49 protein-coding genes and 1 pseudogene (1 of these 50 cut by a window edge) are annotated in these 57,671 nt (G+C 39.3%); 21 read left to right on the top strand and 29 right to left on the bottom strand.

All coding sequences use genetic code 11. From position 1 onward, the window contains the following. The first annotated feature begins 22 nt into the window (after nt 1-22). Genes J4N25_RS22265 through J4N25_RS22255 form a run of 3 tightly spaced genes read left to right on the top strand, consistent with a single transcriptional unit; the run spans nt 23 to nt 3,013 of the window. Nucleotides 23-238, top strand: a complete 216-nt coding sequence (locus J4N25_RS22265) for a FeoA family protein (protein ID WP_207424019.1) — start codon at nt 23-25, stop codon at nt 236-238. A gap of 13 nt (nt 239-251) precedes the next feature. Beyond that, on the top strand, nt 252-2,366 hold the full coding sequence (feoB, locus tag J4N25_RS22260; RefSeq protein WP_207424018.1) for a ferrous iron transport protein B: 2,115 nt from the start codon (nt 252-254) through the stop codon (nt 2,364-2,366). Nucleotides 2,367-2,374: 8 nt separating this feature from the next. Further along, nucleotides 2,375-3,013, top strand: a complete 639-nt coding sequence (locus J4N25_RS22255; RefSeq protein ID WP_207424017.1) for a SprT-like domain-containing protein — start codon at nt 2,375-2,377, stop codon at nt 3,011-3,013. Between the two features lie 66 nt (nt 3,014-3,079). Here the strand turns inward: J4N25_RS22255 and J4N25_RS22250 are convergent, their stop codons facing one another. From J4N25_RS22250 to rfbD, 22 genes are all read right to left on the bottom strand, one after another. Next, complete coding sequence (locus tag J4N25_RS22250; protein ID WP_207424016.1) at nt 3,080-4,246, bottom strand: glycosyltransferase family 4 protein; 1,167 nt, start codon at nt 4,244-4,246, stop codon at nt 3,080-3,082. Nucleotides 4,247-4,265: 19 nt separating this feature from the next. Beyond that, nucleotides 4,266-5,531 carry a glycosyltransferase family protein gene (locus J4N25_RS22245; protein ID WP_207424015.1) on the bottom strand — a complete coding sequence of 422 codons (1,266 nt, stop codon included), beginning with the start codon at nt 5,529-5,531 and terminating at the stop codon, nt 4,266-4,268. Nucleotides 5,532-5,543: 12 nt separating this feature from the next. Next, nucleotides 5,544-6,524, bottom strand: coding sequence for a Gfo/Idh/MocA family protein (locus J4N25_RS22240; RefSeq protein WP_207424014.1), 981 nt, complete (start codon nt 6,522-6,524; stop codon nt 5,544-5,546). 8 nt (nt 6,525-6,532) lie between these two features. Beyond that, entirely contained in the window at nt 6,533-7,660 is a 1,128-nt protein-coding gene (locus J4N25_RS22235; protein WP_207424013.1) for a DegT/DnrJ/EryC1/StrS family aminotransferase, read from the bottom strand. Between the two features lie 130 nt (nt 7,661-7,790). Further along, on the bottom strand, nt 7,791-9,383 hold the full coding sequence (locus J4N25_RS22230; protein ID WP_207424012.1) for a gliding motility protein RemB: 1,593 nt from the start codon (nt 9,381-9,383) through the stop codon (nt 7,791-7,793). Then, on the bottom strand, nt 9,380-11,329 hold the full coding sequence (locus J4N25_RS22225; RefSeq protein ID WP_207424011.1) for a polysaccharide biosynthesis protein: 1,950 nt from the start codon (nt 11,327-11,329) through the stop codon (nt 9,380-9,382). The genes J4N25_RS22230 and J4N25_RS22225 overlap by 4 nt, the downstream gene beginning before the upstream one ends. Before the next feature lie 56 nt (nt 11,330-11,385). After that, nucleotides 11,386-12,378: an MraY family glycosyltransferase gene (locus tag J4N25_RS22220; RefSeq protein WP_207424010.1), complete on the bottom strand. Its 993-nt coding sequence runs from the start codon at nt 12,376-12,378 to the stop codon at nt 11,386-11,388. Nucleotides 12,379-12,461: 83 nt separating this feature from the next. Beyond that, the gene (locus tag J4N25_RS22215) at nt 12,462-13,349 is read right to left on the bottom strand and encodes an NAD-dependent epimerase/dehydratase family protein (protein WP_207424009.1); all 888 of its coding nucleotides are present in this window, start codon (nt 13,347-13,349) and stop codon (nt 12,462-12,464) included. Between the two features lie 2 nt (nt 13,350-13,351). Then, nucleotides 13,352-14,098, bottom strand: coding sequence for a glycosyltransferase family 2 protein (locus tag J4N25_RS22210; protein ID WP_207424008.1), 747 nt, complete (start codon nt 14,096-14,098; stop codon nt 13,352-13,354). Then, nucleotides 14,067-15,146: a glycosyltransferase family 4 protein gene (locus J4N25_RS22205; RefSeq protein WP_207424007.1), complete on the bottom strand. Its 1,080-nt coding sequence runs from the start codon at nt 15,144-15,146 to the stop codon at nt 14,067-14,069. Before J4N25_RS22205 ends, J4N25_RS22210 begins: the two co-directional genes overlap by 32 nt. Continuing rightward, nucleotides 15,127-16,482: an O-antigen polymerase gene (locus J4N25_RS22200; protein ID WP_207424006.1), complete on the bottom strand. Its 1,356-nt coding sequence runs from the start codon at nt 16,480-16,482 to the stop codon at nt 15,127-15,129. The genes J4N25_RS22205 and J4N25_RS22200 overlap by 20 nt, the downstream gene beginning before the upstream one ends. Next, nucleotides 16,479-17,333: a glycosyltransferase family 2 protein gene (locus tag J4N25_RS22195; RefSeq protein ID WP_207424005.1), complete on the bottom strand. Its 855-nt coding sequence runs from the start codon at nt 17,331-17,333 to the stop codon at nt 16,479-16,481. Before J4N25_RS22195 ends, J4N25_RS22200 begins: the two co-directional genes overlap by 4 nt. Then, the gene (locus J4N25_RS22190; protein ID WP_207424004.1) at nt 17,312-18,361 is read right to left on the bottom strand and encodes a glycosyltransferase family 2 protein; all 1,050 of its coding nucleotides are present in this window, start codon (nt 18,359-18,361) and stop codon (nt 17,312-17,314) included. Before J4N25_RS22190 ends, J4N25_RS22195 begins: the two co-directional genes overlap by 22 nt. A gap of 5 nt (nt 18,362-18,366) precedes the next feature. After that, nucleotides 18,367-19,266 (bottom strand): glycosyltransferase, encoded by a 900-nt coding sequence (locus J4N25_RS22185; protein ID WP_207424003.1) that lies wholly within the window; start codon nt 19,264-19,266, stop codon nt 18,367-18,369. Beyond that, a complete protein-coding gene (gene glf, locus J4N25_RS22180) occupies nt 19,263-20,366 on the bottom strand; it encodes a UDP-galactopyranose mutase (RefSeq protein WP_207424002.1) in 1,104 nt (367 codons plus the stop codon). The genes J4N25_RS22185 and glf overlap by 4 nt, the downstream gene beginning before the upstream one ends. Nucleotides 20,367-20,395: 29 nt before the next feature. Beyond that, the gene (locus J4N25_RS22175) at nt 20,396-21,247 is read right to left on the bottom strand and encodes a glycosyltransferase (RefSeq protein ID WP_207424001.1); all 852 of its coding nucleotides are present in this window, start codon (nt 21,245-21,247) and stop codon (nt 20,396-20,398) included. Beyond that, entirely contained in the window at nt 21,244-22,491 is a 1,248-nt protein-coding gene (locus J4N25_RS26990; protein ID WP_369410876.1) for an oligosaccharide flippase family protein, read from the bottom strand. The genes J4N25_RS22175 and J4N25_RS26990 overlap by 4 nt, the downstream gene beginning before the upstream one ends. Before the next feature lie 131 nt (nt 22,492-22,622). Continuing rightward, on the bottom strand, nt 22,623-23,660 hold the full coding sequence (locus J4N25_RS22165; RefSeq protein ID WP_207423999.1) for a GumC domain-containing protein: 1,038 nt from the start codon (nt 23,658-23,660) through the stop codon (nt 22,623-22,625). A 14-nt stretch (nt 23,661-23,674) separates the two neighbouring features. Further along, nucleotides 23,675-26,221, bottom strand: coding sequence for an SLBB domain-containing protein (locus J4N25_RS22160; RefSeq protein ID WP_207423998.1), 2,547 nt, complete (start codon nt 26,219-26,221; stop codon nt 23,675-23,677). Between the two features lie 299 nt (nt 26,222-26,520). After that, a complete protein-coding gene (gmd, locus tag J4N25_RS22155) occupies nt 26,521-27,657 on the bottom strand; it encodes a GDP-mannose 4,6-dehydratase (RefSeq protein ID WP_207423997.1) in 1,137 nt (378 codons plus the stop codon). 187 nt (nt 27,658-27,844) lie between these two features. Next, the gene (rfbA, locus tag J4N25_RS22150; protein WP_207423996.1) at nt 27,845-28,717 is read right to left on the bottom strand and encodes a glucose-1-phosphate thymidylyltransferase RfbA; all 873 of its coding nucleotides are present in this window, start codon (nt 28,715-28,717) and stop codon (nt 27,845-27,847) included. A 108-nt stretch (nt 28,718-28,825) separates the two neighbouring features. Beyond that, the gene (gene rfbD / locus J4N25_RS22145; RefSeq protein ID WP_207423995.1) at nt 28,826-29,692 is read right to left on the bottom strand and encodes a dTDP-4-dehydrorhamnose reductase; all 867 of its coding nucleotides are present in this window, start codon (nt 29,690-29,692) and stop codon (nt 28,826-28,828) included. Nucleotides 29,693-30,489: 797 nt separating this feature from the next. Between rfbD and J4N25_RS22140 the strand changes: the two genes are divergently transcribed. After that, nucleotides 30,490-31,728, top strand: coding sequence for a DUF6600 domain-containing protein (locus J4N25_RS22140; RefSeq protein ID WP_207423994.1), 1,239 nt, complete (start codon nt 30,490-30,492; stop codon nt 31,726-31,728). Nucleotides 31,729-31,759: 31 nt separating this feature from the next. On the opposite strand, the gene J4N25_RS22135 is transcribed toward J4N25_RS22140, so the two are convergent. Then, nucleotides 31,760-33,145, bottom strand: a complete 1,386-nt coding sequence (locus J4N25_RS22135) for a LutB/LldF family L-lactate oxidation iron-sulfur protein (RefSeq protein WP_207423993.1) — start codon at nt 33,143-33,145, stop codon at nt 31,760-31,762. Nucleotides 33,146-33,290: 145 nt separating this feature from the next. Between J4N25_RS22135 and J4N25_RS22130 the strand changes: the two genes are divergently transcribed. Beyond that, nucleotides 33,291-33,992, top strand: coding sequence for a hypothetical protein (locus tag J4N25_RS22130; protein WP_207423992.1), 702 nt, complete (start codon nt 33,291-33,293; stop codon nt 33,990-33,992). 217 nt (nt 33,993-34,209) lie between these two features. On the opposite strand, the gene J4N25_RS22125 is transcribed toward J4N25_RS22130, so the two are convergent. Beyond that, nucleotides 34,210-35,994: a M61 family metallopeptidase gene (locus J4N25_RS22125; protein ID WP_242695980.1), complete on the bottom strand. Its 1,785-nt coding sequence runs from the start codon at nt 35,992-35,994 to the stop codon at nt 34,210-34,212. A 106-nt stretch (nt 35,995-36,100) separates the two neighbouring features. Between J4N25_RS22125 and J4N25_RS22120 the strand changes: the two genes are divergently transcribed. The 8 genes from J4N25_RS22120 (at nt 36,101) to J4N25_RS22085 (ending at nt 44,613) form a co-directional block, all read left to right on the top strand. Then, entirely contained in the window at nt 36,101-36,628 is a 528-nt protein-coding gene (locus J4N25_RS22120) for a MarR family winged helix-turn-helix transcriptional regulator (RefSeq protein ID WP_207423990.1), read from the top strand. Nucleotides 36,629-36,631: 3 nt separating this feature from the next. Further along, on the top strand, nt 36,632-37,714 hold the full coding sequence (locus J4N25_RS22115; protein WP_207423989.1) for an efflux RND transporter periplasmic adaptor subunit: 1,083 nt from the start codon (nt 36,632-36,634) through the stop codon (nt 37,712-37,714). 9 nt (nt 37,715-37,723) lie between these two features. Further along, nucleotides 37,724-40,834, top strand: coding sequence for an efflux RND transporter permease subunit (locus tag J4N25_RS22110; RefSeq protein WP_207423988.1), 3,111 nt, complete (start codon nt 37,724-37,726; stop codon nt 40,832-40,834). Nucleotides 40,835-40,841: 7 nt separating this feature from the next. Further along, nucleotides 40,842-42,155: a TolC family protein gene (locus tag J4N25_RS22105; RefSeq protein WP_207423987.1), complete on the top strand. Its 1,314-nt coding sequence runs from the start codon at nt 40,842-40,844 to the stop codon at nt 42,153-42,155. A gap of 87 nt (nt 42,156-42,242) precedes the next feature. Further along, nucleotides 42,243-42,635 (top strand): response regulator, encoded by a 393-nt coding sequence (locus J4N25_RS22100; RefSeq protein WP_207423986.1) that lies wholly within the window; start codon nt 42,243-42,245, stop codon nt 42,633-42,635. After that, nucleotides 42,635-43,477: an N-acetylglucosamine kinase gene (locus J4N25_RS22095; protein WP_207423985.1), complete on the top strand. Its 843-nt coding sequence runs from the start codon at nt 42,635-42,637 to the stop codon at nt 43,475-43,477. Before J4N25_RS22100 ends, J4N25_RS22095 begins: the two co-directional genes overlap by 1 nt. Nucleotides 43,478-43,703: 226 nt before the next feature. Beyond that, the gene (gene greA, locus J4N25_RS22090; protein ID WP_207423984.1) at nt 43,704-44,177 is read left to right on the top strand and encodes a transcription elongation factor GreA; all 474 of its coding nucleotides are present in this window, start codon (nt 43,704-43,706) and stop codon (nt 44,175-44,177) included. Between the two features lie 37 nt (nt 44,178-44,214). Then, nucleotides 44,215-44,613: an HIT family protein gene (locus tag J4N25_RS22085; RefSeq protein ID WP_207423983.1), complete on the top strand. Its 399-nt coding sequence runs from the start codon at nt 44,215-44,217 to the stop codon at nt 44,611-44,613. Between the two features lie 63 nt (nt 44,614-44,676). Here J4N25_RS22085 and ruvC read toward each other — a convergent pair whose 3' ends face one another. After that, a complete protein-coding gene (gene ruvC, locus J4N25_RS22080) occupies nt 44,677-45,282 on the bottom strand; it encodes a crossover junction endodeoxyribonuclease RuvC (protein WP_207423982.1) in 606 nt (201 codons plus the stop codon). A 130-nt stretch (nt 45,283-45,412) separates the two neighbouring features. Here ruvC and J4N25_RS22075 point away from each other — a divergent pair, with 130 nt between their 5' ends. The 6 genes from J4N25_RS22075 to J4N25_RS22050 all read left to right on the top strand — a co-directional run bounded on the left by J4N25_RS22075 (nt 45,413) and on the right by J4N25_RS22050 (nt 51,705). Beyond that, the gene (locus J4N25_RS22075; protein WP_207423981.1) at nt 45,413-46,387 is read left to right on the top strand and encodes a lysylphosphatidylglycerol synthase domain-containing protein; all 975 of its coding nucleotides are present in this window, start codon (nt 45,413-45,415) and stop codon (nt 46,385-46,387) included. Continuing rightward, nucleotides 46,368-47,501, top strand: a complete 1,134-nt coding sequence (locus J4N25_RS22070) for a glycosyltransferase family 2 protein (protein WP_242695979.1) — start codon at nt 46,368-46,370, stop codon at nt 47,499-47,501. Before J4N25_RS22075 ends, J4N25_RS22070 begins: the two co-directional genes overlap by 20 nt. Before the next feature lie 88 nt (nt 47,502-47,589). After that, nucleotides 47,590-48,837, top strand: coding sequence for a PP2C family protein-serine/threonine phosphatase (locus tag J4N25_RS22065; RefSeq protein WP_207423980.1), 1,248 nt, complete (start codon nt 47,590-47,592; stop codon nt 48,835-48,837). A gap of 105 nt (nt 48,838-48,942) precedes the next feature. Beyond that, complete coding sequence (gene rnhB / locus J4N25_RS22060; RefSeq protein WP_207423979.1) at nt 48,943-49,548, top strand: ribonuclease HII; 606 nt, start codon at nt 48,943-48,945, stop codon at nt 49,546-49,548. 332 nt (nt 49,549-49,880) lie between these two features. Then, nucleotides 49,881-50,963, top strand: coding sequence for a glycine cleavage system aminomethyltransferase GcvT (gene gcvT, locus J4N25_RS22055; protein ID WP_207423978.1), 1,083 nt, complete (start codon nt 49,881-49,883; stop codon nt 50,961-50,963). Between the two features lie 4 nt (nt 50,964-50,967). After that, nucleotides 50,968-51,705 (top strand): 2-phosphosulfolactate phosphatase, encoded by a 738-nt coding sequence (locus J4N25_RS22050; protein WP_207423977.1) that lies wholly within the window; start codon nt 50,968-50,970, stop codon nt 51,703-51,705. A 38-nt stretch (nt 51,706-51,743) separates the two neighbouring features. Here the strand turns inward: J4N25_RS22050 and J4N25_RS22045 are convergent, their stop codons facing one another. The 4 genes and pseudogenes from J4N25_RS22045 to rsgA form a co-directional block, all read right to left on the bottom strand. Then, nucleotides 51,744-52,070, bottom strand: coding sequence for a nucleotide pyrophosphohydrolase (locus J4N25_RS22045; RefSeq protein ID WP_207423976.1), 327 nt, complete (start codon nt 52,068-52,070; stop codon nt 51,744-51,746). Nucleotides 52,071-52,189: 119 nt separating this feature from the next. After that, nucleotides 52,190-52,563, bottom strand: a pseudogene (locus J4N25_RS22040) (GxxExxY protein). A 212-nt stretch (nt 52,564-52,775) separates the two neighbouring features. Further along, nucleotides 52,776-53,228, bottom strand: a complete 453-nt coding sequence (gene dtd, locus J4N25_RS22035; RefSeq protein ID WP_207423975.1) for a D-aminoacyl-tRNA deacylase — start codon at nt 53,226-53,228, stop codon at nt 52,776-52,778. Nucleotides 53,229-53,264: 36 nt separating this feature from the next. Further along, the gene (rsgA, locus tag J4N25_RS22030) at nt 53,265-54,185 is read right to left on the bottom strand and encodes a ribosome small subunit-dependent GTPase A (protein ID WP_207423974.1); all 921 of its coding nucleotides are present in this window, start codon (nt 54,183-54,185) and stop codon (nt 53,265-53,267) included. A gap of 561 nt (nt 54,186-54,746) precedes the next feature. On the opposite strand from rsgA, the gene thrA reads away from it, so the two are divergent. Continuing rightward, complete coding sequence (gene thrA, locus J4N25_RS22025) at nt 54,747-57,194, top strand: bifunctional aspartate kinase/homoserine dehydrogenase I (RefSeq protein WP_207423973.1); 2,448 nt, start codon at nt 54,747-54,749, stop codon at nt 57,192-57,194. A 65-nt stretch (nt 57,195-57,259) separates the two neighbouring features. Beyond that, nucleotides 57,260-57,671: the beginning of a homoserine kinase gene (locus tag J4N25_RS22020; RefSeq protein ID WP_207423972.1), read on the top strand. The gene runs 524 nt beyond the window's last position; only the first 412 of its 936 coding nucleotides appear in the window; it begins with the start codon at nt 57,260-57,262; the stop codon falls past the right edge of the window.

The raw sequence follows: 57,671 nt of genomic DNA, 5'->3' as shown, positions 1-57,671 counted from the left end.
GTTACGGTTTAGAAATTTATCAATGAAGCTTTCTCAATTAGAAGCCGGACAATCTGGTATTATTAAAGAATTTACAGATCTTGAAATGTCAGTTAAGTTGATGGAAATGGGATGCCTTCCAGGAGAACCGATCTTAGTTGAAAGGTTTGCACCTCTTGGTGATCCGATGGCGATCCGCGTATCCGGTTATCAATTGAGTCTTCGTAAAAATGAAGCTTCAACTATAATATTGCACTAGAGAAAAACGGTAAGTGAGTGGTGATCTGAAAGTTGCACTGGTTGGAAACCCAAATACAGGAAAATCTACACTATTTAATCTTTTAACAGGCTTAAACCAGAAAGTCGGAAACTTTCCTGGTGTTACTGTTGATAAGAAAGCAGGCTTTTGTAAGCTTCCCGATGGCAGAAATGCAGAGATCATAGATCTTCCGGGCACCTATAGCTTATACCCCAAAAGCAAAGACGAAACAATCGTATTCGAAGTATTAGCGGATACCAATAGTCCTTCGCATCCCGACTTAATTGTAATCGTTGCAGATGCATCTAATCTCAAGCGGAACCTTCTGCTTTATACCCAGGTAGCGGATCTTAAGATTCCCGTTGTAGTCGCATTGAACATGATGGATCTGGCAAGAAAAGCCGGAACCGAGATCGATTTGGATGAACTATCTGCGAGGCTAGGGGTCCAGATAGTAAGTATTTGCGCCAGGAAAGGAGAAAACGTCGATGCTTTAAAGGAAGCAATTGCTTATGCCCCTTCATCTCCTTTACAGGTTGATACGATAGAAGTTGAAGCATTAGCGCCAGGATTGATTACCAAAATTCAGGAAGAGATCCTGGTAGATAAGCCTTACACTGCATTGCAGTATGCCCATCAGCATGAGAACTTGAGTTTTCTTAGTCCCACTCAAAGCGATCGGATAGAAGAGATAGAGAAAGAGTTTTCATTTCACTCATCTAAGGCGCAGGCAGCAGAAACTATTGCCCGCTATAATTTTATCAACGATATTCTTTTTGATACGGTTAAATTCAAGGCTGAAGCGGAGAACGAAACCTTAAGTAACCGGATCGACAAAGTTCTTACACATAAAATTGGCGGTTTCCTTATTTTCTTCGGAGTACTGTTCCTTATTTTTCAAGCAATTTTTGCCTGGTCAGAGTATCCGATGACACTCATAGAGAACCTGTTTCTTTGGCTCACTGATACTGCTCACGAGGTCCTTCCTGAGGGAGCCCTTACGAATTTACTAGTAGATGGAGTTCTGGCAGGATTGAGCGGAGTGTTGGTATTTATCCCTCAGATAGCTATTCTCTTTGCTTTTATCTCCATTCTTGAAGATACGGGTTATATGGCCCGTGTTACCTTCATGATGGATAAGATCATGAGAAAAGTGGGTTTAAATGGTAAATCGGTTGTGCCATTAATTGGAGGTTTGGCATGTGCTGTTCCTTCTGTAATGAGCGCACGTACTATTGAAAACTGGAAAGACCGGATCATTACCATTATGGTAACTCCTTTGGTAAGCTGTTCCGCTCGTCTGCCAATATATACTCTCTTAATATCACTGGTTGTTCCCGATGGTAAGGTACTTGGTATTTTTAGCCTGCAGGGATTAGCTTTGATGAGCATGTACGTGCTGAGTATGGTTTCAGCAGTATTTGTGGCTTGGGTAATGAAATTCCTGATAAGATCTCGTGAGAAAGGATATTTCATCATGGAGTTGCCGGTCTACAGAATGCCGAGATGGAGCAATGTTGGCTTAACCATATATGAAAAAGTAAAGGCCTTTGTTTTCGAGGCAGGAAAGGTGATCATAGCTATTTCAATTGTGCTTTGGGTGCTGGCCTCCTACGGGCCACCTTCACGGCAGGAAGCTATCGAACGTAAGTTCAGCTCTCCTGAGACAGTTAACAAATATTCTAGTGAGGAGCTGGAGACCTTAAAGTCTTCAGAAAAGTTGGAAAACTCATATGCAGGTGTTGTAGGCAGAGCGATAGAGCCTGCTATAAAACCATTAGGATTCGATTGGAAGATAGGCATCGCATTGATCACATCCTTTGCCGCACGGGAAGTCTTTGTAGGTACCATGGCTACAATCTATAGTGTCAATAATAATGATGCAGTAGAGAATTCCGTAAGGGATAAAATGAGGCGAGCCAAGGATCCTGAAACTGGTCAGCCCGTATTCACATTTGCTGTAGGTTTATCATTGATGGTATTTTATGCATATGCTATGCAGTGTATGAGTACTTTGGCTATCGTTTACCGTGAAACAAAAAGTTGGAAATGGCCGGCAATACAATTAGGCTATATGACTGCTTTAGCTTATTTTGCAAGCTTATTAGTGTATAATTTGCTGAAGTAAGTATTGTTGTGGATAAAGTAAAGGTGCTTTCAAAATACCTCCCTCCGGAAGCAGCTCCTCTGGTTGCTAAATGGATCGACTATTTCAAATGTGAATTCAAGATTTCGAGGAATAGAAATACCAAGTTCGGGGATTACCGCTCCCCTTACGGCGGACAGAACCACCGTATTTCGGTTAACTACGATTTAAACCCTTACGCCTTCTTGGTAACCACGGTGCACGAGTTCGCACACCTACTAACTTGGAATGAGCACAAAGGACGTGTAAAGCCGCACGGAGCCGAATGGAAGCATAACTTCAAGCGCATGATGCAACCCTTCTTCGATCTGCAAATTTTCCCTACTGACCTTAAAAAGGCAATAGCGAGTTATTTAGAAAACCCAGCAGCTTCCAGTTGCAGTGATCTTAATCTTTTCCGTGCCTTAAAGCAATACGACCAGAAGCAAACGATATTGATCGAAGCTTTACCTGTTAAATCTGTCTTCCAGATAAAAGGGGGACGTCAGTTTACCAAAGGAGAGCAGGTAAGGAAACGTTTTAAGTGTGTAGAGAATGGAACGGGCAGGGTTTACCTGTTTAGTCCGTTAGCGGAGGTATTTCCAATTGGAGATGAAGGCAACAATGGTCCGGCAGAAAGGGCGCGATAGCCTTTCTCCCCCTTTGGGGGAGATGCCGAAGGCAGAGAGGGTATACGCTTTACAATTGCCCTAACATTACAGTCCCTCCAACTCCCTACCAAACTTCTTCCTAAACACCTCCTTATAAAAGCCAACCGTCTCTTCAAAATTCTTCTCTATCGTATATTCCCCTGCCTTTTCCAACCCTTTGTCAATTATCTCTTCTCTAAAAGCCACTGACTCCAGACTCAAAATCGCATCAACATAAGAGTTATAATCGAAATCAATATTCACAATTAAAACAGCATCTCCGGCAACCTCTTTCACTGCCTCGTTCCCTGCACATACCACCGGGCATCCCGCTTTCATCGCCTCGATCACAGGCATACCAAATCCCTCGTACAAGCTTGGATATAAAAGGCAATAGGCTTCGTTGTAAAACTTATTCAACTGATCAACAGAAACGTTGTCATGATGGCTCCATCTACCATTGCAAGCTTTGTTAAGTTCATTAGTTTCGCAAGCTTTAAGCTTTCCTCCTCCAACTAAAATTAACTCAAAATTGTCCAGTTTTTTAATCACCCTAAGACATAGCTTAAAGTTTTTATAATGAGCCCTCCCTCCAACAAATAATATTGTCTTATTAACGCGGCCCTCATTCTGTTTTAAGCGATAGAATTGGTTCGAGAAGCCGTGATGAATAACTTTAGTTTTCTCTACCGCTACCTTTGGATAAAGAGCAAGCAATTTTTTTCTGGTAGTTTCCGAGACACAGATAATTCCGTTAGCCCGGTTAATTGCAGACTCTTGCAGAAATCTTTTAAACCTCGCTCTCCACCCTGTAACCATCCCTATCTCTGCTGCCAGATCGTGAATGGTAATAATACTGCATACGTTCTTCTGAAGACTATAGCGTAAATAGCTGGAGTGGAACAAGCTATAGGCCGGTAGTTTGACAAGTAAAGGAAGCAGCCGGGCTAAGCTAAGAGGAAGCTTATTGTCATAAATACTCTCACCTCGCCAGCTCTCTTCTATCGGTAAGATTGACTTAGAATCCCCCCTTCGAATCAGGACTACATTTCTGAACCTACTCTGCTGCCACTGTTGAAGGAAAGATGCCCAATAAACAGAAATACCTCCAATAGATTGCAGTGAAAATATAATATCATCCATGAAAATATGCGTTTTGCAGGTGAGCACTGCCTTTTCTCCCCCTTTGGGGGAGATGCCGAAGGCAGAGAGGGTATGCAACATTCTTTTCATCAACTATCTCTCCAATAAATCACACCAACCCCCTAACCACCTCAACCAGCTTTTCCGCTTCCGCTTCCCTGCTAATACTATACAAAAACTCCTTGGAACGCGGAATGATAAAGCTTTCTCCTTTCTGATGTTTCTCCCAAAGACTACAGAGCATTTCATAACACTCGTTCTCACTTTCGCATACATATCCGGCATTGTGCTCTTTTATGCTCTTTGCTGCATTGCCGTGGTCTGAAATAGGCAAAAGTATGGGCTTTTGAAGAGCCAGATAGTCCAATTGTTTCGAACTATCTATCTCAGTTCGGTCTCCATACTTCAGATGAAGAAAAGCTGCTGCAGTATAAGCAATCTCAATCGCTTCTGGTAAAGACAGCCTTGGCGTAACTGTGATAAATTCCTTCAATCCAAAATCATCAATTATATCAGGAAGCATAGTATTTGATCGGGATCCCACAAAAAGGACATCGAATTTCTCCGGCTCTATTTGTTTAGATCTTAGCAATTGCGATAAGGATCTGAAGAAACTTAGATCAATAATTTGATCATTATACAGTGTGCCAAGGTAAACAATTCTAAAGACAGGATAGTGACCAACAATGCGCCTAGGTTCTATCACATGAAGATTTGCTCCATTTAGAATAACACCTATTTTATGCCGGAATTGGGAGGGAAAAAGTGCTTTCACCATCTCGCTATCACAGAAGGCTTTATTCGCTACACTCAGGCATTTGTCCTCCGTATTTCTCTGCAGACAGTTTTTTATCCTGCTTATCCAAACCTTTGAATCCAAAGGCTTATAGCTATAGGTCCATGGGTCGCGGTAGTCGAGGATTAATTTGCAATTTTTTGCCCTTGCTAATTCAGCAGCAACCTTAAAAAGACTATAAGGAAACCCAGAGGCTATTAGGACGTCCCGCGGTCGCAAGGAATTGGATGTAAAGTATTCTCTGAGCGAGTTTACCGGATAGTAAAAATCACATCCATTTATTAACAAATATAAGAAGCCTAATAAGGCGGAAGCCATCCTGTTATTCCCACTGCCTATTAGCTTCGAAATTATTCGCTCACTAAGACTTTCATCTAATTCAAATGATATAATATCTCCTTGTTCTCCATCGTATTTCAATAAGCCCTTCGACCTAGCTTCAGTATCTCTTTCTAATAGGGGAGGGTTAAGTATTTTTACCGGAAGGCCATTCTTAGACAAAGCGGAATAAAAAGACAGGATGCGGTTTCGGGCAGTTGTATTAACATCGAGATTATAAGGAGACAGAATATAGATCATTGCTATCGCTGTTTAATCCCTGTCCCTAACGGAATAAATTTCTGTTATAATTTCAATTACTCTTAGTGCCTCCTCGCCAGAGACATCTGTTTTCTTTTTGCCTCTGATAACATCAATTACGTCTGTGATGACCTGGCTGTGATTGTCAACGATATTCTGGTTTAAGTTCATCTTCCTGGAATCGTAATCCTTCACATCACAATAAGTAATAGTATCCATGTATTGCCCCCCGATTTTAATGGTCCCATTTTCGGCTATGACCGTAATAGTAGTTTCCAGATTATGATCCATCACTGCAGTGGTATAAGTAAGACTCCCCATACCTCCGGAAAGTAAATCAAAATTCACGAAGCCAGAATCCTCAACCTCCGTCAAATCCTGATGACGGAAATTATTAAATTTAGCCTGGATATTTTTTAGGTCGCCAAAAATCCAGTAGAGCAAGTCGATGCAGTGGGAGAATTGAGTGTACAGCGGTCCTCCGTCAAGTGTTTTGGTACCGCACCAGGTTCTTTCCTGGTAGTATTGTTCATCTCTGTTCCAAAAGCCGTTAACCTGTACTAGGAAGATCTTTCCAAGTCTATCGGTCTCCACCATTTGTTTTAGCCATCTTGTGGGATAGGAATACCTGTTGGGCAAGACGGTGAACCAATGTTTTCCAAACTCATTTGCTTTTGCTATTATTTTTTCTGCAGCAGCGTTGTCTAAAGCCAGCGGCTTTTCAACTAACACATGAAGTTTCCGTTCCAAGGCTTCCAGGGCTTGTAAAGCATGAAGACCGTTGGGTGTAGCAATTGTAAGGATGTCGGCTTGGATATCGGAGTCCCAAAATGCTTGCATGGAAGGGAAATGATCAGCAGCCAGAGAAGTGGAAGAAGGCTTCGGGTCTATAACTGCCACAAGTTTAACATCCGTCCGATTTTTAAGGATACTAATATGTCGTTTCCCAATGTGTCCAGCTCCTGCGACCGCAAATCGAACTTGTTCTTCCATAAACAAAATTAGAAGTCTTTGATAGTATCAGTGATATACTTCAAAGCATCTGGCCCCAGTTCAGTATCCATAGGCAAAGATAAAACCCTTTTACAAAGGTTCTCTGTTGCAGGAAGATGAACATTAGAAGATTTCAGAGAGGCAAAGGCCATTTGTTTATGAAGAGCTATGGGATAATAGATCATGGTGTCAATCCCTTTGGACGACAAGTAAGCTTGAAATTGAACTCTATCTACAGTTTCTGCTAAAGTAATTGTAAATTGATTAAAAACATGAGACGAATGCCGTAACTGCGCAGGTAAACATATCCAACTCAAGTTATCTAAATTAGCATAGTACCAGTTTGCCGCAGATCTCCTGCTTGCAATATACTCATTGATGTACTTGAGTTTAATATCTAATACAGCAGCTTGGAGGGTATCTAAGCGGGAATTTAAGCCAATCTTTTCATGAACGTATTTAATTTTCTGTCCATGATTTGCAATCATCCTGGCTTTTTTCGCAAGACCCTTATGCCGGGTTATCAATGCTCCTCCATCGCCGAAACAACCTAAAATTTTAGATGGAAAAAAAGAAGTACAACCTATATGACCAATAGTACCTGCTTTGCGTCGCTTTCCATCCTGGAAAACATATTCAGCACCTAAAGCTTGTGCGGTATCTTCAATTAAAAAAAGATCGAGTTTTTGGGCGAGGTATAGAAGTGGCTCCATCGAAGCACATTGCCCAAACAAATGAACTGCAATGATCGCTTTTGTACGAGGACTAAGAGCTTGTTCTACAGCGACAGGATCAATTGTATAGCTATGCGGATCAACATCCACAAAGATAGGTATCAGGTTCAGAAGCGAGATGACTTCAGCGCAGGATACGTAGGTGAACGAAGGAACGATTACCTCATCGCCGGGAGAAAGCTCAAGTGCCATCAAAGCTATTTGAAGAGCGTCGGTACCATTAGCACAGCTTACTATTTCTGCTCCTTGTAAGTATTCCCCCAAATGTCCTTCAAATTCCTTTACCTGAGGACCATTAATGTATTTTGATGAAAGCAGAACCTGCTGCATTGCCTCATCTACCTCATCCTTGACTCTTTGATACTGACCCTGCAAGTCAGCCATAAGAATTTTTGGCTTCATCAGGGCCTCCATACTTTTGCAAATATTATTATGTCCGTGGAAAGATTCAAAATCTTGGAAAGATTTCGTCTACTAAACGCTAAGATAGTATTTAGGCATTAATAATAGCAATAGCAACAGTTTAAGACAATTAGAAATCCTGATATATATTTCTAAACGAGCTTCGAAGGCCAAGAGTAAACCAGGTGGTTTTATCTGAGCCTAAAGTATTACTTTCTTTTCTCAGCACTGCTCCAGCCTCCAGCCTTAAATTAATCTTAGGATTCATCAGGAACGAAACTCGTCCATCCAGGTAAGTGAAGTTTGTTTTCAGACCCTGTGCGATGCTATTATCGTAATTAGCTACCCTTGTATTGTAAGACATGAAGATGTTCTTGCCGTAGTTTGAGCCGTTCTGATCCAAACCATAAACAGCAAAATTACCCTGAGCTCTTAGCTGCCACCTTTTCAAATTATAATTCCAGATACTTACAAACTCCTTGAAGTTAGCACCAAATGGATGGGCAAGAGGTTGGTTATAATGACCATAGTTTAGCAGACTGCTACGCTGAGAATAAGTAAATGGTCTGGCTAGATTAAACTCTGCCAGGAAGTTTAAATCCTCTACTTTAAATGCATCAAATCCTTTCACTCCTAGCTGACCGGCAAATTTATTTGCCCAATAGCCGTTTCCTGCAAACACCTCTTTCGCTGTGAACTCATCTAACAGAACCTGTCCGTAAGCTGTTAAATTCCTTGCAACTTTGTATTTGGAATTGAAACCTATTAAAGCGTTATCAGGAGAACCATTATATCCCTCAACAGTCCTAAGGAAAATAAGCGGAGTTAGATAACTTACGTCAAATCCTCTTTTACCAGCCTCATCTGCGTCCTGCCATACAATAGCTTCAAAAAAGCCTAAAGAAAACCGTTTAGTTACATTCCAATCCAGGTAATGGAATGCACCCCATTTCTTTCTGAAGCCGTTATCATAAGAAAAAGGAGCCGCTGTCAAGTCCTCCAGCTGAGCCCAAATGTTAGTATACTGAACATTGCCCAAAGTTGTAACGATCTTAAAGGATGGGTAATTGGTAGCCACATCAGATAAAAGCATCGAACGATAACCGTCCCCAATGAAATTCTTGTCTTGTCCTAAGCTAAAAGAGAAGTATTTGTTAGGGGTATAGTTTAACACCGCAGAAGCATAAGCCCAGTCCTTAACAACCCTGCTTCTTCCAAATTTATCGTTAACCTGACCGGGGATAACATTGGTGCTGTCAATAAAGTTCCTTAAATAAGTAGGAAACCTGCTTTGATTTTCAAAAGCGTTGGTATAGAAGCTAAACTTCTTTCCGATATTTCCCTGTACCTGGAATCCTCTTGTATTAAGCCAGGTATTACTTTTATTAGAAAAATCTTTGCCCACCTGGAAGTCAGGTAAGAAGTCGATATATACATTGAAGTCCTCCCTTTCAATTTGAATGAGATGTTCTGAAAAGAGCTTTCTATGGAGGAAGGAACGTCTAGTGCTATCTGTGTTTAACTGATAAACGGAATCCAGTGCTTTATACCCTTTTTGCCCGAAGTTGATAGGCTTTAAAGCCGTATGAATATTAGAATCAATCGAATAAATAATAGGATTTATCCTTTGATAAAAATTGTAGTCGTATTGAAAGGTCTGAGATTGTGCGAAACTTGTTATGTATAGTATTAAAAAAAAAGCTACAAAGTATAATTTTCTCATTTCATCTGTATTTCCTTGATCTCCTCATCAAGGTCTTCATATATGGAATTATTGCTTTTAAACTCCGGAACAATTTCCTTCATCTTAGCAACAACCTGCCAGTCTTGCGACTGCGAGCCAAGTGTAATCAATTCCTCTATCTGGTTACTGATAGTTTCGAAATTATACTCCCTAGTTTTCGCCACCATGATCTTTTCATGGTGAGTAGGCAGGGTATTCTCTTTATCATTTAAAAGCTCTTCATACAGCTTTTCTCCAGGGCGCAAACCACTGTATTCAATTTTAATGTCTTCGTCTGGTATAAGTCCTGATAATCTGATCATTTTTTTAGCAAGATCTATAATCTTAACAGACTTGCCCATATCAAAGATGAAGATCTCGCCACCCTCACCCATAGATCCAGCTTCCAAAACCAACCTACATGCTTCCGGAATGGTCATAAAATACCTGGTAATATCCGGATGAGTTACCGTAATCGGACCACCGCGTTCAATTTGTTCCTTGAATCTCGGAATTACAGAACCATTAGACCCAAGCACGTTTCCAAAACGCGTAGTAATGAATTTGGTTTTTTTATTCGCCCCTTCCTTATTCAAGTGGGAGAGACCGTTGGAATAGATTACGTTTTTCTGTTTAAACGAGTTGTAGAGCGATTGAACGTAAATTTCTGCCAGACGTTTAGATGCACCCATTACGTTGGTTGGGTTAACTGCCTTATCTGTAGAAACCATCACGAACTTCTCCACACCGTATTTTACAGAAAGATTTGCAAGGATCTTAGTTCCCATCACATTGGTGCGAATAGCTTCAGAAGGATGGTGCTCCATCATTGGCACATGCTTGTAGGCTGCGGCATGATATACGTAATGAGGCTTGAATGTTTCGAATAAAAGCTCCATTCTGTGTTTGTCCCTTACATCACCGATAAAGGCATGACAAGTAGTATCCACGTTTTTATCGTCCAACTCTAATTGCAGGGCGTGTAGAGGAGACTCCGACTGATCACTTAGAATGACTAATTGAGGATCAAACTTACATACCTGCCTGACAATTTCACTACCGATAGATCCGGCTGCTCCAGTTACCAAAACCCTTTTGCCCTTCAACTGCCCTGAAATCAATTCATTGCTGATTTCAATCGGTTTTCTTTCAAGGAGCTCTTCAATGTTAATATTATGAATTTGACGAGTATTGATATAACCGTTAAGCCAAGTTACGGCAGGAGGGAGGGTTAGAACCTTAATGTCATTTTCCAGGCAGAGATCAACAAAAGCATTTTTTCTTTCAAGGGAAATATCAGCAGCCAGTAAAACGTCGGTGATCTTTCCATCAGCTGCAAGTTTCTTTAATTCAGAAGGAAGATAGATCTTAATACTATCGATAGCTTTCCCGCGCATCCGCTCGTTATCATCCAGGAAGGCCACTACCTGCATGTTCAGCTTTCTGTCATGGTCTAACGTCCTTTTAACTGCTATTCCTGTTTCACCTGCTCCGTAAATTACTACGGCTTTTCTGTCCAGTCTTAAGTTTTTGATATATAAGAAGCAATACTTAACCAATACTCTGTAGGTAATTAGCAACAAAAAGCAGCATAGACCATTGATAACTAATATAGAGTTCCCAATGATCAGTGGCTTGTCTTGTGTTACCTGAAAAATGTTCCAGACGAAGAATATGGAGTTGCTAATGACAATAGAGAATAAGATCCGAAAGGAATCCTGGGCACTGGTATACCGTATTATTCCTGCATAGGTGCGAACAGCTCCAAAGACAGCACAATTGATTATTGTGAATATAATAAGGTTCCGTTGAAGCTCGTTTAAATCAATAAAGGAAATATTGAAGTTGAACCTTACGAAATAAGCGAAGGCCAGTGAAAATAGTGAAACTGTGAGGTCCAGACAAAAAATTATCCACCTTGGAACTATGTTTATACGATTGAGCATAGAGGTAGCATTTTAAAGTTGACAAATATAGTGACTTAAGTTTTAGTTTCTGGTAATTAAAATTCAAATACTTGCTTTTTTAATAATCGCTCCTGTCCCTCCATCAACAATCGAAGACCAATGAATATAATGCCCGCTAAAACTATCACCACTAATAACGAAGGAATTTGCTCAAATGAAACAGGGCGAATTAAATAAATGAGTATGAGGTTTATTATTAATTGTGCTAGGGCGTATAGGGAAGAGACAACTAGATGCGGAACTTTTTTCTCGTTTGCTAAAAACTGATAAAAGTGGCTTCGATGAGCTTCAAGGATATTTTCCCGTCTAATAACACGAAATAGAATAGTGGTAACAACATCTAAACCATAAAACATCAAAAGAAGTACAAACGCGTAGTTCTGGGTTTCCTGTATTAACTGGATAATAAGGAATAGTATGATAAAGGCCATACTAACACTACCAACATCTCCGGCAAAGCATTTAGCCTTTTTTCTAAAGTTGAAGAAATTGAAGACTAGCAAAGCAAGCATAGTAGATATGATTAAACTATTAGACGTGAATTTAGAGTGATATTGGTTAACGATTAAAAGTGAAGTGAGAGTGATAAGACTATAAGCTCCTGTGATCCCATTAATACCGTCCATGAAATTGTAAGCGTTCTTTGTCCCTACTATTAGTACAAAGAGAACGGGGTAATAATAAATAGGAAGAGATAGAGGTAAATTGAATAACATAAGTCCTACAGCTAAAAATTGAAAAATTGAGCGAAGCCCACTTTTTAAGGTTTTAATGTCATCAACAAAGCTAATTGAGGAAATCAATATTAAGCCTAAAACAAACCAGGGATATTGGAATCCAGACTGAATGAACCATACGAGGACTGCAATTGGAAATATTATTCCTCCTCCACGGATAGTGATTCTTGTATGAGAACTTCTGTAATTTGGCTTATCAATAATGTTAAACCTATCAGCAATCTTGAAGTAAGCTATTTGAAGAATTAGAAATAATACAAAAAGTACGATATAGATAATGAGATCCGGCATTTTTTATTCTTGAGGCAGTTTATGGTTGCGTCCAACCAATACAGATAAGGGCTTTTTAATACCTAGTTATATTTATTTAAGCGTTATGTTTCAATAATTTCTAGAACTGGCCGTGGACTCCATCCGAATTCCTTTCGGGCTTTGGTGTCATCAAAGGTTAAATCCGACAAAATCTTATTAAGTTTATAGGAGTTGATGAGAGATTTTCTGCCTACTATATCTCCTATTTTCGCTAATCCATGAGCCAATACAGATGGTATATTGACAGGTTTAGGTTTATTTAGCTTGCGAGCTATAACTGCACTCAATTCATAGAAGCTTGGATGGTGCCCATCCGTCAAATTATAAATACCTCCAATCTCCGATGCTGGCAGAATGTATTTCGCTACATCCTCAGCCATTACCATACTTTTACGTGCTGTTCCTCCTGCGATATTGAAATAGTAGCCTTTTTGTATACCTTTGATCATTGCTCTTAAATTACCGGGGGGATTTATACCAGCGATAAGAGGCAGTCGAAGAATTGTGCATTTAATGTTGTTTTTAGAACACCAATTATTAATGATTTCCTCTGCCTGAACTTTACTTTTTCCATACGGATCTTTAGCTTTTAAGTCAGAAGATTCAGGTATTAATAGTCCTGATTCTAAGCCATATACAGCGACAGAACTAATGAAGACAAATTTGCGGGGAAGAAGTGCATTTTCAAGACCTTTTAATAAATTAATAGTTCCTGTAACATTCACATCAAAAAAATCACGAGCTTCCTTTTCATGTTTTGGAACTAAATGAGCCTTCCCCGCTGCATGTATTACAGTCTCAAATTCTTCATCAAACTTCGGGCTATTAGACCTTAGATCAAAAACATAATGGCAATTTTTCCGGCCTAACGTTTTGATTGTGTTGTTTGTAAGTTCTTTGTTTAGATGGGTGCCGAAATAGCCATTCGCCCCGGTCAAAAGGATTTTCATACTTAGAAAAATTGAGTAAGTCTCTTTACTAATCTCTTTGGCATCAGCCCAATGGGTGGCGAGGTATTAAGCTCTCTCCAAGAATTTACAATTTCCCTATTTTGGTTAATAATATTTTTAAAAGAACTATTAGTGGCTCCTCCTAACCTCATTCTTACCATCCACCGATCCATATATTTAGATTTGAATTTATACCTCTTAAAAATTCTTAGCATAAACTCGTAATCCGCGGCCAATTTATATTTCTGGTTAAACAGGCCAGCTTTCTGATACACCACGTTTCTTACAAACAAGCAAGGATGTGGTGGGACATTTCCGTCATCGAAGAACGAATTATAATATTTTTTAGACTTCCACTTCCTTACCACCGTATCCTTCGTGTTCGGTTTAACATATTTTAAGTTCCCATACACTATATCTAACTCTGAGTCTTTTTCAAAAGCAGACATTACATCAGATAATACATTTTGATCTTCATATAGGTCATCAGAGTTAAGTATTCCTATGATTTGCCCCGTAGAGCATTTTATACCCTTGTTCATAGCATCATAAATGCCGCGGTCAGGTTCGGATATTAATGTAGTAATGGAAGACGAAAATTCATTAATAATTGCTAGTGTGTCGTCAGAAGAACCCCCATCAATTATGATGTACTCTATATCGGAATATGTTTGAGATAGTACAGAAGTGATAGCTTCTCGAATTGTCTTATCGTTATTAAATACAACTGTTATGATTGAAATCTTCATTATTATATAATTCATTATACACTTTAATCGTCTCTTGAAAAGATTTTTCCCATGAAAACTTTTTTACTTGATTGAATCCCTTTGCTCTCAGTTTCTCGCGATCTAGATCAATGGACATTATAGCGCTAGTAAAAGCATCGATATCAAGTTGATCTATTAAAATTCCAGCGTCTCCTGCAACTTCTGGGATGCTTGATCTTCGTAGCGCTAAAAATGGTGTGCCGCATTTCATCGCTTCTAGTAAAGGTATACCAAAACCTTCGTAAGAAGAGGGATAAAGTAAGGCGAAAGCACTGTTATAAAGCTCGTTCAACTTCGAAGGATTCACTGCTGTGAATACTTTAAAACGATCAGCAATGTTACTGTTTAAGGTAGAGCTTTCGATGTCATTCAAGGGGGACCCAACAATATATAAATCAAAATCTTTTAGTTCTTTAAGTACTTTAATAGCAAATGTAAAGTTTTTGTAATGTTCTCTAGATCCAACGTAGAGCAAAAACGGTTTTTGGGTAGAATATGTTTCTACTGAATCTATTGGGAAAAAGCAATCGGAGACGCCGTTGTAAATAACTTTAATTTTTGTAGGTGACAGATTAGGAAAACGCTCTAATAGATCAGTTTTAGTATTTTCGGAAACTGTTATTATTTTATTTGCACTCTTAATAGCTCTGTTTTTCAAATAAGAATGAAGAATTTGTCTTGTCCCGGAATAGTATTTCTCGTGAACGAAGTCGTGGATAGTTATAACTTGGAGAGCATTTGGATTAGAGGTCACGCGGTTATAACTAGAATGGAAAATAAAATTCGATCTATATGACTTTAAAGCTAATTGTCTAAATCTTTCGACCAATATCGGGTACTTTTGTATGTTTAATACTTTTGATTGAGGTATATCAATTTCTTTTCTGTTAACGTTACAATTCGGAAATTCAAGGAAAGATACGGGAAGCTCATCTCTTAAAACTCTTCTGGTAAGTTCCTGCCAGTAGGTTGAGATACCTCCTGCAGTCTGAAGGGAATATATAATATTATCTAATAAAATCAACATTGCTTTTTTTTCTATAGAGCAATAAACCTGGAATAAGAAACACAAATAAGCTGCTTATCAATAGTTGATAAATAAACGAACTAATTTCACCTCGGCAAAAGTCAGGTATTAAGACAAAAAATAGGAATATTAAACGCTGGTCTTTTAATGTCTGAACCTTTTTTAGTAATAAACCTAACAAGAAAAAAAAGACTGCAGGCCCCAAAATGCCGAAATTTATGAATAATTCTGTTATGGGAGTGTAAGCATATCCCATTCCTCCTCCAAAATTATCCATCACGAAATCGGAAGCAAGAGAATTGGGTTTCCATGGTATTAATATCCGAGGTATAAAGATTGTTATAGAATTTAATAGAAGGCTTTTTCCATATAAATATTCAAGGTTCCCATTTAAAAAATCGTGAACAGCATATGTTAGGGTATAGAAGGGATATACGAACTCGTTTGAAGACAAGGTTTGATAGATAAAGGCGGCAGAAAAAATAGAGGTTGATTCTGGAGATGAGCGTAATGTAGAAATTGATAAAAATATAAATATTGAGAGTAAAAGTACGATAAAAGAAGATATATTTAGTTTCATTTTCTTTGTATTTACAAAAACCCAGAAAATGCCAACTATCATCGGTGAAAAGTCTCTCCGATTTCCAACGCACAGTTGCATTGCGACATAGTAGGTAAATAATAAAGTTATTATTATTAAAAGCCTCCTTTGAATATTTTTATAGTAAAAGATGAAATATAAGAAAATGCCCGAAATAAGATAGCCACTTACTACCCAAGATTGACTAATTTCTTTGAAAAGGTCTATACGATTAGTTTCCTTTAAAACTCCAGGATTGAATAGTAATTGCTGTTTCCACAGATAATATGAGCGAAATATAAGTAGGATTATTAAGGGTAATATCAGGAACAATGAGTAGCTAAATTTCTTTTTGAAATCTTTACACAACGTTCGCTCATAATAAATAGAGTAGTCCTGGCCCCGAACTACAGATAAACCTAAATTGTAAGAAGGAAGTGATAGCCCGTAAATAAGGGTAGCGAAATAAATGTCTTTCGACACTTCTCCAAAAATTAGAAAGTCTATACAGACGTTAAAAAAGCCATAAAGAAAAAGAAAGAGTAGAAGAATTATAGCAGAGCTGTTGGCAAATAGCCTTTTTGTGGAAACTGCCTCAAGAGAGAAGCCAATAAGGAGAGAGGAAAAGAAGGTTATTATTAGATATAGATCGTTTTTTTCATAAAATAAAACACAATAAGTTAGCAGTACACCAATATTAAGAAAGTGTAGAAGGAGGTAATTATTAAGTCTATTAAATAAAGAAGAGCTTTTCACAATTTTAATAACCAGCCTAAAATTAGGCCATTTAGTTCAACCAAATAGAATTTAGCTTTCTTTCTGTCGATAAAAGCAAAAAGGAAAGTTGCTGTCGTTACTAAGCAGATTCTTTTGAAAAACTTTAGATACAATTTGTGCTTGGAACACAAGAAGCCAAAGCCGCATCGATAGGAGAATACACGTTTTAGAGACTTAGAATCACCTTTAGTTTGTATTACCTGTGGATGAAAGAAATTGAGAGAAGGAGTATAGGAAAGTTTATAATTTGAATCTTTTAGTATTCTATACACCCAATCGTAACCTTCTTCTGCTCCATAAAAGCATCCAGCTCCCATCTTCTCATCAAACTGGAAAAGTTCCCATACCTCTTTTTTTGCAATAGCTGTTGCCTCAACAAAACCTCCCTCCATAGTTTCTATACTTAAGGTGTATGGTTTTTTTTTAAATTTCATAACGCTATCTTTTCCATAGCTGTCTATACATTTTCCGAAGACAACATCCGAACTTGTTTGAATTGCAACATCAAGTCCTGTTAAGTAGGTGTCTTTAAGGATTTTACAATCATCATCGGGAAAACTTAACCATTTTCCATTTGCTAAACGAGCGCCAAAATTCTTTGCTTTTGACAAACCCTTAAAAGACACTTTTTTATGAATTAACGGTAGTAACTCTTGAAACTCTTCGATTACATTTTGGAGTAGGTCGTCGTCATTTTGATCAACAATGATAACTTCGAATCTACGATTAAAATCCATATTTGAAATAGATTCCAGTAAATCGCGAAGTTCATTAATCCTACCAACTGTTGGTACAATAATTGAAAGTATCATATCCTTCTCCATAGCCATTTCCATGTTGATTTTAAGAAAAAGAATTTAGGTTGTTTAATAAAAAGTTGAAGTAGGACAAAAGTGCACCTACCACTTTCGTACCAGGGAAGGTCTTTGGATAACCTTAATGCCGAGGAGTAAGTGAATGTTAGAAATTGACTAAAAAATTTGTTTATTTCTTGCAATTCTTCTTTTGATAATAAATTGGAAGAAATAAACTTATAATGTATTTCAAACGCCTCTTCTAAAGATTGTTTTAGGTACCTGCTATTAAAAATGGTTGAATCCACATTCCTTTTGTATATTCTCAAATGATTACAAGTACTTCTAAAACCTAACAAAGAATATATATATTGCGATGCAATTTTTATATGATTTTCAATTTGGATATTTGCAACCCTATTGGAAATACTATTTGTATTAATTCGATATAAATAAAGTTTATCTTTTAGAAGATGCACTTTATATTTACTATGCATCAGCACGTCAGTCCATAGTTTATAGTCTTCAGTGGCCTTGAAGTCGCTTTGATATTGAAACCGAAGTAAAACAGATTTTTCAATCAATGCGGGCGCATGTGGAATTGGAGAATTAAATAAAGCAGTATAAACTAGGCCAGCGGGAGTATACAATAAATCAAAACCCTTGTATGGGATAGGATTCCCGTTTTCTGAAATCAAACTATAATCGCTTGAAATAATATGAGCCCCGGTAGATAGGTAAGTTCTAACAAGCGTGTCTATTCTTTGGGTTACGGAAATGTCATCAGGGTCCATTCGAATCAAAATATTGTGTGAGGCAAGGCTGACCAGTTTGTTCAAAGTTCCAACTAATCCTAAGTTCTCGTCATTTTTAAATACTTTTATTCTTTTATCAGAAGCTTGAAGTTCAAGGAGAATTTCAAGGGTCTTATCAGTCGAGAGGTCATCAACGCAAACAATCTCTAAATTAGGATAAGTCTGTTGCATTATTGATAGTAAACCTTCCCTTACATAAGGTTCAACATTGTAGCATGGGATAATTACGGATACTTGTGGGAGTAACATAATGATCAGAAAGGTATCTTTTGAGAAAGGTTATTGCTAAGGCCATGTAATGATGACTTGAAGAAATGGCCTAATGATAATTCTGAATTTTTTACAAAAATGCGATAAAGAAGGTTTGAGACTAAAAACTTTAGTAAGCCATAATGATTATATCTCTTCATGATATAGCATTTATTCCGGAAGAAGCAGTAAGACTTCCAATCATCTTGTCCAAAAAAAGCAGTTCCCCACCAACCTCTTGCCAAAGGCATTCTGTCTTTCGGGTGAAAAAAAACGGAATCGATAATAGTTTCTATTTTAAATCCTTTTTTTAAAATTCTTGCAAAATACTCGTTTTCATCTCCCCAAATAAAAAGTTCCGCTATAGGACTTCCCACCTCTTTAAGTAACGAAGTGGGAAATATTACAGAATTAAAAAATGCTGCAATATTAGGAATAGAACTTGTTGATAATCGAAGAGCCTCTACCTCTGATTTGGTGGTAAGGTAATGCATAGTAGAGTTATTATCGACGTAATAAGTCTCAAAAGCCAATAAGTCGCGTTTATCAATGTCATAAACTATCGATCCTAACACGTTCCTCTCTGTTAATTTACCAGATTCTATCAATTTTTCTAAACAGTTATAGGAAGGTAGGCCATCATCATCCATGCACCATGTAAAATCAACCTTAAGTTCGATACCCTTCAATATACCAGTCCTTTGCCCACCTCCGCTACCTTGATTGTTTTGATGTACAATTATTAAATCTGTTTGCTCTCTTAACCATTCTTCAGTTCCATCTATTGATCCATTATTGACAACAATAATATAATCCGCCTTCCTCGATTGGTCACGAATTGCCCCTATTATTTTAATTAATGAGGATAATCTATTATAGGTTACAACAACAGCGGCTATTTTCATATTGCTACCTTTTTTTCAAAAATCATAAGTGCTCTTGCAACAACTTGATCCATATTATAGTATTTATAGTCAGCAAGCCGGCCACAAAATATCACATTTTCACACTTTTCCGCCTCTTCGTTATATCTATTAAATAAGTTGTGATTTTCCTCGCAGGGAATTGGGTAATATTTTTCAAGATTTTCAGTAGCTAGCAGGGAATATTCCCTGGTAATAGTAGTTACGTCGCTCCGCTGGCCTGTAGCATGTTTCCACTCAACAATTCTTGTGAAATCGTATTCATTAGGATAGTTAACTTGTTGATGGGATTGATAATAGTTTTGATTAAAAGTCTCGTGTTCGAATCTTAATGATCTATAGGGGAGTTTTCCAAATTTATAGTTAAAAAAGGAATCAATTGGTCCACTATATATAAGAGTTCTATAAGGTATTATATTGATTATATCACGATAGTCTGTTTTTAACATAAGAGAAATGTTTGGATGAGCAAGAATTTTTTTAAACATTTCTGTATAGCCGTGTTTAGGAATACCTTGATACTTGTCGGTAAAATATCTATCGTCTCTATTCGTTCTAGTCGGGATTCTAGCAGTTACGCTTGGAGCTAAATTTTTGGGATCAATTTCCCACTGCTTTAATGTATACCCTCGGAAAAACTTATTGTACAAGTCTTCTCCGACTTGACTAATAACCATCTCTTCTGCATTCATAGGCTTCGAGATATCAATTTTTACTTTATCAAAGTAGTCTTGTACATCTTTAGATGAAGTCAAATTTAAGTTGTACAAGTTGTTAAGAGTATCGAGATTTATAGGGATTGGAACAAGTCTTCCATCAACATAGGTTTGTACCCTATGATAATGAAATCTCCACTCAGTAAATAAGGATAAGTAGTCAAAAACACTTTTATCATTAGTATGAAACCAGTGTGGGCCATATTTATGAACTAGAATTCCATCTTCATTATAATAATCGTAAGCATTGCCCCCTATGTGGTCTCGCTTATCTACTACTAATACCTTTTTATTAAGCTGTGATGCTATTCGTTCCGCCAAGACAGCACCAGAATAGCCTGCCCCAACAATTAAATATTCAAACATTGATATAGATATAATAAATCTTAATAATACTATAATTTGAAATTAAGGCCATCAAGTATTCCTTTGAGCCCTAAAGAAAAACGTTTAAATTTATTATTAGGGTAAAGAAGCAGAATAGGAAGGGTTATGATAGACCTTATAATGCCTAAATGTTTATTCTTCATTCTCCTGTAAATTATAGAATTACGGTAAAAGTAATAAGTCTTCCAATATGCATAATTCTCTAATTCTCTTCCAAATAGTTTAAAAATTGTTCTTTGCACTCGGTGTATGCCTCCTTCGAAATTTAAAATAAAAAGTTTAATCCCGTTTTTTCTTATTCTATCTGCCCACTCGATGTCATCCATTATCGTAAACCAAAACGTGTGAGGATAGCCTGCTGTTTCTAAGAGAGGCCGGTTAATAATCATAAAGGGAAATCCTAGATCTTCAGTTTCATATAAAATTTCAGCTCGAGCCGCTTTTATCCATTTCCCCTCCGAAACCCCTCTAAAAAATAACTTTCTTCCTTCTTCGTAAGTTATTGATGTTGCAGCAACGGGTTTACTTAAATCTAACTCAGATTTTTCAATGTAATTTAAAGCGGTTTCTAAATAATTAGTATAAACTTCACAATCATCGTCAAATAAAAATATTAAATCAGGTTGTTCGTTATAGGCCTCTTTCAACCCTCGATTAAACCCTCCAGCGCTTCCAGAATTATCCTGGTTAATTACTCTTATTTTTTCTAATCCTTCCAGATACTCTTTAGTTCCGTCTGTAGAATTATTATTTATTACGATAATATCATCAAATTGTCGAGTTTGATTCATTAAGCTATAAAGACAAGGCTTTAGCAATTGCAGCCTATTGTAAGTCACAACAATCACACAAACTTTCATGTATATTTTTTCGAATAAAAGGTTATAAAATAATAAGTAGTTAAAGCGGAAATAACAAGCTCAACCATTACCCAAGCAATACTAGCGCCAACATAAGTGAAATAGGTGGAGAGGACTGTTGCCAGAATAAGCGATAGGATGCAAGCACTTGAAATTATTTTCAAATATACCCAGTCCTTCTTCAATGAGATAAGCCCTAAGGAACCGAAAGCATTACTGAACGAAATGATCAGGGGAAGAAAGGATAAAACCTTAATTACCATTACCCCTTCTAACCCGTTCTGCCCGTACAATAGTTCCATCAACAATTCAGACGATGCAAAAAAAAGAATTGACGTTAAGGAAGCTAATACGAGTGAAATCGAAAGGATTTTTTTTATTGCCGGTAGGATCTCGGCTTCACCCGCCCGGGCTAGCTCCGGTAACAAAAATTGATTTAGTGGCATATAAAGAATAGTTATTGCGGCAGAAATAAGCTTTGATGCGGAGGAAAATATTCCCACTGATTGTGCTCCAGACACAAATCCCAATACTGTTACTGTTGACAGGGTATAAATATTTGTTATGATAGTAGAAATAAATATTGGAAAAGACTGCGCCAATTGAGAATAACAGGTGCTTATATTTTTAATGCTGGGAAGTATATCTATTTTATATTCCCTTGTAATTAAAAATAAATGGAGGCAACCAATAATTATTTGACCAAAAGAAAAGATTAAATTGTAGTAGCTATATGTATTAGAGAAAACGAAAAGATAAATTGATAAAAAGACGAGGGCTTTTATTGTTAAATTTATCCAAGTGAAATATGTTATTTTTTTAGTACCTAAAAAATACCAGTTGCACGTGAAGAGGAAGCCCAAATTTATCAGGTAAGTAAACATATATAGCATAGTAACTTCTTTTGGGTACTGTGCTATTAGAAGATAAATAACAAGGGCAGTCGTGCAAGCTGCAAATAATATAATTTTTAATCTTAGGATATCACTTATGTAGTCTTGAACCTTCTCTTTATCTTTTAGTTTCGCTATTTCCCGAGTAGCTGAGATGTCGAAACCATAGTTTATGATTAAGGAGAAATAATTGACTATCACTTGACTAAAGCCTAACAAACCGAAATTTATCAGACCTACCCTTCTCAGTATTATTGGTACTATTAATAATGGGAATAAATAATTGACTATATAGCTTAAGTACAATTGAAAAGAATCCGCTGTTATTAGACTTTTATATCGATTAATCACTCTTATTGTGGTTTGATATCATTCTAGTATTATTAGAAATATAGTATTAAAATGCTTGGACTTTATTTATACTGAATTTACGATAACCGAAAAAAATTCATAAATTTCATAGAGAGCTTTAAACTTATAGCTCATCTAATTATCTTCATAAGCGAGAGAATAATTACAGTCAAGGAAGTAAGCAAGAAAGATATACCTAAACTGGAAAGAATCTTTGATGGTCTCTCTTTATCAAGAGGCAAAACAGGTTCGTCTATTATTTGGATTAACGGAGTAGCTTTTCTAAGCGATATCTTTGCAATTTCTAAATTCTTAGCTACTTCTGCATAAATTGCTGAGCTTGACTGGACATCTATTTGCTTATGCTGAGCCGGTACCCTGAGGCTCAATAACGCAGCATTTGGACTAGGATTTACATCCATAGCTAAAGCTGTTGCCCTAATTGATGTATTTAGTATTCTACGTACGCTATCCGCTTGTTTCTGCAATAGTTTTACATTCTCAAGGGAAGTTTTAGTCTTCGTTTCAATGTAAAACTGATTTACATTTTCAACAAGTTTGTTTGTAAAGGACTTAGCGAATAGTTCATCTATTGAAGTTACTTTTACACTTATAATGCTTAGCTTTTTGTCTGGTTTTTCGACCTTCAAATAATTCTTAGTAATATCTTTCACAATCTCATTTATAATACTATCATGAGCAAGTGTAAATTTATTTTCAGGAATGTTAAACTGGATGTTCTCAGGATATGATTTTTTTTGCCACTTGTTATTAAGCTTATTAAACTTGATATAGCGATCAATTAGCAAGGCTTCATGTTTTTTAAAAGAGACTGAACTAAGTAAGGTCTTTTTGATCATTCGGCGCGATCTATACAATTCGAAGATATTTTCTCCCTGAAAAATACCGCTACTTTTTCCTCCTCCCAGATCAACTCCAATCATTGATGCCAATCCCAGATATTCACCTAATCCGCCATTAGTTCCAGCATCCTCTAATACGAAGGTACATACAGCTGTAAATTTTGGACTTTTAAATTCTGCATATAGATAACCTAAAATTAGCCCAATTATAGAAACTGAAAAAAGTAATTTCCAGTGCGCTAGTAAATATATATACCACCTTCTAATTTTAGTAAAGACGTCTCTTAAGGATATTTCCTCGTTCATACTTATTTCCATCCTTATTTAACTGTATTCAATATTCCGATAATTATAGCTCCCATTGAAGCTAACGCCGACGCTAGACCTACAGTTTCAGCAGCTGTTATCTTCCTCTTCTCCTCTTTCGTCGGCACAAATATCTCTGCCCCTGCCTTTACAATAGGATAATTGTTAAACCCTAAAAATCTTTTAGTTGATTGAATACTTCCATTAGGATATAAAACATAAGCTCTTTTTCTTAAAGCTTTCTGAGAAAACCCTCCGGCATTGGCTATGTATTCCTTGAAGCCTTTGCGTGACTCGTATATAACAGTTACAGGTGATAAAACTTCGCCATTTACTTTGACTGTTTGCAATTGTTTAGGGACCATCAACACATCCCCTTCCTCCAAAATTAAGTCATATTTAGCTTTCGGATTTTCAATGATACGATTTAGGTTTATTCCTACCAATGATGACCCTGATATATTTTCGTCGACTCTTTCCGTCGAATCATTTACTGTAGATTGTAGCCTTTTTAGTCGATCAACTTTTTGGTCGTCCGTTTCTTTGCTGTTAATCCTGTTTTTTCCTGTACCTTTCTCTGCAGCATCTCCTCTTTTCAACGAAGCTCCATCTAAATAAGCCAAATCCGTAAAGCCACCAGCTCTTCCTACCAAATCAGAGATTCTTTCATCCTTTCTAGTAATAGTATAAGTTCCTGGGTATAATACCTCTCCTTCAACTCTTACATTCCTTTGCGTTTCGTAACCTGGCGCGTTTCTCACCACTACAATGTCAAACGGCTGTAAAACAAAACGCGGTCCTTGTATTCTTAAATTTTGGTCCACATCCACCTGAAATACCTCGGAAGTTTTTGAATTGGCCGCCCCTGCCTCTGCGTCTCTTACCCTTCTCGAAATCTCAATTCTCCGTGCACTCGCTCCTTCTTTAAATCCACCGGCTTGCTGGATTAGATCTTCCAGGCTCTGATTCTCAGAAAATCCAAATTGCCCCGGGTTTCTAACTTCTCCCTCGATCGTAACTCTATATTCGTCTCTTAAATCAAAAATAGAGGAGATGGTTACAGAGTCTTCACGAAGAAGCGCAATATCAGCAGCTGTTTGATTTATAATTCGCGCTAAATCAAAGGATATTAGTTCAGAGGTATTATCTGTTCTTAAACGTTTTATATATCCTCTTGGTAAAAAAGCATCCTCTTTTACACCTTCGGCTTTCTTAATCAATTGGGAAAGTGTTAGCCCTGGTTCTAGTTCGTAAGCTCCTGGTCTGAATACTGCACCTTCAATTACTACTCTATTTTCAAAGCGTTCAAGAATTGGCTCAGCAAAGTACTTGTCGCCATTATTAGGAGTATAGGTCCCAAACTCATTTGCAAAGACATCTGTAATACGACGTTCTTTAGCTGTATTTTGAATTATCTTGATTCTTGCAGTATAGGCCTCTGTTGTAAAGCCTCCTGCGAACTCAATGATATCTCTTAAGCGATCTTTATCTAGAGCTTCAAAAATATATGGTCTTTTAACTTCTCCACTAAATTGAACTCGTTTACGATAGGTAGGGATACGAATAACGTCTTGATCTTGTAAACGAACATTATTGCGCTGAAATCCTCTAAGTAAAAAATCATAGACGTCAATAGTTGAAACAACACGGCTGTTACGGATAACTTCTATCGTTCTGAAAGATCCGTTCTCTGTTGGACCTCCTGAAGCATATAGTGCATTAAAGGCTGTGGCTAGAGAAGGCAGGGTATAGGTTCCCGGGCGGGTAACTTCACCGACTAGAGTTACTTTGATACTGCGGATGTCTCCAAGGGAGATGGCTACTTTAGTATTACCTGTATTAATGTTTGAATATATGGTTGATAATCTTGAACGTATTCTTGCTGTAGCCTGTTCCATCGATAGACCTGATACCTGAACTACTCCTACATAAGGAATATTGATCGTGCCTTCTGGAGAAACCACTAATTTATAACTTGCTTCTGAGTAGCCGTAGATGTCGATATTGATCTGGTCATCAGGCCCTATAGAGTAATTTGCCGGAGTTGCGATACGCAGATTGGGTTCAAATGTGATCTTTGAGTTTTTAAATAGATCCGATCCAAATACTTTAGGCTTAAATGCATTCAAGGCTTCTTCTGCTTTTTCTGGATCTAATTCTACTTCTGATGAATCTGGTTCGTAGTTAAGCTGTCTTCCACCAGGATTGCTTCGAACATTCTTGTCATATGAACTATTCTGAGTATTGCTTTTGGGTTTGTCGGTTGTGCCTTGATTCTGCTTAAGTTTATTTACACGCTCTCTTAGTTTTGAAATTTCAGAAGGAGCCATTCCCCTTGCGGAGGCTACTTGCTCGAGCTGAGCTTCACTTAGTCCGCTTGCTTCAACTTGTTGAATAAATTGACGTATTTGAGCATCAGATAGCTCATCTACTCTGACAGAACTTAGGTTTTGAGTATTCTGAGCTAGTACAGGCAAGGCAAACAGAAACAGAACAGAAAGTATTAACAGTCTGCAAATTTTATTAAGCTGTAACCTTGCAACAGATTTAGATTGTATCATATAAAGAGCATTCTCGCTAAAACCCATCCAGATAGATCGATTAATCGGTTTCTGAAAAATCGAACAAAAATAGAAAAATTAAGAGAAAGGGGGGGCGAAAATTTTATTTAATTAAAACTATTCGGGAATGGATGGAAACATGGCAATAGGAGTGGCAGAAAGGACTTTGTCTGCCTGTATATTGTTCAAGGGATGCTGAAATGATTCTCAGCATGACGACCGTGCTACTTCTAGTCTTAACAGAAAAACCGCCTCAAGTTCCCCTTGAGACGGCCTATTCCTTCAAAATAAGAAACCTCTTATTCGAAATAATTCAAAATGTTATATCCACCTTGTTTAAGATACTCATCTTTCTTAACCAAGTTTAAGTCAGACTGCATCATGTCTTTACAAAGTGCTTGTAAATCATATTTAGGCTGCCATCCAAGCTTGGTTTTAGCTTTAGTAGGATCACCTAATAATAGATCTACTTCAGTTGGACGGTAGTAACGAGGGTCTACTTTCACTACTGTCTGACCAATTTTTAAAGCATCAAGGTTTAATCCAAGATCTAATGCTTTAACCTGATCAACGTCGATGATAACACCTTTTTCGTTTTCTTCCTGACCGCTGAATTCGATTTCGATCCCAAGCTCAGCAAAGCTCATTCTTACGAAGTCACGAACAGTTGTAGTAACACCTGTAGCAATTACGTAATCTTCAGCAACATCTTGTTGAAGGATCAACCACATTGCTTCTACATAGTCTTTTGCATGTCCCCAGTCGCGTTGAGCAGAAAGGTTACCAAGGTGTAAGCAGTTCTGCAAACCTAAAGCAATTTTAGAAGCTGCACGAGTGATCTTACGTGTTACGAAAGTTTCCCCTCTGATCGGACTCTCGTGATTGAATAAAATACCGTTGCAAGAGTACATGCCATAAGCTTCACGATAGTTTACTGTGATCCAGTAACCATACATTTTAGCAACAGCATATGGAGAACGTGGATAAAAAGGAGTGGTTTCGCTTTGAGGAACTGCCTGTACTAATCCGTAAAGTTCAGACGTAGAGGCCTGGTAGATACGGGTTTTCTTTGTTAAACCTAATAAACGAACTGCCTCAAGTATACGTAATGTTCCGATTCCATCTGCGTTTGCAGTGTATTCTGGAGTATCGAAACTCACTTTAACGTGACTCATCGCAGCAAGATTGTAGATCTCATCTGGTTGGATCTCTTGGATAATACGGATTAAGTTGGTTGAGTCAGTTAAATCTCCGTAATGTAACTGGAGTTTAATGTTCGTGTCGTGTGGATCCTGGTATAGATGGTCAATACGATCGGTATTAAACAAAGAAGCACGTCTTTTCAGACCGTGTACCTGATATCCTTTTTTTAGTAGGAACTCCGCCAGGTACGCACCGTCCTGACCAGTAATTCCAGTGATTAAAGCTACTTTCATTAATCCTTTTTTATTGATTGAATAATTGTTGAATTGTTCTTTAGTAAATGTCCTGTGAAAATAGAAAAATTATTTCGTTTATATACTATAATTGAAAAAATCCTATTTTGTTTGAGGTGTCTTTGTGTTTTTCATAAAAATACTGCTGATTGTGTTTCTGCAAGAACAAATCCGCCTATAGAGGGTATTACAAAATCTCGTGTTGCAGGATTCTTAGAAGGTACTGGCCATAACCACTCTTCACTAAGGGTGCTGCTACCTCTTTCAATTCTTCCGCTGTAATAAAACCCATACGATAAGCAATCTCCTCGATACATCCGATCTTCAAGCCTTGACGCTCTTCAATTACCTGTACAAACTGACCTGCTTGCATTAGTGAATTGAAGGTTCCTGTATCAAGCCATGCAGTTCCGCGACTCAATACACCCACTTTTAGCTTTCCTCTGCGTAAGTATTCTTTATTTACGTCTGTGATTTCATACTCTCCCCTCGGTGAAGGCTCTATGTTCTTTGCGATCTCAATAACTGAGTTATCGTAAAAATACAATCCAGGAACAGCGTAATTTGATTTTGGTTTTTCTGGCTTCTCTTCAATAGAGATAACCTGATTATTTCCATCGAATTCAACTACACCATAACGCTCGGGATCAGCTACAGGATAAGCAAAAACAACACCTCCTTCTGGTTCTTTTAACTCCTGAAGTAAGTGTGAAAGGCCGTCTCCATAGAAAATATTATCCCCTAATATCAAGGCAACGCTGTCGTCTCCAACAAATTCTTCGCCTATTACAAATGCCTGAGCCAATCCGTTAGGTTGCTCCTGCACCGCATAAGTGAATTTGCAACCAATTCGACTTCCATCTCCTAAAAGTTTCTCGAAGTTCGGCAGGTCATGAGGAGTGCTGATGATTAGGATTTCTTTTATTCCGGCTAGCATTAAAATGGACAGCGGATAATAAATCATTGGCTTATCATAAACAGGCATCATTTGTTTGCTTGTGGCAAGGGTTAGGGGATGTAGTCTTGTACCTGATCCTCCTGCTAGTATAATTCCTTTCATGGGATTAAATAAAATTCAAATTAAGATTACAAACAATATTTCTGTCGGTATTGAAATAGTACGCTTATATTTCCCTTCCGATTTATCGGAAGGGATAGGGTGAGGTGATTAAGCTTGTTCTACCCTCAGCCTTTCAATACACGTCTTCAAACTATCTCTCCAGTATGGTATTTCAAATCCAAAGGCATTCTTGATCTTAGACTTATCCATAACAGAGAAAGCAGGGCGAACAGCTTTAGTAGGATACTCGGAGGTTTTTAAAGGAAGTGCCTTTACTTCAACTTCACCTAAATCAAATATGGCTTTTGCAAAATCAAACCAGGAAGTAACTCCTTCATTACTGTAATGATAGGTGCCGAACTTCTGATTATCATTAGTAATGATATGTAAAATAACGGTAGCCAGATCAATCGCATAAGTTGGCGTTCCAATCTGATCCACGATAATTCCTAACTGATCTCTTTCACTTCCTAAACGAAGCATCGTCTTTACAAAGTTATTGCCGTATTCGGAGTACAACCAGCTTGTACGTAGGATGTAGTATTTGTTAGTGTGCTCTGGAATTACTAGCTCTCCCTCCAATTTAGTTACGCCATAAATGTTGATCGGCTCTGCTGTATCATCTTCAGCTAAAAGCGAAGGAACAGTTCCACCAAAAACGAAATCGGTAGATATATGGATCAATGTGGTTTGATACTTAGCACAAAGCTTTGCCAAATTTGCAGCTCCGTCTCGGTTCACTTTACGGGCAATTTCTACTTCATCTTCTGCCTTGTCTACTGCCGTATATGCCGCGCAGTTGATACAATAAGCAGGTTTATGAGTGTCGAATGTTTTTTGAAGGACTTCAGGGTTTAAAATATCAGCTTCCTCTTCCGAAAGGAAAACGATATCATTAAATCCTGTTTCTTTAGCAACAAGCTGAAGGCATGAACCTAATTGTCCTGTACCTCCAAATACAATGGTTTTACTCATTAATGGATAAGATGATCAGTAATTGAGGTGTAAAAATAGTTTTTTTTATTGAATGCTGGGCTTTGGCTTATTGTATAGCTTATTTAGAAGTAGCAAATAATGTATAGTTAATTTACTACTAACCCTCTGGCTTGTATAAATATCGAAGGAAAGTGGGTAGATGATATGGGCTCCTTCAGTTCTCGCTCATACCTTGTTTACCCTTTCTTCAGCTTAACAGGCCGGAAACGCAGTTTGAGCTGAACAAGAACTGAAGAAGTACTGAACAAGAGCTGAACAAATGGTTCGCAGAGAGGGAGAATTGTCACGAGTTCACCGCCAATTGCCTCCATTTCACCGCCAGATACCACCGGCTTTTTTTGCAACTCATAGAGTTCGCCCTACCTGCTTTTATACTGCTTCGGATCTCTAGCCATCAGCTTCCGATCAGTTGCGGATAACGAGCGCTGAAGCCGCACTTTATCAGCAACTGATAAGCAACTGAACGGAAGCAGACCGCACCAGATCCGAAGAGGGTAGGAAGCAGGTAGGAAGCTGTCTCCTCACAGACACCTGGTACCGCTATAAGCCTTACGTATAGTCTAGCCGTGGTATAAGTACCATTGCTCCCCTGTTACTCCCAGGATACTCCCCAGATAAAGCACAGATAGTCCGATAGAAAGGCCTAAAATCAAAAGAAACCCTGACACTATTCACACCTCCAACTCGTCTATTCGACAATCAAAATGCATTATAAACCTTTTAATTTTTTCAAAGTCATACAACCGGGATAAATCCCATAACACACACAAATAGATATGAAAGTTTTTAGAAAACTGGCTCTGGGCTTACTATTTATAGTAGCTGCAAGCCTTAATGGAGCCACTACCGCGATGGCCCAGTCAAGGATGTATGGTTCTACTTACAACTCCTTCTACGACGATCTGGCACCTCATGGTAGATGGGTAATGAACCGGGAGTATGGAGAGGTGTGGATCCCTAATGTGGAACGTGGATTTCAACCCTACGCAACCAGAGGGCACTGGGTAATGACAGAATATGGCAATACCTGGGTGTCAGATTACGATTGGGGCTGGGCTCCTTTTCACTATGGAAGATGGACCTTCGACGATTATTACGGCTGGATCTGGATTCCTGGAAAGGAATGGGGACCGGCATGGGTAAGTTGGAGATCCGATAACGATTATTACGGATGGGCTCCTTTGGGTCCTGGTGTTAACATTAATGTCAATATCAATATACCCCTGGCCAGATGGATCTTCGTCCCCAGACGGCATTTCATGACCAGAAACGTTTACGACTATTGCGTTCCAAGGCAAAGAGTGGTCAATGTTTATCACAACACGACAGTAATTAATAACATTTACGTTAACGGAAACCGGAGATATGTCTCAGGTCCTTATCGCGATGATATTGAACGCAGTACCCGCCAGAGGGTAAATGTGTTTAGGGTAGATAATAATGACAGGCCTTCAAGAACCATTGAGAGGGATGGATCACTAAGGGTTTATCGCCCGGAAAGTATTGACCGGCCTAATAGATCTTCTCGCGGGGATAGCAGAATTGAGGACTATCGCAATGGACGAGATCGCGATGATAACAGGAATTACGGGAATACCAGAGATCAGAGGTCTGATTACAACGGAAGGGTAGATGACCGAAATAATTATCCTGGCCGGGATAGAAATCCGAATGTAAGTAACTCAAGGCCGGGTAACGATGGAAGGACTTATGACAGAGGTAATAACCCTGGCAGAGATTATTCTCAGGACAGGGACAGAAGTCAGCAGGAACGTTATTCCCGTCAGCAAAATGAAAGGATGAGGGGTAATAGTTCTGAAAGGCCAAGTCCTTCAGGTTCCGCTGGAAGAGAACAGCAGGGAGGAAATGCAGAAAGCCCTTCTGGCAGACCTGAACGGAATCAAAATCCTTCGAGGAATAATAGCGAGCAAAGAGGCAGTTCTTCAGGCAGCCAGGGCAATAGCCATGGAGGAACTGAGAATTCTTCAGGACGCAGTAGACCCATAAGAGGATAAATTTTTAGTTGAAAGGCCTTCAGCCTTTCAACTAATTTTCCTCCCGGTGGCCTTCCTGCCACTGCTTACTAAAAGACTTCGGTGCTATCTCTGGTAAGTCCCTATGATTTCCCCAGGCTTTCTTAAAGAAGTTCCTCAGGAAAAAGTTCTTGAATTTCCCACCCACGAAGTCCATAAACTTCCTTTTCAGCATACCCTTTTTCCAGGCAGACCAGCTAGTTTTCTCCATTTTCGTCACAACGCCTTCCTTAACAGCATCTCTCCGGTTAAGTAATAGCATCTTGTGGATATCGATCTTTACAGGACAAACCTCAGAACATTTACCACAGAGACTGGAAGCATAGCTTAAATGCTTAAAGTCTTCCATGCCTTTCATATGCGGCGTTATTACCGATCCAATTGGTCCGCTATAAGTAGTCTGATAGGTATGACCACCAACGTTTTTATAGATCGGACAGGCATTTAAACAGGCTCCACAACGAATGCAGTAAAGCCCTTGACGTTGATCCTTCTGTGCAAGAAGATTTGTTCTGCCATTATCTAGCAGGATAACGTACATCTCTTCCGGACCATCCGTTTCCCATTCCTGTTTCGGTCCACTGAAAAGACTATTATATACCGTTAAATTCTGTCCGGTACCATGGGTTGCCAGCAGGGGCCAGAACAGGTCAAGGTCAGTAATCGACGGAATTACCTTTTCAATCCCGGCAATAACAATATGGATCTTAGGGAACGTGGTAGTTAGGCGGCCATTGCCTTCGTTTTCAGTAAGGGCAATACTTCCGGTATCAGCAATCAGAAAGTTAGCTCCTGTAATACCGACATCAGCTGTTGTATATTTCTCTCTTAGTAGTTCCCGGGCTTTTTGAGTTAATTGCTCAGGAGTTGCGTCAGGTGCTGTTCCAAATTTCTCATGAAATAACTTGGCAATATCCTCCTTGCTCAGGTGCATTGCTGGGGTTACAATATGATAAGGCTTCTGTCCAAGTAGTTGAACAATGTATTCGCCTAAATCGCTTTCCAGCGTTTCAATATTATTTTCTTCCAGAAATTCATTCAAATGAATCTCCTCGGTCGACATTGATTTAGATTTGATGACAGACTTCGCCCTGGCCTTTTTCAGAATGCTTAAAATTTCCCTCTGAGCCTCTTCGGCATCATTTGCCCAGATCACCTTTCCACCTCTTTTCTGGAAATTGGCTTCGAACTCTGGTAAAAACTTATCCAGGTTCTCCATCACTTTCCATTTTATCGTATGTGCCTTACGTTTAGACTGCTCAAGATTAGCCAATTTTGACAAGCCACGCTCAACAGAAGTATGGTAGCGACCCATATTGAAGTTGATGATCTTGCGATGATTTAAGTCAAATGCTTTATCTTCAGATGTTTCTAAAAAATCCTCGGCAAATTTTGTCATATAGCGAAGTTATTAATTTTTAAAGGGACTTATCCCCAATATTTCTTCCTTAATTTTTTACTGCATCCTGTTACATCTTAATTGATTGACTCGTCTTATATAAACACACACTTAGTATAATTTTCACAATTAAATCAAATCAAACATGAAAGGGGCTCTTGTAGGAACGTTATTAGCCGTTGCAGTAGTATTACAATCTTGTTCAACACAAGTTTATAACAATAAAGGCTATTTAAAACAAACAGACATTAGTGGGAAAAAAGTAGCTATCCTGCCTGTTGAGGTAGAGCTAACAGGAAGGCTGCCAAAGAACATGACGGAGTCGGGCAAAAGGAGGCTGGAGAACGATGAATCGAGATTGATTCAGCAACAGCTTTTTGGCCAGTATCTGTATAAATCAAAGAAAGGCAAAAAAAGGAAAGCTGTAGATCTTATAAACGTGGATAGGATCAATAGTACTTTAAACCAAAAAGGAATAGATGCAAGGCAAGCCTGGGCTATGGACCCGGATAGTCTGGGAAGATTATTAGGCGCCGATTTGGTATTAAAAGTCAGGGTTAAGAAAGACAGGATCATGTCTGAAACCGCTTCTTTAGGAATAGGTGTTGCCGGCGCTGTTCTCGACAATATTTTCAGCAAGGGCGATAATTCGAATGGTTCTCCAACTAATGCTCCCAAAACATATAACATGTTCCTGGATGCTACGCTGACAGACGCGAACACTCACGCCGTAGTAACGAAATTCAGCCATAGAGGTGATGCCAACTGGAACCGCCGTCCGGAAGAAGTAATTGAATCTTCTGGAAGGAAGATTGTAAGGAAGGGTGTTGTTTATGCGCAGAATTAAGTTTCGAACTTGGTAGTCCTTGAGGGTGGGAAAGGAAGCACTTTTCTCACCTTTTCATAGGAAGCAATAGTCACTCCTTGCAGGAAGAATGGATCGAAGGGAGCGCAAGGCCCTTTCTCTCCCTCTGGGAGAGAATACCCAAGTCCAAAGGTCTACAAGCTAAACTATTTTCTTTTTTCAATTAGAGTCCCCTCTTTTGGGAAAAAAAAGCTTCCTCTTACAAATGCAACCACCTTCTCCTTACCAACATCTGGTCTTCCGTTACATCCTCAGTTTCCACTATTCTGAATCGTGACGACGTGTTAGCACTAAGTTGGATATCTAAAGTTTGTATCAAGCCGTCTCTTGAAATAAGTACCTGGATTTTGTCTCCCACTTTTTTAGTTAATACAGCCCTGTCAAGGTCAGTGATTCTTGTGTTTGGATCCGGAGCAAGGGTAATACGGTTATTGTCAATGGCAATGATCTCATCATTAACATTTAAGCCAGAGTTCCACGCAGAACTCCCTCTGGCCACTGTGGTAACTGTTACCTTTCCGTCTCTAACAACAGTTGCTGCTCCCAGGAAAGGTTGAACGCGACCCTTATTGTCATCAACTAAGGCTAATCCAGCATGACCCAGGTAGTTGTTGAAACTGATAGGCTGAGTGCCATTAACGTAATCCTTATATATTTTGTCTAATGATTTACCAGCAATTTTTTCTGCCATTGCTTTGAATTCTGCATCAGTAAAGCCACGTTTCTGCTTCTTGTAGTACTCATCGTACATGGCCTTCATCACATCGTCTAACCCTTTCTGGCCTTTTGTTGAGCCAAGAATTTCTAAGTCAAGTACCATTGCAAGAATAGCTCCCTTGTCATAATAGGAGATCGTCGAGTTCCTTGAGTTCTCGTTCGGGCGATAGTATTTGATCCAGGCATCAAAGCTTGCTTCGCTTACTGGTTGCACCCTGTTTCCTGGCTGATTCTCGATAGTATTTATATCAGCATTAACCACTTCAAGATATTTTTCAGGAGTGTAAAGTCCGGCCCTGCGCAACATCAAATTATCGTAGTAAGCAGTAAAACCTTCAGAGATCCAAAGGTCAGTAGTATAATTCTCCTGGTCGTAATTGAACGGGCCCAAGGCTTGAGGGCGAAGTCTTTTAACATTCCATAAATGGAAATACTCGTGTGCTACTAATCCTAAAAATCCTTTGTATCCTGCTTCATCAGCATAGCTTAATCTTCTAGCGCCTAACACCGTAGAGTTAAGGTGCTCTAGACCACCGCCTCCTCCCGAGGTATTGTGAACGATAAACACATAGCGCTTATTAGGATTCTCCCCGAATACAGCTGTCTCTGTCTCTACAATTTTTGCCATGTCTGCAGACAATCTTGCCTTGTCATAGTTCCCTCCGCCGTACATGGCAACTTCATGTTTTACACCTGCTGCCGTAAATTCAAATACATCCTGGTTTCCTACCTCTATTGGAGAATCATACAAAACGTCGAAGTCAGGGGCAAAGAAAGTGCTCTCCTGGCCTTTAACAGCCTCAAGTCCTGTAGAGACTTTCGACCAGTTTTTGCCTGTGCGGATCTTTACTGTTGATGGCTCCTTTATTCTTCCATCCACATACATAAATACGCCAGTGGGTGATAAAAATGCATGAGACGCGTCGACGAAACTAGTTCTTACAGATAGCTCGAATGCGTAAACCCGGTACTTTACTTTTATTTCGCCCTTGTTATTATTAGCAACTCTCCAGGTATTCTTATTGGTTTTCCTAAAGCTTAAGGCATTTCCTTTGCTGTCTGAAGCCGTAAAGCTTTCTACATTTTTTGCAAACTCCCTCACGAGGTATGATCCGGGAGCCCAGACAGGCATCTTAACATCCACAAAATCGTTGTTCAATCCCGATATAGACATTTCAACATCTATATAATGAGCCTGAGGCTCAGAAAATGAGACATCGAAGTGGATTTTAGTGGCTGCTATTGATTCATCTGCGGTTAAAGACATAAGGATTAATGTTATAAGAGAAAAATATATTGATCTCATGTGTGATGTTTTTGCAAAAATACTTTTAAAAGGAAATAAACATAATGTAATTCTCGCTGTAAAATAGTTGATACACTCAACTAATTTTATATTCGCTGCGGTAGTTTTGAGTTATAAGATGGTGAATAAAGACGGACTGCCATTAAATAGATTACTAATTTCATTAACCAAAAAATATTTAAGCGTCTTTTCACAGCAGACACAAGGCTTGGATATCGATCGGTACCAGTACGTACTGGTGCTGATCCAGGATAATAATGAAATGCTCTCCCAGCAGGCTTTGGCCGAAAAGTTGGAGGTAGACAAGTCCTACGTTGTCGGCATCATCAATTACCTGGAAGGTAAGGGGTATGTGAGGCGGGAGAAGAATGAAAACGATCGCCGTCAGCAAATGATAAAGCTTACGGATAAGGCAAATGAAGATATTCCTAAGATCCGCGCTGTTACAGAGAGGCTAAATAGCAAGTCGCTCGAGAATTTTAGCGAAGACCAGATAAAAACATTAACAAGTATGCTCAATCAAATTGAATCAAATCTGGTTGATATAAAGCCCTTTAATATCATTATTAATTATAAAAAAAGCGCACCTAAATAGAATATGAGACTCAGATACATTATTTATACCATCCTGATCGTTGGCTTTTGTTCCCTTGTAGGTTACAGGCTTGTTAAAGGGTCTGGAGGAAAAGAAAAAGGTGGCCCTAAAGGTGCGGCGGGGCCGGGTGGACCAGCAAAACCGGTAAGGGTGAATGGTGTAGTGATAGTACCGCAGAGTTTTGATAATTCCCTCTCTGTAACCGGAACGATCGAACCCAATGAACAGGTACAGATCAGAAGTGAGATTCCGGGACTGGTTCGCGGGATCTACTTTAAGGAAGGTAGCAATGTTCGACGCGGACAAACGCTATTAACCATTAATGATGCTGAACTACGGGCTCAGCTATCTCAGGCACTAACCAGGCAAAATCTTGCCCAACAGAACGAGCGACGTGCCCGTTTACTTTTGGAGAAAGAAGCGATCAGTCGCGAGGAATACGATGCTTCCCTGGCTGAATTCAGGTCTCAAAGTTCTCAAACTCAATTAATTCGTGCTCAGCTGGCGAAAACAGTGCTCAAAGCACCTTTTAACGGTAAAATAGGGTTGAGGGCAATTTCTGTTGGAGAGTACCTTACACCAACTACTGTGGTTGCCAATCTTGTAAATACAAATCCTATTAAGGTAACATTCTCAGTACCTGAAAAATATTCCAGGTCCGTAAAATTGAATACAGAAGTAACCTTTACAGTAGCTGGTTCAACGCAGAAATACCGCGCAAAAGTTTATGCGATCGAACCATCAGTGGAGACTACAACCCGCACATTGCAACTAAGAGCAAGAGCTGAAAACCCGGATGGAGTTTTAGTTCCCGGGCTATTCGCAACGGTCGACCTACCCCTAACAACTATCCAGAATGCTATTCTTGTTCCTACCGAAGCTATAGTTCCCGTTCAGGAAGGAAAGAAGGTTTTTGTTACTGACAGCGGAAAGGCAAAAGAGGTGATGGTTCAAACATCCACCCGTACTGAGAAGGATATTTTAATTATATCAGGACTTAAAGCTGGAGATACGGTGCTAACCAGCGGACTGATGTCCTTAAAGCAAGATGCACCGGTAAAAGTAAATACAGGAAGAAAGAAATAGAAGGGTAAGATGAGTTTATCGACAACAAGTATAAAGCGGCCTGTATTAACTATTGTAGTTAATCTGGTTTTGATCCTGTTCGGTTTGATAGGATATTCCTTTCTCGGGATCAGAGAGTACCCATCCATAGACCCTGCGATCGTATCCGTACGTACTAATTACGCAGGTGCTAATGCCGATATTATCGAATCCCAGATCACTGAACCACTGGAGAAATCAATCAACTCTATTGATGGTATCAGGAATATCTCCTCTACAAGTAACCAGGGGTCAAGTAATATCAATATTGAGTTTAACTTGGATAAGAACCTTGAAGAGGCAGCAAACGATGTTCGGGATAAGGTTTCACAGGCAATAAGAAGTTTACCACAGGATATTGATGCTCCTCCGGTAGTAAGTAAAGCCGATGCGGATTCTGAGCCTATCGTTACTATGACTATCAGAAGCAGTTCCCGGGATCAGCTACAGTTGAGTGATTATGCGGAGAATGTTGTCTCCCAGAGGTTGCAAACCATCCCCGGTGTTAGTAGTGTTCAAATCTGGGGGCAAAAAAGATTTGCGATGCGCCTTTGGCTTGATCCTGTTAAGCTCGCTTCTTACGGGTTAACTGTCTCCGACGTCCGCGATGCCCTAAACCGGGAAAACGTAGAATTGCCTTCGGGAAAGGTTAGTGGTGCAAATACTGAGTTGATCGTTAAGACTCTGGGCAATCTCTCATCCGCCGAACAGTTTAATAATTTGATCGTAAAGTCTGATTCAGGACAGATCATTCGCTTTAGCGATGTTGGAAATGCAGAACTGGGTCCCGAGAACCTGGAAGCTAAAATGACTGAATCGGGACAGCCGATGGTAGGTTTAGCCATAGTTCCTCAGCCAGGAACGAACTACCTTGCAATTGCTAAAGATTTCTACAGGGAATTTGATAAACTTAAAAAAGACCTTCCCAAAGACATCACTTTAAATATTGCAATGGATAACACTTTGTTCATCAAGCAGTCTGTGACTGAGGTGGCCGAAACTATCCTGATAGCACTTGTGCTGGTTATCTTTATTATTTATCTCTTCTTCAGGGATTGGGGAATCGCATTCCGCCCTTTAATTGATATTCCGGTATCATTAATCGCCACGTTCTTTATCATGTACCTCGCCGGGTTCTCTATTAACGTACTTACCTTATTGGCCATAGTTTTGGCTACGGGACTGGTAGTGGACGACGGTATCGTGGTAACAGAAAATATTTATAAAAAAGTGGAAGAAGGGATGTCGCCCATTGAAGCTGCCGTAAAAGGTTCAAATGAAATTTTCTGGGCGGTTATCTCTATATCTGTTACTCTTGCTGCTGTATTTCTACCGGTGATCTTCCTGGAGGGTTTCGTTGGTCGATTGTTCAGGGAGTTCGGGGTGGTAATCGGGGCCGCCGTACTAATTTCGGCCTTTGTATCACTAACGCTTACCCCAATGCTAAATGCCTACCTGATTAAAAGCGGAGGTCACAAGCACTCAAGGTTTTATGAAATTACAGAACCCTATTTCGTAAGGATGAACAAAGGCTATGCTGATGCTTTAAGCGGGTTCATGGCGAAGAAATGGTTAAGTATACCGATCCTTGTTGTGTGCTTTGGTCTGATATTTCTTTTTTATAAGATATTACAGAAAGAAACTGCTCCTTATGATGACAGAAGTATGTTGAGGGTGCAGGTTACAGCTCCTGAAGGCTCATCATTTGAGTATACAGACAGGTTTATGGAAGAGCTGACTCGTTTAATCAACGATTCTGTACCCGAAAAAGCGGTAAACCTGGTAATTACCTCTCCTAACTTCGGAGGTGCCGGAAGTGTCAATAATGGTATGGCAAGACTTGCCTTGAAACCATCAGGCGACAGGGAACGGTCTCAAAGGGAAATTGCAGAGTATCTTACTAAGGCTACCAAAAAATATTCTCAGGCACAGGTCAGGGTGAACGAACAGCCGACTATTTCCGTCAACCGCCGTGGTGGTTTGCCTATTCAATTTATCATCCAGGCTCCTAATTTTCAGAAGCTGGAAGAAAAGATCCCTCAGTTTATGGATGAGGTGAGTAAGGATCCTGTTTTTTCTACTTCCGACGTAAACCTTAAATTTAACAAGCCTGAAATAAACGTTACAATAGATCGGGAGAAAGCTCAAAGCCTCGGGGTATCTGTAATTGATATCGCACAAACTCTGCAACTTTCTTTGAGTGGTCAGAGGTTTGGGTATTATATTATGAATGGCAGGCAGTACCAGGTGATTGGTCAATTCAACCGTGCCGACCGCGATGAACCTGTAGATCTTGCCTCGCTGTTTGTGCGAAGCAGCAGCGGCCAGTTGATTCAGCTGGATAACCTGGTTCATATTCAGGAAAGGAGCAGTCCACCACAACTATATCATAACAACAGATACCTTTCTGCTACCGTTTCTGCAGGGCTTGCTCCGGGGCAAAGTATAGGCGACGGCATTGAGGCTATGGAAAGAATAGCGGATAAGGTTTTAGATGAAACATTTTCAACAGACCTGGGTGGAGAATCGCGCGACTTTGTCGAAAGTGGATCGAACACATTGTTCGCTTTCGGCCTGGCCCTTCTTCTTATATACCTGATTCTGGCAGCTCAGTTTGAGAGTTTTATAGATCCACTTATTATAATCCTTACTGTACCAATGGCTGTCGCCGGAGCTATGCTCTCGCTATGGTTGTTCGGGCAAACCTGGAATATTTTCAGTCAGATCGGTACGATCATGCTTATCGGACTGGTTACGAAAAATGGAATTCTGATCGTAGAGTTTGCAAACCAGCTGCGGGAGCAGGGCAGATCTAAGATGGAGGCAGTTATGGAAGCATCAGAAGCCCGTTTGCGTCCAATATTAATGACGAGTTTGGCTATTGCTTTAGGAGCATTGCCAATTGCATTGGCTCTTGGAGCAGCAGCTCAAAGCCGTGTCGGTATGGGAGTGGTGATTGTAGGGGGAACTGTTTTCTCGCTAATATTAACCTTGTTCGTCATTCCTGCTATTTATTTCATGTGGTCTCGAGAGAAAAAACATAGGCCTGAGTTTGATAATCTGGAAGAGTTGGAAAAAGGAGAACTGGCAACAGTACATTAACGAAGTAATGAGATTTAAAGGTTTTTTATCCATATTAGTATGCTTGTCCATCTCCGTCGCAGTTTGCGGGCAGGAGATGTTGACGGTCGAGGATGCTGTTAGAATAGCTCTTGAAAATAATTTCAATATAAAGATAGCGCGTAACGACGTCGAGATTGCAGAGAACAATGTGAATCGCGCCAACGCGGGTATGCTACCGACCGTTACAGGTAATTTTTCAAACAACAACACGATTCAAACGGGTTCACAAACTAGGGCAACAGGTGAAGTTAATACAACCAGAAATGGTCAGGGTTCCAACTTAAACTATGGAGCTGTTCTTAACTGGACTATTTTTGATGGATTCCGTATGTTCGCTCGGTACGAACAACTGAAAGAACTTGAAAAGCTTGGCGAAGCAAACCTGCGGCTTACAGTTTTGAATAATGTTGGAGAGGTGATCCGAAGATATTATGAACTGGTGCAGCAAAAACAACAACTCAAAGCTTTTGATACTGCGGTTGCCATATCCCGATTAAGAGTGAATACTGCTCAAAGCCGGTTTGAAATTGGAAAGTCCGCCAGGCTGGAGGTACTTAATGCACAGGTTGACTTTAATACGGATACTACAAACCTCTTGAGGCAGCAGGAATTATTTCGAAATACTCAGATTATTCTGAATGAGCTGATGGGTAGGCCTGTTGATGTTGTTTTCTCAGTAGTTGACGAAGTTCCGGTTAATCAAAGTCTTAATTACGCGGATTTGAGGAGTATTGCCTCTCAGCAGAGTCCTGCTATGCAGGCAGCATTGGTAAGCAGGAGGATCGCAGAACTTGATCTGAAGCAGGTGAAGGCTGACAGATATCCTGTCATTGGCTTAAATACAGGGTATAATAATGCCAGGAACAGGGCTGCACTAGGTTTTTCTACTCTAAGCACCAACAGAGGCTTCAATTACGGAGTAACTGCTTCTTTAAATATTTTCAACGGTTTTCTTCAACGCCGCAATGAACGAAACGCCGAGATAGCTATTGCAAGCGCCCAGTTGGATTACGAACGGATCTCACAGAACATCAATTCTCAATTAGCATCAGCATTTCAATCTTATCAAACTAATTTGAGTCTTCTTAAGTTGGAAGAGAGTAATCAGAAGATTGCAAGGCAGAACCTTGACATAACACTGGCTAAGTATCGCCTCGGCAGCATTACGCAAGTAGAAATAAGGGATGCCCAACTTAACTACTTGAATTCCACTGTAAGGATGAATTCTGCCATTGCTCAGGCGAAACAATCGGAGATCAGTTTGCTGGAAATTTCAGGTAATCTGAATTTAAAAAATTAGAAACAGTTTTGTATGTTTGATGAAAAATTATAAAACCCTGAAACAATTCAACCGTATAAGCCAAAAGGCAGCTATAGAGGGGCTAATATGATGGATTCTAAATACAAGACCGTTTTACTGATTGATGATAGTTATATTGATAACTTGATCAATCGTAAGATATTGGAGAGTAGTCAGTTCGCTGATGAAATTGTAGTTATGGATTCTCCAGTGAAAGCCATTGAATACCTGGATAAGTGCTATGATGAGCATATGATGCCCGAGATCATTTTCCTGGATATTCGCATGCCTGAGATGAACGGATTTGAATTTCTTCAGAAGATCAAACAAATTGGAGGAGTTAATAGTGCAGATATAAAGATCTATGTATTATCTTCCTCTCTTGATCCCAATGACCTCAAGAAGATCGAAACAAATAATTTAATCACTAAATTTATAGGAAAGCCCCTTACCGTGCGGGCGCTCGAGGATATAAAGTAATGATTTTAGTAGCCGATAGCGGTTCATCAAAAACAGACTGGATATTAAAATTAAGCGATACTGAGTTAAGAGAATTCACTACCCGGGGTATCAATCCTTACTTCCAAACCGATAAGGATATTTGCAAGGTTTTATCAGCTTACAATGAAATTCAGGAATATAATTCCAGAATAAAGGAAGTATATTTCTTTGGTGAGGGTTGTACTACTCCCGATAAGAGAGAAATTGTTTCTAACGGATTATCTAAGGTATTTTCCCGAGCCTATATAAGTGTTGAAAATGATGCTTTAGGCTCTGCCTATGCTACTTGTGGAAAGAAAAAAGGCTTTACCTGTATTCTTGGAACAGCTTCAAATGTTGCTTTTTACGATGGGGAACAAGTTCATGAAGGAGTGAATGGCCTTGGCTTCGTACTCGGGGACGAGGGTTCTGGAACTTATTTCGGCAAAAAGCTTATTACAGATTACCTCTATGATAAAATGCCACCTCATGTTCGCCGGGCTTTTAAAAAAGACTACGATATCAATAAAGATATCGTGATCCGTAACGTTTATCAGGAGCCACTTCCAAACTTTTATCTGGCCTCATTCGCTAAATTTCTAAGTTCTAACAGGGGAGAAGAGTACGTTGAAGATATGTTACAGGTTGGACTTGAGTGTTTCGTAAGGACGCATCTTTTACCCTATCCTACACATCAGTCTTATCCCTGCCACTTCGTCGGTTCTATAGCATATCACTTTCAGGATGTTTTACACAAGGTATGTCAAAAGTATAATATTAAGATCGGGAAAATCCTTTCTAATCCCATCCATGACCTTGCTGACTTTCTAACTCAATCCTGACATACTTCTATACAAAAGACAAAACTATTTACGTTTATAATTATTATTATTTTGCTCCTTGCAGAGCGGTATTAAGGCCGGAGTTATAAGGCAAATTTTAAGCAAATTTTGGATTTATAATTCTGTACGTATATCTTCGTCCTTATAGAGGCAAGACTATATCAGCTAAATCCTGGTGTAGTCTTGTTTGTTTTTTATAGATGTTCAATCACAAAATTAGTGCAATATGGCAGAGATAACTTATTATACCAAAGAGGGATTAGAAAAGTTAAAAGAAGAGCTACATTATTTAAAAACTGAAGGAAGATCAAATATTGCAAAGGCTATTGCTGAGGCCCGTGATAAAGGTGATTTATCTGAGAATGCGGAGTATGATGCAGCAAAAGAAGCTCAGGGTCATCATGAAACTAAGATAGCTAAGCTTGAAGAAACCTTGGCAAACGCCCGGATCATCGACGAGTCGAAACTGGATACTTCAAAAGTGCTTGCTTTGTCAATAGTGAAGATCAAAAATGTGAAGAACGGGGCTACTATGACCTATCAGTTGGTATCTGAATCTGAAGCAGATTTGAAATCAGGTAAGATCTCAGTAAAATCTCCGATAGCGAAAGGCTTACTTGGTAAATCTGTGGGCGATAAGGCTGAAATAGCTGTTCCTGCGGGCAACATAGAATTTGAGATCCTTGAGATTTCCAGATAAGTATTAAAACTACCTTCAAACATCAATACATAGTTAAATGGCTTCTATTTTTTCAAGAATTGTTGCCGGTGAAATTCCAGCATATAAAGTTGCAGAGGACGAGAATTACCTCGCTTTTTTAGATGTGTTTCCACTAATTAAGGGACATGTGCTTGTGATTCCAAAGCAGGAGATCGACTATATTTTTGATTTGGAGGATGATGTTTACTCGGCACTGCAATTATTTGCAAAGAAAGTTGCCAAAGGGCTGAAAGAAGCAATTCCTTGTAAACGTATTGGTGTTACTGTTATAGGGCTGGAAGTGCCTCATGTTCATATTCATTTGGTTCCTATGAATGGAATGGATGATATGAATTTTGCGAAGCCAAAGCTTAAGCTGGAGGCTGAAGAAATGAAAGAAATAGCTGAAAAAATAGCTGCTAAGATAGATCTCTAAGATTTATTTGAAATACTTAAAGGACTTATAAAGCTTGCTTTATAGGTCCTTTGCTATTTAAATTTATGAGGCAGCTTTACTTTTAAATATCGCCAAGGGGTTCGTAACGCGTTTCTGATTGTCTTTTACAAATGATTCCCAACCAGAATAGCTTTTAGAGCCAGAGCCACCAGTGCTTGTGCGTTGGAAGCAATGACAGAGAGCAACAGCCAACCCGTCTGTAGCATCAAGAAACTGAGGTGTTTCCTTGAAATTTAGTAATGTTTGTAACATCGCGGCCACCTGTTCCTTTGTGGCGTTTCCATTGCCGGTAATAGACTGCTTAATTTTTCTTGGTGAATATTCAAAAATGGGAAGTCCCCTTGATAATGCTGCAGCCATAGCTACCCCCTGGGCTCTGCCAAGCTTAAGCATAACTTGTATATTTTTACCATAAAAAGGAGCTTCAATAGCTAAACAATCAGGATGGTATTCATCGATTAGTGCTACCGTTTTTTCAAAGATCCTTTTTAGCTTCAATGGATGGTCATCGAGATGATCGAGTTTTACAATGCCAAGACTCACCAGCTCAGATTTTTTATTCACCTCTTTAACTAACCCATAACCCATCACGGCTGTTCCGGGGTCTATTCCCAGTATTATCCTTTCGTTCGACTTCTCTTTCTCCATGTTCAAACAATAATACGATTTTAATGCTTAATCCCATCTGGGATTTAATTAGATACTTACACGAAAATTGAAAAAACATTCACATTTTTGTGCCTCAATTAAAGTTTGATGGTTTATAGAAATACGTGCTTTGACATCTAGTCTGAAAAAAGTTTATAATAACCTCCTTAAACTTGCAATTCTTTGTCTTGCAGCTGTATTTATATATAATAAACTTTCAGATAATACCAATCTCAGGAATTTCAAAGGACTTATTTCCGAGCTATCTCCAACAGTCATTTCGCTAACTCTGCTTTTTGTATTTTTTCTGATGCTGGTTAACTGGCTTTTGGAAGCTCTTAAATGGCAATATCTGGTAAGAAGAATTGAACGCATAGGTCTATGGAGAGCTATTGAATCGGTATTTTGCGGACTTACGATTGCCGTTTTTACTCCAAACAGGATAGGTGAATATGGAGGGCGTGTATTTTTTCTATCACCCCGGAAAAGGCTGCATGGAGTAGTTGCAATGGGAATAGGCTCATTAGGACAAATGGTGCTAACCAATGTAATTGGTGCTGTAGCTATTGGTTGGTTCCTTTTCAGCTTTATTCCAGGGAATACACTTTTCTTCGGCTTCATTACACTAGCTATATTGCTATTTTCCGCCTTTTTCCTGATATTTTATTTTAATATAAATTGGTTGATCGACTATTTACTTCGACTTAAATTCCTGCAACGCTTTTCTAAGTTTTTCAGAGTGTTTTCGAGATACGAGAAGGTGGAGCTAATGAAGGTATTTGGCTATTGTTTGTTACGGTTTGGGGTCTTTACATCCCAGTATTGTCTTGTAATAAAAATGCTCATTCCATCTTTGCCAATATTATCAGTTGCGATGATGGTATTTATCTTATTCTTTATTCAATCGGCCTTGCCCTCCCTTGATCTTCTGGATGTTGGAGTCCGTACTTTTACCGCAAGTTATTTTTTTAGTTATATCACACATCAGGATGTGGCAATCATTGCTACCACTGCTTTCATCTGGCTGGTTAATCTCATTATTCCCGCTATATTAGGAGCTCCTTTTGTATTTAAATTGAATTTTTTTGGCACTAATCGTAATTAGCTCCATCGCTTTGTTGCTCACTGCCGGGTATGCAGGAGCTGTCTTCTATTTTCGTAATGGCTGGGGGAAGCTCCCGCTGTACGTTCCCGCTGCTGAAGCTCCGGTTACCAGTGTAAGTATTCTTATTGCAGCCAGAAATGAGGAGGAATATATAGCTTTCACTATAGAAGATATTTTGAAGCAAAACTATCCTCAGGGATTGGTGGAATTGATCGTTGTGGATGATCACTCTACTGACCGCACAGCAAATATTGTTGAATGGTACGGGAAAGATGGTGTGAAGTTGATAAAGCTGCGTGAGGATCAAACTCTGAACTCTTATAAGAAAAAAGCAATTACCGTTGCAATCAATGAAGCTAAAGGCGAACTGATAATAACTACTGATGCGGATTGCAGGATGGGACCAGAATGGTTGCGCTCAATCGTCTCTTTTTATGAGAAAAATAACTTTAGGATGGTTTCTTCCCCAGTGTCCTACTTCAAAGAGAAAAGCCTTTTTGAGCGTCTTCAAACCCTCGAATTTCTGTACCTGATCGGATTAGGGGCATCTTCCATTGGGAACGGAAAGCCCTCTACCTGTAATGGTGCTAACTTGGCTTACCGTAGAGATGTGTTTTTTGAGCTAGGAGGTTTCAAAGGTATTGATAACCTCGCTTCTGGAGATGATGAATTATTCCTGCATAAAGTAGCTGCTAAGTATCCGGAAGGTGTAGGTTTTTGTAAGTCAAGGCATGCCATAGTTTATACTACGGCAAAGCCAAACCTCAAGGAGTTTATCCGGCAAAGGAAAAGGTGGGCCTCAAAAAGCACTAAATACAAAGAGAAAAGTATTGTCTTTCTTGGCGTCGCTATCTGGGTATTTAATGTATCTGTTTTTTTACACTTTTTATTAGGCTTCCTGAATCCGACTTACTGGTTAGTACTCAGCCTAATAATACTGCTTAAATTGTTGGCGGAATTTGTTTTTTTACAAGGCATAACAGAATTTGCAAGAAGGAAAGAATTATTAAAACTTCTTCCGTTGCTAACGATTATACATGTATTATATATAATTTACATCGGGGTGGCTGGTAATTCCGGAAAATATGTTTGGAAAGACAGATTGGTTCGTTAGAATAAAATCAACATTTAAATATATTTTGACGTTATATTGTAAATTTTGTTATTTGGTATATTAAATATACGGTAATCAAACAACCATTTTGGGACCTGTAAGAAGTTCGGATAAAGACATAGAGGAAAATGATTTGATTCAGCTTTTGCTAAAAAGGCAGGCTGAACTGAATGCATTACTGGAGGTAACTCTGGCTATCAATAAAAACAGCGCAGCTTCTGTTTTATTTGAGATGCTTGAGGTGATCCTTCGCGTGAATTTGAACGTGGGTAAAATGCGCTTGCTGATCCGTGAAAGCGACCAATTTGCTTGTGTCTCCAGGTATGGCGGGGAAATAGAAACATCAAAAGCCCTGCTAGCCATCTGTCCCATCCTCGAGCCAATTAAATCCATCACATCTCTAAATACTCATAAAGACGGAACTCTTAATAAATACGATTTCTTTGTCCCAGTTAGACATAAAAGTACCACCCTTGCATTCGTACTAATTGGCGATTTTAATACGAAACCGGAGTTATTAAGTCACGAGCTAAATTTTATTCAGACGCTGATCAATATTATTATTGTAGCCCTCGAGAATAAGAAGCTGTTCAAAGAACGGGTGCAGCGGGAACGGTTACAGCGCGATATGGAGCTTGCCAGCGAAGTTCAAAGTATGCTGGTTCCGTTGCGCTTGCCGAAAAGTAAAGCATTCGAAATATCGGCTACGTATTTACCTCACGAAAATATTGGGGGCGATTACTTCGACTTCCTTCGCATCAACGAGCATGAGTTTATTTGGTGTATAGCTGATGTTTCAGGTAAAGGTGTTTCTGCCGCTTTACTCATGGCGAACCTCCAGGCAAGCTTAAGGGCGTGGGCATCGGTAGAAAGTGATTTAGAGAAAGTTATTAAGAAGTTAAATGCGCTGGTAACTTCCAATACAAAAGGTGAACGGTTCATAACCCTTTTCATAGCCCGCTATAACGAGGTAACAAGGGAGATGGAGTTCGTCAATGCAGGACATAATTCACCTATTCTTGTTTCTGACACTGATGTTAGCTTCTTAAAGCAAGGCACAACAATGTTAGGCATCTTCGATGACCTGCCGTTTGTTAATACCGGCCGTTTAACCTTGGCTCCTAATGCATTGATCTTTAATTATACCGACGGCTTGATCGAGAGCCCCGACGAAGAGGTTTTCATCCAGGAAGAGCAATTGGTAGAACTTCTGAATAAACATAAGAACCTTCCAGTCGATGAGATCAATACGAATATTCTCAACGACATCCAGCAAACTTACGCTGCCAGAATGAATTCTGATGATATCACTTTGTTGACATTGAAGATCCATTAGTGTTAATAAAACCTTTTCGTGTTTAGTTACTATTATTTTATTTTTGAGTATTAGTTTTCAACAAGGTTACCTGGTTGATGCTATAATTTGAATTTTAAACGCAGTATGTTATCTCCTTTTTACCAGGATGAATTTGTTGAGGCCGGATGTGATGAAGCTGGAAGAGGTTGTTTAGCTGGCCCTGTCTTCGCGGCTGCTGTGATCCTTCCCCGAAATTTCAAGCACAAACTCCTTAACGATTCCAAGCAACTTAAGGAAGAAGACCGGTATTCTCTAAGGAAACTGATCGAAAAGAAGGCTATTGCTTATGCGGTTGCTTCTGTTGATCACGAGGAGATCGACCGGATCAATATCCTCAATGCCTCCTTCCTGGCCATGCATAGGGCTTTAGATCAACTGACCCACCAACCTGGTTTTATTATCGTTGACGGGAACCGCTTCAAAAAATATAATGAGGTCCCTCACTCCTGTATAGTAAAGGGAGACGGGAAATATTACTCTATCGCCGCAGCTTCTATATTGGCGAAAACCTACCGTGATGATTTTATGAAAGGAATTGCTGATCTGCACCCGGAATACGACTGGGCCAGTAATAAAGGCTATCCGACAATAAAACATCGTACAGCTGTTCTTAATCATGGCTTTTCACCTTATCATAGGCGTTCGTTTAGAGTTACAGATCCGCAGCTTGAATTATTTGAGTGTCACTAATTGCACGAATTTTATTACGGATCACTAATTGCGCGAATTTTACTAATTAACACGAATTCTTCTTTCATATGTAAGTGCCTTAATTTAGGGTATTGTACAGTTTCCTCCTTTTGTCATTCAGTGCTCCTTTCGTGTTAATTTGCTTAATTAGTGCAATTCGTGCCCACTCCATTCATTCTTATCCGCTTAATTAGTAATATCCGTATCCAATCCCTTTGTGTCCATTCTATTCGTGTTAATTCGCTCAATTAGTGTTAATCTGTGCTATTTAGTGTCTATTTATTTCGTGCTATTATTCTATTTTTGCAGCTCTCTCATTTAAAATTCATTCAATGAAAAATACAGCATTAACAGAAAAACACATTTCTTTAGGCGCCAAAATTGTTCCTTTCGCTGGGTATAATATGCCGGTTCAATACGAAGGGATCAACGCCGAGCACGCAGCAGTTAGAAATGGAGTTGGTGTATTTGATGTGAGCCACATGGGTGAATTTATTTTAAAGGGAGACAAAGCACTAGACCTTATCCAAAGGGTCACCTCAAATGATGCCTCGAAGTTAGTTGATGGTAAAGTTCAATACTCCTGCCTGCCTAACGAACACGGTGGAATTGTAGATGATCTTTTAGTATACAGGATAGATGAGAAGACCTACATGCTGGTTGTTAATGCTTCAAACATTCAGAAGGATTGGGACTGGATCTCCAGATTCAATACTGAAGGAGTGGATATGAAGGATATCTCTGATAGAACCTCCCTGTTGGCTGTTCAGGGACCAAAAGCAATACAAGCTTTGCAAAGCCTAACAGAAGTAGATCTTTCCTCAATGGAATATTATTCTTTCAAAAAAGGAACCTTTGCAGGAGTTGATAACGTCTTAATATCAGCTACCGGTTATACCGGTGCAAGTGGATTCGAGATCTATTTCGATGCAGTTCACTCAGAGCAGATATGGGATGCAATTTTTGAAGCAGGCGCAGAAGTTGGGATCAAGCCAATTGGATTAGGAGCACGGGACACCTTACGTTTAGAAATGGGATTCTGCCTATACGGTAACGATATAGATGATACAACTTCTCCTATAGAAGCAGGATTAGGATGGATCACTAAGTTTAGTAAGAAGTTCACTAATTCAGTTGCACTAAAAGAGCAGAAAGAAAAAGGTCCTGAACGTAAATTAGTTGGATTTGAAATGATAGAAAGAGGTATTCCCCGTCACGATTACGCAATAATTGATGCGGAAGGAAATACGATCGGGAAGGTAACATCAGGAACTCAATCACCCTCTTTACAGAAAGCTATCGGCTTAGGTTATGTTAAGACAGATTTTTCAGCATTAGGAACTGAAATTTTTATCAGTATTCGTAATACGGCGGTGAAGGCTAAGATTGTTAAAGTTCCTTTTTATAAAGCATAGAGATTTGAAAGTAGTACAGTTAACATCAGATAGAAAGAAAATAGAAGTAGTGCTAACTCCAGCTTTACTTCCACTATACGACATCGAGAATAGTATTGTAGTTGTTATTGATATTTTCAGGGCTACCTCGTCCATGTGTTATGGTATTGAAAATGGAGCAGAAGCTATTATTCCGGTTTCACAAGTGGAGGAGTGTATTGCTTACTCAGAGAAAGGATATTTGATAGCAGCAGAACGGAACGGAGAAGTGGTAGAGGGCTTTGATTTCGGTAACTCTCCTTTTTCTTATACTGCAGAGAAAGTAGCCGGAAAAACGGTGGTCCTAACCACTACAAATGGAACTCATGCCATTCATCTGTCAAGACAGGCTAAAAAGATTGCTATAGGCTCCTTCCTGAATTTAAGTTCTCTTTCGGACTGGCTTAGAGAGCAAAACGAAAACGTCCTTTTGGTCTGTGCCGGTTGGAAGAATAAAGTAAACCTTGAAGATACAGTTTTCGCCGGAGCTGTTGTTGATAAGCTTCGCGATGACAACAGGTATAAGATCGACGACTCAGCAATTGCCGCTGCTGATCTATGGTCGCTTGCTAAGGATAATTTAGGAGCTTACCTTGCTAAAACGTCGCACAGCGAAAGACTTAAGAAGCTAGGAATAGAAGAAGATATTGCTTTTTGTTTGAACATTGATATTACGTCAGCTATCCCTGTTCTTGATGGAGAGAAGCTAGTAAAAGCTTTTTAAGATTTAAAATATTTTGGAGCAGCTAGTGTGAAGCTGCTCTATCTCAACTTCTCATTATTCTTGTGACGGTCAGCGTCCCGGATATTTTTCTTCTCGAGATTCTTCTCCAAGGCTTCCGTAAGGTTAATACCCGTTTGATTAGCCAGGCAGATCAGAACAAATAAAACGTCCGCCATCTCATCACCCAGATCCACTTTCTTATCAGATTCTTTAAAGGATTGCTCTCCATATTTACGAGACATAATTCGGGCCACTTCCCCGACCTCTTCCATAAGGATGGCAGTGTTTGTAAGTTCGTTAAAGTAGCGGACGCCGGTAGTTTTAATCCAATTGTCTACGAGTTGTTGAGCTTGGTCGATGGTCATGAAAGGTCACTAATTGTACGAATTTATTAAAAAGCACGAATTACACGAATTTATTAAAAAACACTGATTGCACTAATTATGGGAATTTTCACAAATTAGGATGTCTAAACGGGAAAGAATTAGAATACTATCCGTTGAAATTCAAGGGAGGGTGTTCCGAAGTTAACAACTATTCCAAGTTTTAATCCTGATGCTTTAAGATAGTTCATTGTTTGTTTGACATATGGAATACCAATATATCCTGCGGCTTTTAATTCAATGATAATCTTGTCATAAACAAGAAAGTCAGCAACGAAGTAATGCTTCAATCTTTGTTCTTTATAGTAAATTGTAAAAGGATGTTCCCGGCAAAATGGTATCTTCTGTCGTGTAAATTCGACCTCTAAGCATCCTGATAAACTACTTCTTTAAATCCAAACCCTAGTGCCTTGTGAACTTCAAAACAAGCACCTATCAGCTTGTAAGATTCTTCCTTAAAAATAAGCTCAGTCATTGTGTGATAAGTAATGAGCTAATGTAATAATTAAGAAATTGTAATTAGCAAAATCTGGGAGACTATGATTAATGAAAATTTGTCTAATCGCGAAAATAGTGGTACCAATTAGGAAACTATGATTAGTGAAAATTCGTCTAATCCGAGAAATTAGTGGTCATATATAGGGAACTTCGATTAGTGAAAATTAGTCCCTTCGTGTGAATTCGTGCTCATTCCTTTGCTTTCGTATCCACCACCACCGTCACCGGCCCATCATTCAACAATCTTATCTTCATATCCGCCCCAAAGATCCCGGCTTCGGTTTTTCTGCCCGTTAGGTTTTCCAGTTCTTTAAGCATTTGTTCGTAAAGAGGTATGGCCTTATCTGGTCTTGCCGCCCTCGTAAAGCCAGGTCTATTACCCTTTTTCGTAGATGCAAATAACGTAAATTGAGAGATCAGGAGGATACCGCCTTGAACGTCCATTACAGATTTATTCATAAGCCCCTGCTCGTCTCCGAAGATCCTCATGTTGACCAGCTTCTGCGCCAGCCATTTCAGGTCTTCTTCAGTGTCTGCATCTTCCACACCAAGGAGTACCAATAGCCCTTGCCCTATTTCTCCTGTTATTTTCCCTTCCACGGTACAGGAAGCCTCGTTGACGCGTTGAATAACCGCTCTCATAACTTAAATAATAAATGAATATTAGGAATGGAGAAACTAAGTTCTGGTATCATTGCCGTTGTAAATGCTTAGATAGCTATCATAGCGACTTTCGTCAATTTCCCCCTCCTCAACAGCTTCCATTACCGCACATCCAGGTTCATTAATGTGTCTGCAGTTATGGTATTTGCATTCATTGAGCCGCTCTCGCATCTCTGGAAAGAAATGGCCAAGCTCTTGCTTCTCTATATCAATGATGCCTAGTTCACGGATACCTGGAGTGTCTATAATATAACCTCCTCCGGGTACGTTGTGCATTTCGGCGAAGGTAGTAGTATGCTGTCCTTTGTCGCTCCAGTCGGATATTGCTCCGGTCTTTAGTTCTTTGTCTGGAATCAATTGGTTGATGAGCGTAGATTTCCCCACTCCAGAATGGCCGGAAAACAAGGTGACCTTGTCTTTTAACAGTTCCTTAATTTCATCAAGATTTGTTCCTTCCAGAGCTGATACCTCATAGCAGGGGTAGCCTATACGCGTATAAATATCTTGATACTCAGCAAGGATTTCCAATCCTTCTTCACTGAACAAGTCCAGTTTATTGAAGATGAGGCCGGCAGGAATATCATAAGCTTCAGCAGTTACCAAAAAACGATCTATAAAGCCAAGAGACGTTCTGGGAGATGCAAGGGTGACGATCAAAAAGGCCTGATCTAAATTCGCTGCAATGATTTGAGCCTGCTTGGAAAGATTAACAGATTTACGGATGATATAATTCTTTCTGTCATGCAATTTAGTGATCACCGCTGTATCCTGCTCCGGCTCTAGTTCGATATCTACCTGATCTCCTACAGCAATTGGATTGGTTGTCTTTATGTCTTTTGTCCGGAATTTTCCTTTAATACGGCAATCGACTATTTTGCCACCTTCTGTGACTACCTGATACCAGCTTCCTGTCGATTTTATGACTAATCCCTGCATTGAGAGCAAAGTTAAAAGATTAAACACGAATTACACGAATTACACGAATTACACGAATTACACGAATTACACGAATTACACGAATTATCCCTTTAGAAGCTTGAATTTTTCCAATTGTTTGTTTGAACAGGACGTTCGAAAGCAAAGGCAGGAACCATGTCAATGTTATTTGTAAAAGAATTGCTGCTATATATTCTGCTTGAAGACCGTCCGTCAGGCGCAAGACTTATGATAGCGCAGTTATTGTTTTCTTGATTAGTATAATATCATTTGCGATTTTGAAAATTTACTGCTTACTTTACGCCCGAAATTAAAACAATGATAAAGTTTACTTATACCATTACAAAAACGATTACCACCACGTACAATGCGTCAGGAGGAAGTTCGTATTTGGTGTAATTGAAAAATATAAAAGACCATTAAGCGCCTTCCTCCCACAAAGGGGGAAGGCGCTTTTGTTTAAATTTTAGTGAATAGCTCCGTTTGTGAGGAGCATAACATAAATGGTGGGGAGGATAGATTCTCGTATCTATGATCTCACATCTCAAATCTCATAAATAAATGAATGTATTAAAGTTTGGTGGTACATCAGTCGGATCGGTAGAGAGTATCCGGACCCTGATAAGTATCCTTCAGAGAGAGAAAGCTGAAAATGGAAGCCCTGTTGTTGTATTGTCTGCAATGGGTGGAGTTACGAATTTACTTGTAAGCATGGCCGATAAAGCTGCTACGGGTCAAGATTTTTCTCAGGACCTGACGGATCTGGAAAACCGCCACTTTGATGTGGTGAAGGCCTTACTGGAAGTCCCACGTCAGAACCCTGTTTTCACAAAGCTTAAGCTATTCTTTAATGAGATTGAAGACCTTCTTCAAGGTGTTCTTAGTCTAAATGAACTTACTCCTCGTACGCGTGATCGTATATTAAGCTATGGCGAGCGTTGTTCTACCTTAATGGTTAGCAGGATTGCAGATCAATATATAGGAGATTCCGTGTTTGCGGATGCTTCTCAATTCATAAAAACAGATAGCAATTTCGGGAACGCGAAGGTTCAGACTGAAGTGACCGACTTATTGGTTCGCGGATTCTACGAGGAGAATAAAGATAAATTGATCTTTGTTACTGGTTTTATTGGCAGTAACGACACAGGTAGCATTACAACCTTAGGTCGCGGTGGCAGCGATTATACCGCAGCTATTGTTGGTGCTGCTTTAAACGTGAACGCTATTGAGATCTGGACGGATGTAAATGGAATGATGACGGCCGATCCGCGGATCGTGAAGAAAGCTTTCCCATTAACTGAGCTTTCTTATACTGAAGCAATGGAACTTTCCTACTTCGGTGCAAAGGTTATTTATCCTCCAACGATGATCCCGGCTTTCCTGAAGAAGATCCCTATTGTTATCAGGAATACTTTCGAGCCTGATTTCCGCGGTACTGTTATCAGTCACGAGACTAACAGATCTGAGCATAGCGTAAAGGGAATTTCTTCCATAAATGATATAAGCGTTCTTAACCTTACCGGAAGCGGAATGGTGGGTAAAGCTGGTTTTAGCGGACGATTATTCTCGTTATTAGCCCGCGAGCAAATAAACGTTGTTCTGATCACTCAAAGTTCATCCGAGCATAGTATCACCTTTGCTGTGAATCCTGCGGACGCTTTTAAGGCGAAACAATTGATTGAGCATGAATTCGAACTTGAGCTTGAGGCGAAGAAAATTGAAAGTCCTGTAATCGAGGAAGGATTATCCGTTCTTGCCATCGTAGGGGAGAACATGAAGGAAACTCCGGGTATTGCCGGTACTTTGTTCCATGCTTTAGGTCGCAATGGTGTAAATGTTCGTGCAATTGCGCAGGGCTCATCCGAGTACAATATTTCGGTTATTATTTCCCGTCATGATCTGGCAAAAGCTTTAAATGCGGTTCATGATGCTTTCTATACAGATCTTAAAAAGACCCTGAATATTTTCTGCGTTGGTACAGGAAATATCGGAAAAACCCTTTTCCGTCAGTTGGAAGAGCACAGGGAGTTTTTAAAGCAACAAAATGGAATTTTAATTAATGTTATTGGTATCAGTAACAGTAAGAAGATGGTCTTCAATCCCGAAGGTCTGTCCTTACAGAATTGGGAAGAAACATTAAATGCTTCCGAAGAAGTTGCTAGCCTGGACAAGTTTGTTCTTAAGATGAAAGAGCTGAACCTTCCAAATGCAGTCTTTGTTGATAACACTGCTAGTCCGGCTCCCATCTCAAAGTATGCAGAAATACTTAGTTCTACTATTTCAGTAGTAACTTGTAATAAGATAGGAAATTCCTCTTCTTATGCACAATATAAAGCCTTCAAAGATGCTGCACACAAACACGGAGTGGATTTCTTCTATGAAACTAACGTAGGCGCTGGATTACCTATCATTCGTACTCTAAAAGATTTGATGATGAGTGGTGACAGGGTAGTTCGTATCGAAGCAATTCTTTCAGGAACGATTTCCTTTATCTTCAATAATTTCAAAGGAGACCTGACATTCCATGACGTAGTGAAAACTGCACAGGAAAAAGGTTATACTGAACCCGATCCCCGTGATGATTTAAGTGGAACTGACTTTATGCGTAAAATCCTGATCCTTGCAAGAGATGCAGGTCACGAGCTAGAGCCAGAAGATGTTAAGATAGGAGCAATCCTTCCGAAAGCATGTATGGAAGCTACTTCTGTTGAGGATTTTTACGAGCAGCTGAAAGCAAATAATTATTTCTTTGAGAAATTGAAGAACGATGCGGAAAGTAGTGGAAAGGTGCTTCGTTATATAGGTAAGCTTGAAAATGGTCAGGCTACTATTTCATTGGAAATGGTAGACGAAAACCATCCGTTCTATATGCTTTCAGGTAGTGATAATATTATTTCCTTCACTACCGACCGGTACAAAGAACGTCCACTGGTAGTGAAAGGCCCTGGTGCAGGTGCCGAAGTTACAGCTGCCGGTGTATTTGCTGATATCGTTAACGTAGGGGCCTAAGTCCCATCCCCCTTAAGGGGTTTTTTCTAACGCTTTAAATAAGCCCCTTTAGGGGTTTGGAGTCAATGAGAGAATCAATAAGAGTTTTTGCTCCGGCTACTGTAGCCAATGTGGTATGTGGCTTTGATGTTTTGGGACTTGCAGTCAATGCGCCGGGTGATGAGGTGATTATGCGTCGAAGGTCTGAGCCAGGAGTTGTAATCACTAAGATCACAGGAGATGATGGCAGACTTCCACTAGATCCTGCAAAGAATACAGCAAGTGCATGCGTTCAAATGTTTTTGCAGCACATTGGAAGAACAGATATCGGAGTTGAGATCGAATTACATAAAAAAATGCCCATTGGGAGTGGTCTCGGTTCAAGTTCTGCCAGTACTGTTGCAGGCTTGTTTGCTATCAATTCCCTTTTAGATTGTCCGATTAAGCAAGATGACCTGCTTCCCTTCGCTATGAAAGGGGAGGAGTTGGCTTGTGGAT

This window comes from Desertivirga brevis, from assembly GCF_017355835.1.
Note: the sequence above shows the minus strand (reverse complement) of the source record. Positions and strands in the feature narration are given on the sequence as shown.

What these genes read in the sequence shown, in the direction of transcription:
- J4N25_RS22265 (WP_207424019.1), top strand. Translation starts at nt 23, where the DNA reads ATGAAGCTTTCTCAATTAGAAGCCGGACAATCTGGTATTATTAAAGAA.
- J4N25_RS22250 (WP_207424016.1), bottom strand. Translation starts at nt 4,246, where the DNA reads ATGAAAAGAATGTTGCATACCCTCTCTGCCTTCGGCATCTCCCCCAAA.
- J4N25_RS22245 (WP_207424015.1), bottom strand. Translation starts at nt 5,531, where the DNA reads ATGATCTATATTCTGTCTCCTTATAATCTCGATGTTAATACAACTGCC.
- J4N25_RS22240 (WP_207424014.1), bottom strand. Translation starts at nt 6,524, where the DNA reads ATGGAAGAACAAGTTCGATTTGCGGTCGCAGGAGCTGGACACATTGGG.
- J4N25_RS22235 (WP_207424013.1), bottom strand. Translation starts at nt 7,660, where the DNA reads ATGAAGCCAAAAATTCTTATGGCTGACTTGCAGGGTCAGTATCAAAGA.
- J4N25_RS22230 (WP_207424012.1), bottom strand. Translation starts at nt 9,383, where the DNA reads ATGAGAAAATTATACTTTGTAGCTTTTTTTTTAATACTATACATAACA.
- J4N25_RS22225 (WP_207424011.1), bottom strand. Translation starts at nt 11,329, where the DNA reads ATGCTCAATCGTATAAACATAGTTCCAAGGTGGATAATTTTTTGTCTG.
- J4N25_RS22220 (WP_207424010.1), bottom strand. Translation starts at nt 12,378, where the DNA reads ATGCCGGATCTCATTATCTATATCGTACTTTTTGTATTATTTCTAATT.
- J4N25_RS22215 (WP_207424009.1), bottom strand. Translation starts at nt 13,349, where the DNA reads ATGAAAATCCTTTTGACCGGGGCGAATGGCTATTTCGGCACCCATCTA.
- J4N25_RS22210 (WP_207424008.1), bottom strand. Translation starts at nt 14,098, where the DNA reads ATGAAGATTTCAATCATAACAGTTGTATTTAATAACGATAAGACAATT.
- J4N25_RS22205 (WP_207424007.1), bottom strand. Translation starts at nt 15,146, where the DNA reads ATGTTGATTTTATTAGATAATATTATATATTCCCTTCAGACTGCAGGA.
- J4N25_RS22195 (WP_207424005.1), bottom strand. Translation starts at nt 17,333, where the DNA reads ATGGCTATGGAGAAGGATATGATACTTTCAATTATTGTACCAACAGTT.
- J4N25_RS22190 (WP_207424004.1), bottom strand. Translation starts at nt 18,361, where the DNA reads ATGTTACTCCCACAAGTATCCGTAATTATCCCATGCTACAATGTTGAA.
- J4N25_RS22185 (WP_207424003.1), bottom strand. Translation starts at nt 19,266, where the DNA reads ATGAAAATAGCCGCTGTTGTTGTAACCTATAATAGATTATCCTCATTA.
- glf (WP_207424002.1), bottom strand. Translation starts at nt 20,366, where the DNA reads ATGTTTGAATATTTAATTGTTGGGGCAGGCTATTCTGGTGCTGTCTTG.
- J4N25_RS22175 (WP_207424001.1), bottom strand. Translation starts at nt 21,247, where the DNA reads ATGAAAGTTTGTGTGATTGTTGTGACTTACAATAGGCTGCAATTGCTA.
- J4N25_RS22165 (WP_207423999.1), bottom strand. Translation starts at nt 23,660, where the DNA reads ATGAACGAGGAAATATCCTTAAGAGACGTCTTTACTAAAATTAGAAGG.
- J4N25_RS22160 (WP_207423998.1), bottom strand. Translation starts at nt 26,221, where the DNA reads ATGATACAATCTAAATCTGTTGCAAGGTTACAGCTTAATAAAATTTGC.
- gmd (WP_207423997.1), bottom strand. Translation starts at nt 27,657, where the DNA reads ATGAAAGTAGCTTTAATCACTGGAATTACTGGTCAGGACGGTGCGTAC.
- rfbA (WP_207423996.1), bottom strand. Translation starts at nt 28,717, where the DNA reads ATGAAAGGAATTATACTAGCAGGAGGATCAGGTACAAGACTACATCCC.
- rfbD (WP_207423995.1), bottom strand. Translation starts at nt 29,692, where the DNA reads ATGAGTAAAACCATTGTATTTGGAGGTACAGGACAATTAGGTTCATGC.
- J4N25_RS22140 (WP_207423994.1), top strand. Translation starts at nt 30,490, where the DNA reads ATGAAAGTTTTTAGAAAACTGGCTCTGGGCTTACTATTTATAGTAGCT.
- J4N25_RS22135 (WP_207423993.1), bottom strand. Translation starts at nt 33,145, where the DNA reads ATGACAAAATTTGCCGAGGATTTTTTAGAAACATCTGAAGATAAAGCA.
- J4N25_RS22130 (WP_207423992.1), top strand. Translation starts at nt 33,291, where the DNA reads ATGAAAGGGGCTCTTGTAGGAACGTTATTAGCCGTTGCAGTAGTATTA.
- J4N25_RS22125 (WP_242695980.1), bottom strand. Translation starts at nt 35,994, where the DNA reads ATGTCTTTAACCGCAGATGAATCAATAGCAGCCACTAAAATCCACTTC.
- J4N25_RS22115 (WP_207423989.1), top strand. Translation starts at nt 36,632, where the DNA reads ATGAGACTCAGATACATTATTTATACCATCCTGATCGTTGGCTTTTGT.
- J4N25_RS22110 (WP_207423988.1), top strand. Translation starts at nt 37,724, where the DNA reads ATGAGTTTATCGACAACAAGTATAAAGCGGCCTGTATTAACTATTGTA.
- J4N25_RS22105 (WP_207423987.1), top strand. Translation starts at nt 40,842, where the DNA reads ATGAGATTTAAAGGTTTTTTATCCATATTAGTATGCTTGTCCATCTCC.
- J4N25_RS22100 (WP_207423986.1), top strand. Translation starts at nt 42,243, where the DNA reads ATGATGGATTCTAAATACAAGACCGTTTTACTGATTGATGATAGTTAT.
- J4N25_RS22095 (WP_207423985.1), top strand. Translation starts at nt 42,635, where the DNA reads ATGATTTTAGTAGCCGATAGCGGTTCATCAAAAACAGACTGGATATTA.
- greA (WP_207423984.1), top strand. Translation starts at nt 43,704, where the DNA reads ATGGCAGAGATAACTTATTATACCAAAGAGGGATTAGAAAAGTTAAAA.
- J4N25_RS22085 (WP_207423983.1), top strand. Translation starts at nt 44,215, where the DNA reads ATGGCTTCTATTTTTTCAAGAATTGTTGCCGGTGAAATTCCAGCATAT.
- ruvC (WP_207423982.1), bottom strand. Translation starts at nt 45,282, where the DNA reads ATGGAGAAAGAGAAGTCGAACGAAAGGATAATACTGGGAATAGACCCC.
- rnhB (WP_207423979.1), top strand. Translation starts at nt 48,943, where the DNA reads ATGTTATCTCCTTTTTACCAGGATGAATTTGTTGAGGCCGGATGTGAT.
- gcvT (WP_207423978.1), top strand. Translation starts at nt 49,881, where the DNA reads ATGAAAAATACAGCATTAACAGAAAAACACATTTCTTTAGGCGCCAAA.
- J4N25_RS22045 (WP_207423976.1), bottom strand. Translation starts at nt 52,070, where the DNA reads ATGACCATCGACCAAGCTCAACAACTCGTAGACAATTGGATTAAAACT.
- dtd (WP_207423975.1), bottom strand. Translation starts at nt 53,228, where the DNA reads ATGAGAGCGGTTATTCAACGCGTCAACGAGGCTTCCTGTACCGTGGAA.
- rsgA (WP_207423974.1), bottom strand. Translation starts at nt 54,185, where the DNA reads ATGCAGGGATTAGTCATAAAATCGACAGGAAGCTGGTATCAGGTAGTC.
- thrA (WP_207423973.1), top strand. Translation starts at nt 54,747, where the DNA reads ATGAATGTATTAAAGTTTGGTGGTACATCAGTCGGATCGGTAGAGAGT.